The organism is Mesorhizobium sp. P2_E10 (assembly GCF_056404235.1).
Window position 1 is genome coordinate 514397 of the sequence record NZ_JBFUEK010000003.1, and the last position, 56384, is coordinate 570780.

The following is a 56384-nucleotide window of genomic DNA, read 5'->3' on the forward strand; positions in this document are numbered from 1 at the left end:
GCATCGCCGCCTCGGCGAGGTTCAAATCCTTGACGCTCTTGCCGAAATAGAAATCGGCCGCCGCCTCGATGCCGAAAGTGCCGCCGCCCATATAGGCGCGGTCGAGATAGAGCTGCAGGATTTCCTTCTTCGACAGATTGGCCTCGAGCCACAGCGACAGGAAGGCTTCCTTGATCTTGCGCTGCAAGGTCCGCTCATTCGACAGGAACAGGTTCTTGGCCAGTTGCTGGGTGATGCTTGATCCGCCCTGCACGACGGAATTTGCCCGCACATTCTCGAAGATAGCGCGCGACAGGCCGAGCACGTCGATGCCGTAATGCTCGAAGAAGCGCCGGTCCTCGGTAGCCAGCACCGCCTTGATGACATGGTCGGGCATCTCGTCGACCGGCACCGAATCGCGCTGGATGATACCGCGCTGGCCGATCTCGTTGCCGTATCGATCGAGGAAGGTGACGGCGAAGTCACCCTGCGTGCGCCAGTCGCCGGTGGTGATCTGGAAGGCCGGCAAGGCCAGCGCCAAAAGGACGACGATGCCGCCGGCGCCCATCGTAAAACCTTCGCTCAACACTTCGATGATGCCGCGGCGCCAGCCGGTCACGCGGAAGCGCCGGAAAAAGATGGTGGCCGTTTCCCAGAACTGACTGGCCTCGAAGCCGATCTCGTAGAGCGAGGAATCGAGCCACGCATCCACCGCCAGCAGTGTTGCGGCGATCGGACCTCTTCTCTTGCGCGGTTCCAAAGGACTGGTCATTCCAGAATTCCGCCCCACGCCGTTACCTGAGACCCGCTTGCGGGCAATTTCAGGGCGGCGCACCAGGCAAGACTATTCGTCCATTTTAGCACCGCTCACAAGGGCGGCGAAGCCACACGGCACGGTTTGTTGACCGGGTAGAGATGGCTTTGATTCTGGTATCGTCAGGCGGAGCTCACCGTGCCGCGATGAAGCGCATGAAATGCGCGACATCAGCCTCGCTGGGCTCCAGGCCGGTAAAGCTGCGCAGATAGGCGGCCAGATGGCTGACCCGCGCCTCGACCGGCTCCTTGAGGTCAAGCACGTAATAGCCGATCTGCATGTAGTAGAGCACACGCGCCCGGATGAAGGCGTCCTCCTCGTCATAGCCGTGGCGGCGATACATGTCGCGAATGGCGCCCAGCCGGTCATTGTCGGCCTTGTCGATCGCCCGGCGCACATCGTCGGAGCGGCGCGCCCATTCGCGGATGGCGAAGTCGAGCCTGGGGTCGAACAGCCGCTCGTCGGCCCAGCATTCGAACACGTTCATGACGCCCATGATGATCGATTGCGCCTGCCGCTGCGCACGTTCGACGATCGCCTTGGTGTTGGTGTCGTGCCAGTGGGCGAGCAGTTGGTCGAGCAGATCCTGGCGGCTCTGGAAATACCAGTAGAAGCTGGAGCGCGACACGCCGAGCTTCTGGCCGAGCGGCAGGATGCGCACGCTTTCGATGCCATCCGAAATCAGTGTCTGCAGGGCAAGATTGATCCAGTCCCAGCGCGTCACCTTGATGTTGCCGGGCGCCGGGTCGTCTTGCGGAGCGATCATGATCATGGACACACAAGTGGCATGGTGCGAAGCGGTGCGCAAGCCAACTGTACACATGTGTCTAGACACATGTGTACAGAGTTTGTATGATGAGGCTTCCAACGAGAGGGAGAGGCTCGTGAAGTCGCACTATCGTGCAGTCGTCATCGGGGGTGGGGTGGTCGGAGCCTCGGTGTTCTACCATCTGGCGCGCTTCGGCTGGAGCGATGTCGCGCTCATCGAGCGCGCCGAACTGACCGCCGGTTCGACCTGGCACGCGGCGGCGGGTTTCCATGCGCTCAACGCCGATCCCAACGTCGCCGCCCTGCAGGATTACACAATCAAGCTCTACCGCGAGATCGAGGCCGAATCCGGCCAGAATGCCGGCCTGCACATGACCCGCGGCGTCAACATGGCCAGCGATCCCGCCCGCTGGGAATGGCTGAAATCGGCCTGGGCGGTGTTCCAGTCGGTCGGCATCGAAACCGCCAGGCTGGTGACCCCCGAAGAAATCAAGGAAATCTGCCCGATCGTCGATGTCAGCGACGTGCTGGGTGGCCTTTACGATTCCAACGAGGGCCATCTCGACCCCTACGGCACCACGCATGCCTATGCCGGAGCCGCGAAAAAGCGCGGCGCCGATGTCATCCTGCGCAACCGTGTCCTCGACCTCAAGCCGCGCGCCGACGGCAGCTGGGATGTGCTGACCGAGCAAGGCACGATCGTTGCCGAGCATGTCGTCAATGCTGGTGGTCTGTGGGCCAAGCAGGTCGGCCGCATGGTCGGCGTCGACCTGCCGGTGACGCCGATGGAGCACCATTACTTCATCACCGAGGAAATTCCGGAGGTCGCCGCACTCGACAAGGAACTCGGCCTCGCCGTCGATCTCGACGGCTTTGCCTATCTGAGACAGGAGCGCAAGGGCGTCCTGCTCGGCGTCTACGAGCAGAACCCGAAACACTGGAACATCGACGGCGCGCCGTGGGACTACGGCATCGAACTGATCCCGGAAGACATCGACCGCATCAGCCCGGAACTCTCCAAGGCCTATCTGCGCTTTCCTTGCCTGGCGACGGCCGGCATCCGCAAATGGGTCAACGGCGCCTTCACCTTCACGCCGGACGGCAACCCGCTCGTCGGTCCGGTGCGCGGCCTCAAAAACTACTGGGTCGCGTGCGGCGTCATGGCCGGCTTCAGCCAGGGCGGCGGCGTCGGCAAGTCACTGGCTGAGTGGATGATCCACGGCGAGCCGCAAGCCGACATCTTTGGCATGGACATCGCCCGCTATGGCGCCTTTGCCGCCAACCGCGAGTATTTGAAACAGACGACGCGCCAGTTCTATTCGCGCCGCTTCGTCATGACCTTTCCCAACGAGCGCCTGCCCGCCGGCCGGCCGCTGAAACGGCCCGGCGCCTATGACGGCATGACCGCGGCGGGCTGCGAATGGACGTCGTCATGGGGCCTGGAAATCCCGGCCTATTTCGCACCGATGGGCTTTCGCGAAAACACCACCCTGAAGCGCTCCAACGCCTTCGACATCGTCCGCGACGAGGCGCTGCAGGTGCGCCGCGCCGCCGGCCTCGTCGATACCTCAGCCTTTTCGCGCTACGCGGTGTCAGGTCCGGGCGCCGAAGCCTGGCTCGACCGGCTGCTTGCCTCGAAAGTGCCGAAGCCGGGGCAGGCAAAACTCGCGCCGATGCTCGGCCATGACGGCCGGCTGAAGGGCGATCTCACCGTCTTCAACTGGGGCGGCGGAACGTACTGGATCATGGGCTCCTACTATCTCCGGGAGTTCCACATGCGCTGGTTCGAGGCGCATGCGGCCGACGGCGTGACCGTCACCGACCTCTCCGACATCATGACCGGTTTTCTCGTCACCGGACCGAATGCGCGGGCGATCGTGGCGCGCACGACGCATCAGGATGCCTCGTCGAGTGCCTTGCCGTTCATGGCCTGCGGCGAGTTCGACATCGGCATGGTTCGCGCGCGGGTTGCCCGCCTTTCCATCGCCGGCGAAGTCGGCTTCGAGATCAACTGTCCGGCCAGCATGCATGCCACTTTGCGCGAAACACTGCTCGCCGCCGGCGAGGATCTCGGCCTTGCCGAAATCGGCTTCTATGCGCTGAACGCACTCAGGCTGGAAAAGAGCTTTGGCATCTGGTCGCGCGAATTCACCCAGGCCTATACGCCAGCCCAAACCGGCCTCGACCGTTTCATGGCCTTCGGCAAGGGCGATTTCATCGGTCGCGAGGCGGCGTTGAGGCAACGAAATGCCCCCGCACGGCAATGCCTGGTGACGCTGGAAGTCGACGCCGTCGACGCCGACGCCAGTGGTTTCGAACCGGTCTGGCACAACGGCCGGCGCGTTGGCTTCGTCACCTCCGGCGGCTATGGCTATACGGTCGGCAAGAGCCTGGCGCTGGCGCTTGTCGATCGCGATTTCGCTAGCGAAGGCACGGCGCTGTCGGTGCACATTGTCGGCGTAGAGCGGCCGGCGCGCGTCATCCCGGCCTCTCCCTACGATCCCGAGGGGAAGGCGATGCGGCAATGAGGAGGTTTGGCCATGGTCGATGACGCTGCACGTGACGTCAGGCGTGAGCGCCGGCGTGGACGAACCGGCGAAGCCGGCAGCGGGTCCAGCCGCCGGCCGGACTACCGTTCGCTGAAGAATCCGTTCCTGCCGCAACCGATCTTTTCGAACGACCAGGTCGCCGCCATCCATGACACGGCGCTGCGGGTGCTTGAAGAGCTCGGCGTCAAGGTTCTGCTGCCCGAAGCGCGCGGCCTTCTTACCCGCGCCGGCGCCTTGGTCGATGAAGACAGCCAGATGGTTCGCATCGGTCGCGATATCGTCACAGCGGCACTGGCCTCGGCGCCCAAATCGATCCGGGCGCTGGCCGGCGGCCGTTCCCGCGACCTCATGCTCGAACTGGGCTCGATGACGTTCCTGGCTGGAGCCGGCGCGCCCAACGTCACCGATCTCGAACGTGGCCGGCGGCCGGGAACGCTGACTGATTTCGAGGATCTCATGCGGCTGGTGCAGCATTTCGACGTGCTGCACATGCTGGGACCCTGCATCGAGCCGCAGGACGTTGACAATCGTTTCCGCCACTATGCCGTCAATCGTGCGCAGCTGACACTGTCCGACAAGTTCCCGTTCGTCTTCGCCCGCGGCACGCCGCAGGTCGAGGACAGTTTCGAGATGCTGCGGCTGGCGCGTGGTCTGTCCGAGGACGCGTTTCGTTCGGGTGCCCACTGCTACACGGTCATCAACACCAATTCGCCTCGCCAGCTCGACATCCCGATGGCGCAAGGCATCATCGACTTTGCCCGGGCAGGGCAGGTGTCGATCATCACGCCGTTTTGCCTGGCTGGCGCCATGGCGCCGATCACCGTCGCCGGCGCGCTGACGCTGCAGCACGCCGAGGCGTTGGCCGGGCTGGCGCTGGCGCAGATCGTGCGGCCAGGTGCGCCGGTGGTCTACGGCTCGTTCTCGTCCAATGTCGACATGAAGTCGGGCGCGCCGGCCTTTGGCACGCCCGAGCATGTCAAGGCGACGTTGGGCGCCGGCCAGCTGGCGCGCTTCACCGGCCTGCCCTGGCGCTCCGGCGGCGGCAGCGCCGCCAACATCTCGGACGCGCAGGCCGCACACGAAACGCAGTTCGCGCTGTGGGGTTCGGTGCTGGCAGGCGCCACGGTGTGCATCCATGCCGCGGGCTGGCTCGAAGGCGGCCTCAGCGTCTCCTTCGAGAAACTGATCACCGATATCGAGGCGTTGCAAACGGTCGCGGAACTCTGCGCCGCCACACCCGGTGATGAGGATGCGATCGGTTTCGAGGCCATCGCCGAGGTGCAGCCAGGCGGGCATTTCTTCTCGGCCGGACACACGATGGCGCGCTACCGCACCGCGTTCTACGAGCCGCTGGTGGCCGATTGGTCGAATTTCGGCAACTGGACGCTTTCAGGGTCGAAGACAGCGACCGAGCGCGCCACCGACATCTGGAAACGGACGCTTGCCGACTTCACGCCGCCGGTGTCCGCCATCGCCACCGCAGGCATTCTTGATGAGTTCATCGCCCTGCGCACTGAACAAGGCGGCGCGGCGCCGGTCTCGTGAGGTAGTGCGGCCGGCGCATCGCTCTCAGCGATCAGCGGAGCCCGCCGCTCACGCGCCGGGCCCCTCCTTTGTCGTCACCGATCACGCATGCGCGTGCGGGTGATGGACGTCCCAGACTGCCCAGGCCGATGCGGCAACCACCAGCACGCCCAGGATCACATGCGTCGCCATCGCGTCAGCGTTGGCCACGAACCCCAGCAGCCAGGGTGAAACGATCAGCCAAAGTCCGAGAACAAGGTTCACCCACTCTTCCCACTCGGCGAATACGGAGAGCGTCGCGAAGGCCAGCGCGCCGAGCACAACGCCAACAATCCAGGCGTTGTAAGCGGCAGTGGTTTCAGCGGCGAAGCCGATTATCCAGGGTGAGACGAACAGGCAAACGGCTAGGATCAGATTGATCAGATCCTGGCCACGTTTTCCTTCCATGAGTTTATTGGCCATGACAACCTCCATAGAGAAGCTTGACCAAAGCACTATGTTTCGCGTGCACCGCACGCTTAGTCATTGATATAATTACGCTTCAAATGGCCTTCAAGGACCTGCCCCGGGGAGGTCAGCGCAGGATGGCGACCGCCTTGCGCGAGTAGGTGGTATCGTCGAGCTGGCCGAGCATGAAGGCTGCCACATCGGCACGCGCCAATGTCGGCAGCAGGGACGACGCCCGGATGCCATTGCCGTGGTGGAATTTGCCAGTTGCCGCAGCGTTTATGAGCTTTGGTGGCCGCACAATGGTCCAGTCGAGACTGGATTGGACGATAAGGTTTTCCTTCGCCTCGTGATCGGCCACTTCACGACGCAGCACAAGCGGTACGATGATGCCGCCGAGCAGCGGCCCCAATTGCCGCCGGCTGTCGCGGACGCCAAGGAACGAAAGATAGATGAGCCGGGCCGGTCCGGTCCGCTGCATGGCATCGACGATGAAGCCGATGCCGGCAACCACAACCGGGTCGTGTTTCAGCGGAACGCCGACCCCGAGACAGCTGAAAACCGCTTCATGGCCGGGAACGGCGCGCTCCACCGCCTGTTGATCGGCGACATCTCCGACAATCACCGTCAGATTTTCATGGCTGACGGCAAGCTTGCTCGGGGTGCGAACGAAAGCGGTCACCGCATGGCCTTTTGCCAGCGCCGCCGAGACGAGGACGCGTCCAGTCGCACCCGAGGCGCCAAAGATCAGCAGTTTCATCTCCGCCTCCTGGACCAGCCAGGCTTGCGCCCGACGATGAATGACAGGCGCCCCTCGTGGGTGCGCTGCCGTTCACCCGTATCTTAACACGGCGGGCGCCGGTCTCGTGACGAAACGCGGCGCGCCTCACATCGGGCGCTTGTCGCCGGCCTTTTGCGGGTCGCTGCGTATCGTGCCGGTATCGGTTTGTCTGTGCTTGTCGGCGGCAATCCTGCGGATGCGGTCGAAGCGGCTTTCCTCGGCCGGCTTGGTCGCCGGAACGCCATTTGGCTTCGGGACGAAGGTAATCATCTGTCGATCTCCCTGTCGTTGCTGACTGATGGAAGTCTTCCTGACTGGCGGAAATCCTTGGCGCGCCGGGGAAATGCCCCCGGCGGCCATTGTTCTGGTTTGGCCCGTCCGGCTTTGCCGGGCGGGCACTTCAGGCGATGGTCAGTAGCCGCCCATGCCGCCGCCGGCCGAAGCCGCGGCATCCTTGGCCGGGATGTCGGTGATCATCGCTTCCGCGGTGATCAACAGCGCCGCAATCGAGCCGGCGTCCTGCAACGCGGTGCGCACCACCTTTGCCGGATCGACGATGCCGGCCTTGATCATGTCGACATAGATCTCGTTCTGGGCATCAAAACCCTGATTGTGATCCTTGCTGTCGGAGAGCTTGCCGACGACGATCGAACCTTCGACGCCGGAATTCTCGGCGATCTGGCGGATCGGCGCTTCCAGTGCCCGCAGCACAATCGAGATGCCGGCATTCACATCGGCATTGGCGCCGGTCATCCCGTTGAGCACCGACCTGGCGCGCAGCAGTGCGACACCGCCGCCGGGAACGATGCCTTCTTCAACCGCCGCGCGCGTGGCGTTCAGTGCATCGTCGATGCGGTCCTTCTTTTCCTTGACTTCCGACTCGGTGACGCCGCCGACACGGATGACGGCAACGCCGCCCGACAGCTTGGCGAGACGCTCCTGCAGCTTTTCCTTGTCGTAGTCCGAGGTGGTTTCCTCGATCTGCCCCTTGATCTGCGAGACGCGCGCCTGGATGGTCGCCTTCGGGCCGGCGCCGTCGATGATCGTCGTCGTGTCCTTCTCGATCAGCACGCGCTTGGCGCGGCCGAGCATGTCGATGGTGATGTTTTCCAGCTTGATGCCGAGATCCTCGGAAATCATCTGGCCGGCGGTTAGCACGGCAATGTCTTCCAGCATCGCCTTGCGGCGATCGCCGAAGCCCGGCGCCTTGACGGCCGCAACCTTGAGTCCGCCGCGCAGCTTGTTGACGACCAAAGTCGCCAGCGCTTCGCCTTCGACGTCCTCGGAGATGATCAGCAGCGGCTTGCCGCTTTGCACGACGGCTTCGAGGATCGGCAGCAGCGCCTGTAGATTGCCGAGCTTCTTTTCATGGATGAGGACGTAAGGATCCTCCAGCTCGACGCGCATCTTCTCGGCATTGGTGACGAAATAGGGCGAGAGATAGCCACGGTCGAACTGCATGCCCTCGACGACGTCGAGCTCGGTGTCGGCGGTCTTGGCTTCCTCGACGGTGATGACACCGTCATTGCCGACCTTGTCCATCGCCTTGGCGATCATGGCGCCGACGGTGGCGTCGCCATTGGCGGCGATCGTGCCGACCTGCGCGATCTCTGCCGACGACTTGACCTTCTTGGCACGCGCCTGGATTTCCTTGACCACGGCGGTCACGGCAAGGTCGATGCCGCGCTTGAGGTCCATCGGGTTCATGCCGGCGGCAACGAACTTGGCGCCTTCGCGCAGGATCGAAGCGGCCAGCACCGTGGCGGTGGTGGTGCCGTCACCGGCGAGGTCGTTGGTCTTCGAGGCCACTTCGCGCACCATCTGCGCGCCCATGTTCTCGAACTTGTCGGCAAGTTCGATTTCCTTGGCGACGGTGACGCCGTCCTTGGTGATTCGCGGCGCCCCATAGGCCTTGTCGATGATGACGTTGCGGCCCTTGGGACCGAGCGTCACCTTGACGGCATTGTTGAGGATTTCGACGCCGCGCAGCATGCGGTCACGGGCATCGGTGGAGAATTTGATTTCCTTGGCAGACATGATTTTTCATCCAGTTCGTTTGGAGAGCAGCAAGGCATGGACAGCGTCGTCAGGCGGCTTTCTTGGTCGCCACGGTCTTGTCGATGGTCTCGCTCTTGTCGATGATGCCCATAACGTCGGCTTCCTTCATGATCAGAAGGTCCTCGCCATCGATCTTGACCTCGGTTCCGGACCATTTGCCGAACAGGATGAAGTCGCCGGCCTTGACGTCGAGCGCAATCAGCGCACCGCTTTCGTCGCGTGCGCCCGGCCCAACGGCGATCACTTCGCCTTCCTGCGGCTTTTCCTTGGCATTGTCGGGGATGATGATGCCGCCCTTGGATTTGGTGTCGCTTTCCGCGCGCCTGATGACGACGCGGTCGTGGAGTGGCCGAAATTTCATGGGAACTTCTTTCTGGGGCCGGCATAGGCGGCCGCTACCCCCATATAGGCCCGTTGGCACTCGATAGATAGGAGTGCCAAAAATTAATCGCGGGATGATAGAAATATTGGATAGTATTATTCGACCGGTTCAATTCCGGGAATTCGAAGACCGCAAAATAATCCGAAAATTGAAATTTCGCTTCCGAGTGCCTATTTTAGCGGGGAAACGCATTTTCACATTCTCGCGTCAAAAAGGAGATTTCGTCCATGGCTGAAGTCGCTCAAACGATCATGGAAAAAGCTGAGGCACGCTTCGTAGACAAGCAGAAGAAAACCGCCGAGCGCAGCAAGGCGACTGCCGAATATATGTCCGAGGCGAGGCTCCGCGTCATCAAGACGGCCAGGCTGCGCGAATTGCGGTTGGCCAAGGAAGAGGCCGACCGGGTGGCGGAAGCCTTGAACCCGACGCCGAAGAAGAAGCGGGCGGCAGTCAAGAAAGCCGTCGCCGCACCAAAGGGAGAGAAGTCATGAGCCTTACATTTCCCAACCGAAGCCGCAGCTATGACGAGGCGGGCAAGCGTATTCGCTTTGTCGGCCATGACGGCATGTTCCAGATTTCCTTCTCTGTCACCGCCGATGCCATCTCGAAGGCGCCATCGGGGACGGCGACCTCCGAGGCCACCTATCTGGCGGCCTTCGACACGGCGTCCAGCTCCATCCATGACATTGCCAGGAACGCCTATGCGCGCACCCGCAGGAGCATGTATGTGCTGACCGCGGCTGATTTCGGCTAATGCCCGTCGCCCAAAACTGCGCAGCGGTTTTGGGATAACGACATGTATGAAATCTAGGATCAGCCGGCGTCCATCTCCTCGACCATGGCCCGTATCTTTACGGCCCTTTCAAAATGGTCGAGCCGGTGGGTTCTGATCCACCATTCTGCGGCTTCCATGAGAAGTTCGGGATCGTCGTTCCTGTTTGCAAAGAACGCATAGAACGACAGGCCGACGCCGGCGCCTTTCTCCGCGATCTTGCGGTCGCAGACTTCCAGGACCTTCTGTTTCAGGCTCGGTCTCACGGCAATCCCCTGTCTGTAGAACATTTAGCCGATGCGCACCCTTCGGCGGTAATCCGCCCGGCTACGATCAGGTCCCGCGGTCCGCCTTCGCCCGCCGCTTGACGTCTCGGCTGTTCAGCCGGTCGACCGTCGCCTCGGCGTCACGCATGTCCATGCCGACCATCACCTGGTGCTTGAGCTCGACGGGCTGGCCGGTGAAAATATCGAAAATGGTCCAGCTGCCAGGCTGCTCCATGCGCAGTGCGTAGCGGTTTGCCATGCTGACGTCCTTTGATTGCCACGTTCGAGCGACCGACGTCGCCGGCGTCAGGCCTTGGTGATGAAGAACACCGCCGCCAGCACAACGACTGTCCAGACCACCACGGACAGCTTCAAAACCAGGCCACCATGTGCAGACAGGGCCGCCCGCAGGCTGGTCATCGTCTTCTCTAGTCCCTTCGACGCGGTCGGCGCGGCAATCACGACCGGCGCCTTGACCCCGAGTCTTCCGAAGACAGGCAGCACCGATGGCTCGCGCACGAAAATGACCTCGACTGTTTTGGAGAAGACCAAGCGCCGTCATAGCACCGTTTTTCAAACACCTTGCATACCAAATAAAAACCAGCTTGGCCGTAAGGGGCGCCGCTGCCGCCAAGGGCCGCACATGACGACCGGGGTGATCTAGCGCCGGAACATCAGCGCGGTTAGGCTGGAACGAGAAAACGTTGACGGGTGCGCAGCCTGTTCAACTGCGAAGGGCGAGGGGAATGACGAATGACGGCGCCCGGCGATTTGCAGCAGGCCTTGTTCCAGAGATTGAAAAGCGATGCGCCGCTGTCGGCGCTGTTGGCTGGCGCCGGCCTGCTTGAGCAGGCAACCGACAACGTCGCCTTTCCCTACGTGACCTGCGGCCTGACCAGCGCTTTTGATTGGGACACTGGCGCCGATAACAACGCCGATCAGCTGGTGACACTGCATGTTTGGTCAAAGGCCCATGGCGAAGCCGAGACGCTTGCCATCATGGACCGCATCAAGGCGCGCCTCGCCGACGCGGCGCTGGTCATCGGCCCGCGTGGCCAGACACGGCTGTCACTGGAATTCGCCGAGGCCCGTTATGACGAAGATCTGGCCGTCAATCATGGGCTGCTGCGCTTTCGCGCCATCACGCGGGAAGACGCCTGAGCGCTTTCAATATCGGTGAAACGGAGTCTAGACTGGACTTACGCCGGTTTCACCGGGTTGGGCGGTGAAATCTCAGGTTGAATGTCTCGCGTTGCAAGGGGTGTGGCGGGCATGTTTTCAGTAGCCTTCACCGTTCATTTCACGTTCAGCACCGATGCGTTACAACGCTGACCATGACAACGCTTCGCTCCCATCTCCGAACCGCGACACTGGCGCTTTACGCGGCCGGACTGTTTGCGTCGCAGGCGACCGCGATGCAGGTCGCCATGCCCGCGCAGGTCCAGCCGATCGTATTGGCCGCGTCCGACTGCTACGCGATCGGCCAGCAGGTTGCCGAGCAGAGCGGTGGCACGCTGGCCAAGGCGTCGCAGTCGACGCGCGGCGGCCAGCCGGTCTGCGTCATCGTCGTGCTTGTCCCGGGCAAGGACGGACAGCGCCCGCGCCGTTCCGAAATCATCGTTCCGCAGAACTGACCCGATCTTCCATCCTACTGGCCTCCGTTTCCCAGGCTGCTGGAATCGGCCTATATCTGAGCCCAACGCTTCAACAGGCCAACTCTTCAACAGGTATCGATCCCCGCATGCGCGTACTCGTGGTCGAAGATGACAAGGATCTCAACCGGCAGATATCGGATGCGCTGGTCGACGCCGGTTATGTCGTCGACCGCGCCTTTGACGGCGAGGAAGGGCATTTTCTTGGCGACACCGAACCCTATGACGCCGTCGTGCTCGACATCGGCCTGCCGCAGATGGACGGCATCAGCGTCGTCGAGCGCTGGCGTCGCGGCGGCCGCAAGATGCCGGTACTGATCCTGACGGCGCGCGATCGCTGGAGCGACAAGGTCTCCGGCATCGACGCCGGCGCCGACGACTACGTCACCAAGCCGTTCCATATCGAAGAGGTGTTGGCCAGGGTCAGGGCGCTGATCCGGCGCGCCGCCGGCCATGCCTCATCTGAATTGACCTGCGGGCCGCTGCGCCTCGACACCAAGGCTTCCAAGGCCGACGTCAACGGCGTGCCGCTGAAGCTGACCTCGCACGAGTTCCGCCTGCTTGCCTATCTGATGCATCACATGGGCGAGGTGGTCTCGCGCAACGAGCTGGTCGAGCATCTCTACGACCAGGATTTCGACCGCGATTCCAACACTATCGAGGTTTTCGTGGGCCGGCTTCGCAAGAAAATGGGCATCGACATGATCGAAACCGTGCGTGGCATGGGCTATCGCATGCGCGAACCGGAGGCGTAAGGCGGAACCTCTTCCTACAAAGCTGGCCGCCTCAAAAGCGCTTTCAGTGCGGTTCTGGCCGCGTTCGCTGGCGTTTCGCGTCATCGCCTTTTCCACGGTCTGGGCGATCCTGACGCTTGTCGTCATCTTCACCCTCATCACCACGCTCTATCGCCAGGCCAGCGAGCGTGGTTTCGACAGCCTGCTTTCGGCGCATCTGTTCAACCTGATCGGCTCCGTCGGTGTCTCCGAAGGCGGGCAGCTGACCGGCGCCCCCGACCTTGGCGATCTCCGTTTCTCGGAACCGAATTCAGGCTGGTACTGGTCGGTGGAACCGGCCTCGGAGGGCGTGCATGGCGACCTGCATTCGTCCTCGATGACCAAGACCATCCCATCGCCGAGCATCGCCGAAGTCCCCTTCAATGCCAGCTTCCAGCGCAGCTATGCGAGCGAAGGCATCAAGGGCGAGGCGGTGGAAGTGTTCGAGAGCGAATTCGTCCTCGATTCGAAAAACCGTGCGGCGCGCTTCCGCGTCATGGGCAACCAGAGCGAGCTTGAACAGGAGATCGGCAGCTTCCAGCGCCGTCTGTTGACCTATCTCTCCCTATTCGGCGTCGGCATGATCGCCATCAACGCCATCGCCATCCTGCTTGGCCTGCAGCCATTGCGCCGGGTCCGCAACGCGCTCGCCATGGTACGCGAAGGTACGGCGCAAAGGCTCGACGGCCGCTTCCCGGCCGAGATCGAACCGCTCGCCAACGAAACCAACGCGTTGATCGAGAACAACAAGCGCATCGTCGAGCGCTCGCGCACACAGGTCGGCAATCTTGCCCATTCGCTGAAGACGCCGCTGGCGGTGCTCATCAATGAGGGCCGGGCACTCGGCGGCGCCAAGGGCCAGCTCATCGCCGAACAGGCGGCATCTATGCAAAAACAGGTCGACCACTATCTGCAGCGGGCCCGTGTCGCCGCGCAGCGCGACAGCGTCGTCTACCGCACGCCGGTGGCGCCCCTGGTCCAGCGCATGGTGCGCGTCCTGCAAAAGCTCAATCCACAGACCAGCCTCTCGCTGTCCTTGCCGGCCTCCGACATCGTCTTTGCCGGCGAGCGCGAGGATCTGGAGGAATTGCTCGGCAATCTGCTCGAAAACGCAATGAAATGGGCAAAAAGCGCCGTCGCTATCACCGTCAGGCCGGTCGCCGGCAAGGACGGCGCGGCAAACCTGTTCGAGATCGATATCGACGATGACGGTCCGGGCATTCCCGAAGACAAAGCGCGCGAGGCGCTGAAGCGTGGCCGGCGCCTCGACGAGACAAAGCCGGGGACGGGGTTGGGACTTGCCATTGTCGCCGACCTCGTCAACGAGTATGGAGGCGTTCTGGCGCTGGAACGGTCCGTCATGGGCGGGTTGAAGGCGGTGGTTCGATTGCGGAGCCTTCAGTGATACTTTTGCAAGCGGCTGCGTGCAGCCAAATTTCCGACAAATATCAATACTATGGCCACATCAGCTTTCCGATGACGCGGCCCCCGGCTCATCCACAGCAGGCTCTAACTCAAGAAAACCGGTTGTTGGCATGAAGATTCGCGTCGCGCTCCTTTCCGCACTGCTCGCCGTTTCAGGCTGCGGGACGCTGGGCAAGGGCAGTGGCCCGGACATCACGGTCACCGAGCCGCCGGCGACGAACCCTCCGTCCGGCGCCAAGGTCACGGCGACGATCATCTCGGCCATGGCCGGCGGCCTGGTTGGCGGATCGATCGGCTCTGGCCTCAGCGACGCCGAAAAGCGCAGTGCGCTGGAGGCGGAATACAAGGCGCTTGAATATACGGCGAGCGGCCAGAAGGTGACGTGGAAGAGCGACCGGACCGCCCATTACGGCGAAGTCGTCGCCGCCCAGCCTTATCGTGTCGGTTCGCAGGACTGCCGGCAGTATACGCACACCGTCTTTGCCGGCACCGCCGGCGCCACCGCGCGCGGAACCGCCTGCCGCAACGCCGATGGCAGCTGGACGCCGCTGACTTGATCAATGCATGTTGCCCAAAGGCGCGCAGCGGTTTTTGGACAACGACATGCATAAAACAAAGATCGGGCCGGATACTGACCCGGTCCGGTTGATATCGATCAAGGACATGCGGCGCGCCTGTCGTCAAAGCGTCGCAGGACGCCTGTGTTGGCAGGGCAGGGCGCTGCCGCTATTGGATGAGACATGCTGTTCTGGGTCATAGCCGCAATCCTCACGCTGGGCGCAAGCCTGGCGGTGCTGCTGCCGCTGGCCGGCGGCGCCAAGGGTGCTTCGACCGGCAGCGATCACGATCTGGAAGTCTATCGCGACCAATTGGCCGAGCTTGACCGCGACGCGGCGCGCGGCCTGATCCAGCCGGCGGAAGCCGAAGAGGCGCGCGCCGAAATCGCCCGCCGCATCCTTCGCCTGGACAGTGCCGGCCCGGCCGACAAGGCGGCGACGCGGCAGCCGTCAAGGGCGACACGGCTGGTCGCAACCGCTGCAGTATTGGTGGTTCCCCTGGTCAGCTGGGGACTCTACAGCCAGCTCGGCTCGCCCGATCTGCCGTCGCAACCGCTCAGTGAGCGGCTGGCCAAAAACCCCGCCGACAGTTCGGTGGACGAACTGGTGGCGCGCGCCGAGGCGCACCTTGCCGCCAACCCTGCGGATGGCCGCGGCTGGGACGTGCTGGCTCCAGTCTATCTGCGCCTGCAGCGATTTGCCGACGCGGTGACCGCCTATCGCAATGCCATTCGCCTCGATGGCGACAGTGCAGCCCGTCAGGCCGGTCTCGGCGAGGCGATCGCCAACGCGGCCGGCGGCATCGTCTCGGCGGATGCTCAAAGTGCTTTCGAGGCGGCGCTGAAGCTCGATCCGGCAAATCCAAAGGCGTCCTTCTATCTGGCCATGGCGCTGGCGCAGGAAGGCCAGACCGACAAGGCCATTGCGGCCTGGCAAACCATGCTCGCCACGCTGCCGCCGGACTCGCCATGGCGTGGCGCGGTACAGCAGGCCCTGGTGGAATCCGGCAATCGTGCCGTGGCATCCGGCCAGCCGGCGAAAGGCCCTGACGCCGGGGATGTCGATGCCGCGTCCTCCATGTCGCCGCAGGACAGGGAGGCGATGATCAACACCATGGTCGCCGGCCTCGACGAGAAACTGAAGCAAAATCCGCGCGACGCGGAAGGATGGATGAAGCTCGTTCGTTCCTATGTCGTGCTGGGCAAGGCCGACCAGGCACGCGATGCGCTCAATCGCGGTATCGCCGTGTTTGGGGCGGACAGTGATGAAGCGAAGAAATTCACCGCCTTTGCCGCTTCGCTCGGCGTGACGGCGACGGAGTAGACCATGACGCGCAAACAGAAACGACTGTCGGTGATCGCCGGTGGGCTGGCGTTTCTCGGCGCCGCCACCGGTCTCACCTTCTATGCGCTCGGCCAGAAGGCCTCCTATTTCTACATGCCCGCCGATCTGACCACCGCCAGCCTGCAGCCGGGACAGCGCATCAGGCTCGGCGGCCTCGTCGAAAAGGGCACGATCGAGCGTGGCCAGGGCGCAACCGTCGCCTTTTCCGTCACCGACAAGCAGAAATCGGTCAAGGTCACCTACACCGGCATCCTGCCCGACCTGTTCCGCGAAGAGCAGGGCGTCATCACCGAAGGCGCCTTCGGCCCGGACGGCACCTTTGTCGCCGACAGCGTGCTGGCCAAGCACGACGAAAACTACATGCCCAAGGAAGTGGCCGACGGCCTCAAGGCCAAGGGCGTGTGGCAGGAGAGCAAGAGTGAATAGCGGAAACCATCATGGTTGAAACCGGACACTTCGCCCTGGTTCTGGCGTTTGCGCTGTCGCTGGTGCAGACGCTGGTGCCGCTGTTTGGCGCCCGCACCAACAACCAGAAGATGATGGCTGTCGGCGGTCCCGCCGCGGTCACCGGCTTTGCCCTGACCGCGCTGTCCTTCGCCGCACTGGCGACGGCCTATGCAAGCTCCGATTTTTCGGTGGCAAGCGTGTGGGAGAACTCGCATTCGCTGCAGCCGCTGATCTACAAGATCACCGGCACTTGGGGCAATCACGAGGGATCGATGCTGCTCTGGGTGCTGATCCTGACCTTCTTCGGCGCGCTGGTCGCCGTCTTCGGTTCCAATCTTCCGGCGACGCTGCGGGCCAACGTGCTGGCCGTGCAAGGCGCGATCGGCGCCACCTTCTTCCTGTTCATCCTGACCACGTCCAATCCGTTCATCAGGCTCAATCCGGCGCCCATCGAGGGCCGCGATCTCAACCCGATCCTGCAGGATCTCGGCCTCGCCATCCATCCGCCGCTGCTCTATCTCGGCTATGTCGGCTTCTCGATCTGCTTCTCCTTCTCGGTCGCCGCTCTCATTGAGGGTCGCATCGATGCGTCATGGGCGCGCTGGGTGCGGCCATGGACATTGGTCGCCTGGATGTTCCTCACCGGCGGCATCGCCATGGGCTCCTACTGGGCCTATTACGAGCTCGGCTGGGGCGGCTTCTGGTTCTGGGATCCGGTCGAGAACGCCTCCTTCATGCCTTGGCTGGCGGGCACGGCGTTGCTGCATTCGGCGATCGTCATGGAAAAGCGCTCGGCGCTGAAGATCTGGACGCTGCTGCTGGCGATCCTGACCTTCTCGCTGTCGCTGCTCGGCACCTTCCTGGTGCGCTCCGGCGTGCTGACCTCCGTCCACGCCTTCGCCACCGATCCGACGCGTGGCGTCTTCATCCTTTGCATCCTGACGCTGTTCATCGGCGGCTCGCTGGCGCTGTTTGCCTTTCGCGCCTCGCGGCTGACGGCCGGCGGCCTGTTTCATCCGATCTCGCGCGAAGGCGCTCTCGTCCTCAACAATCTGTTCCTGACCACGGCCGCGGCGACCGTGCTCATCGGCACGCTCTATCCGCTGGCCGTCGAAGCCCTTTCGGCCGACAAGATCTCGGTCGGCGCGCCGTTCTTCAATCTGACCTTCGGCCCGCTGATGGTGCCGCTTCTGGTCGTGGTTCCCTTCGGGCCGCTGCTGGCCTGGAAGCGCGGCGATATTCTCGCCGTCGCCCAGCGCCTGATGGCGGCTTTCGCCGCAGCCTTTCTGGCGGTTCTGGTGACGGGGCTGTTCATCGACGGCACATCGGTGTTCGCTGCCCTTGGCGCCGGCCTCGCCTTCTGGCTGATCTGCGGCGCGCTCACCGACCTGGCCGTCAAATCCGGCTTTGGCACTGTCGCGCCCGGCATCATGCTGCGGCGCTTTGCCGGCCTGCCGCGTTCCGTCTTCGGCACCACGCTCGCCCATCTCGGGCTCGGGCTGACGACGCTCGGCATCGTCGGCACGCTGTGCTTTGGCACCGAGAAGATCCTGTCGATGCATGCCGGCGAAACCGTCGAATTGTCGGGCCACACGCTGCGCTTCGATGGGCTCTATCCGGCGCAAGGACCCAATTACAGCGAGGATCGCGGCCGCTTCGTCTTGCTCGGCGCCGACGGCGGCAGCGCGGCCGAAATCACTTCCGCCAAGCGCTTCTACCCGGTGCGTCAGATGACGACGACCGAGTCCGGCATCGAGACGATCTGGTTCAGCCAGCTCTATCTGTCGCTTGGCGACGAGGGCACCGACGGCTCCGTCGTCGTGCGCCTGTGGTGGAAACCGCTGGTGACGCTGATCTGGGGCGGCGGCCTGGTGATGATGGCAGGCGCGGCGATGTCGCTGCTCGACCGCCGGCTGCGCGTCGGAGCGCCCTCGCGCCGCCGCAAGCTTGCGGCATCGGCGAGCCTGCCATGACCGCACGGTTTTCGCTGGCCTCGCTCGTCCTGCTGCTGGCGCTGCTGTTTGCCGGTGTCGCCCAGGCGGTGAAGCCCGACGAGGTACTCGCCGATCCTGCGCTCGAGGCAAGGGCGCGCCTGCTGTCCGAAGGCCTGCGCTGCATGGTCTGCCAGAACCAGTCGATCGACGAATCCGATGCCGACCTTGCGCGTGACCTGCGCATCCTGGTGCGCCAGCGCCTCGTCGCCGGCGACACCGACCAGCAGGTGATGGACTATATCGTGTCGCGCTATGGCGAGTTCGTGCTGCTGAAGCCGCGCTTCAGCATGCGCAATGCCTTGCTGTGGGGCACGCCGGTGGTGCTGCTGTTGGTCGGCGGGACCTTCATCGTGCTGACCGCGCGCTCGCGCCGATCGCTGGCAACCAAGGCGTTGAGCATCGAGGAACAGGCGGCGCTGGATAGTATTCTGCGCCGCGACTGACAGCGGCCGGCGCCTGCCAACATTACAAAAGTTTCATGCACCGGAAATGGCGCCGTAATGTACGCCACTCTATTTCTCTTCACCCGAGGATGCCCATCGAAGAGCATCCCTTGAAAGAGGATACGAGACCCATGAATATTGCCCCCAATTCATATTCCCGCACCCGCAAGCGCTTGATGGCTGCTGCCGCGTCGCTGGCCATTGCCGGCGCCATCGGCTTTGGCGCCGTTGCCACCGGAACCGCTCCCGTTCTGGCCGACGCCGTGCGGGTCGAGGCGCCGCAGGTGCCGGGCTTCGCCGATGTCGTCGAGCGCGTTTCGCCGGCTGTCGTCAGCGTCAAAGTCAAGGCCAAGATCGAGCCGGCCGCCGATGACGGCTCCGACCAGTCCGACGGTCAGGACGGCATGAACAATCTTCCCGACAATCCGCAACTGCGCCAATTCTTCAGGCAATTCCGCGGTTTCGGCGACCAGAATGGCCAGGGCCAGGACGGCATCCGCCGCTTCGGCCATCGCGACCGCAACAACGATCAGCCGCGGCCGGTCGCACAGGGCTCGGGCTTCTTCATCTCCGATGACGGTTACCTCGTCACCAACAACCACGTCGTCGAGGAAGGCTCGTCCTTCACCGTGGTGATGAATGACGGCAAGGAGCTCGATGCCAAGCTGATCGGCACCGACCCGCGCACCGATCTGGCTGTGCTCAAGGTCGATGGCGACGGCAAGTTCACCTATGTCGACTTCGCCGATGATTCCAAGGTTCGCGTCGGCGACTGGGTGGTGGCCGTCGGCAATCCGTTCGGCCTTGGCGGCACCGTCACCGCCGGCATCGTCTCGGCCCGTGGCCGCGATATCGGCGCCGGCCCCTATGACGACTTCCTGCAGATCGACGCCTCGGTCAACCGCGGCAATTCGGGTGGCCCGACCTTCAACCTCAACGGCCAGGTCGTCGGCATCAACACCGCGATCTTCTCGCCCTCGGGCGGCAGCGTTGGCATCGCCTTCGACATTCCGGCCTCGACCGCCAAGACGGTCGTGCAGGACCTGATGAAGAGCGGCAGCGTCGAACGCGGCTGGCTTGGCGTCGAGATTCAGCCTGTTACCTCCGACATTGCCGAATCGCTCGGTCTGAAGTCTGAAAAGGGTGCTCTGGTTTCCAGCGCCCAGGACGGCGGCCCCGGCAAGAAGGCCGGCATCACTGCCGGCGACGTCATCACCCAGGTCGACGGCAAGGATGTCGATTCGCCGAAGGAACTCGCCCGCCTGATCGGCGCCTATTCGCCCGGCAAGCCGGTCGATGTCACGGTGTGGCGTGACGGCAAGAGCCAGTCGATCAAGATCGATCTCGGCAAGCTGCCGTCGACCGACAAGCAGGCTTCGGCCGATCAGCCGGCTGCTCCGGCCAAGGCCGACACGCTGGCCGATCTCGGCCTCACCGTCACCAAGTCGGAAAACGGCAAGGGGCTGGTGGTTACCGATGTCGATCCCGACAGCGATGCCGCCGATCGCGGCATCCAGCCCGGCGATATCATCACCTCGGTCAATTCGACCGAGGTGAACGGCACCGAGGACGTCACCAAGGCCATGGCCGATGCGGTGAAATCCGGCCGCAAGGCGGTGCTGATGCAAATCACCCACGACGACTCGAACCGCTTCGTCGCGCTGCCCGTCGCCAAGGGCTGACGTTCGTTTCGACTTTTCCGGTGCGGCGGTTTCAAACACCCCCGAGCCGCCGCATCGGAAAGCATGGAGCCCGAATACGTTAGTCAGTCATCGTGTTCCGCTCCGGCGGCAGCGGGCCTCCCATCGCCCGCTGCCGCATTTACCTCAGCATGTCGCCCAAAAGTGCGAAGCGGTTTTGGGATAACGACATGCCCAAAACAAAGAAGCATGTCGCCCAAAAGTGTGTAGCGGTTTTGGGGCAACGATAGGCCATTCAGTGAAGGCCATAATGCATATGCCGGCCACTCAATCTTCCAGCGAAATCGCGTATAACGTCTCCATGAAGATTCTCGTCGTAGAAGACGATCGCGAGGCGGCCGACTATCTGCAGAAAGCCTTTGCCGAGGCCGGGCACACCGCCCATGTCGCCGGCGACGGCGAAACCGGCTTCGCGCTCGCCGACGCCGGCGACTATGACGTGATGGTCATAGACCGCATGATGCCGCGGCGCGACGGCCTGTCGGTCATCGCCGGCCTGCGCTCCAGGGGCAATACGACGCCGGTGCTGATCCTGTCGGCGCTCGGCGAAGTCGACGACCGGGTCACAGGCCTGCGTGCCGGCGGCGACGATTATCTGACCAAACCCTATGCCTTCTCCGAACTGCTCGCCCGCGTCGAGGTGCTGAACCGTCGCGCCAGCGCCAAGGAAGCCGAAACCATGTACCGGGTCGGCGATCTCGAACTCGACCGTCTGTCGCATTCGGTTCGCCGCGCGACATCCGAGATCACCTTGCAGCCGCGCGAGTTCCGGCTGCTCGAATATCTGATGCGTCACGCCGGCCAGGTGGTGACGCGCACCATGCTGCTCGAAAATGTCTGGGACTATCATTTCGATCCGCAGACCAATGTCATCGACGTTCACATCTCGCGGCTGCGCGGCAAGATCGAAAAGGGCTTCGACAAGCCGATCCTGCACACGGTTCGTGGCGCCGGCTATATGCTGAAGAGCGGCTAGAACCCGATGGCGTTGTCCATGCCCGCCATCATGAGGACAACGGCTGCCCGGTTATCGGCGCTTTATCTGCTGCTGTTCGCGCTTTGCGCGGTGCTGCTGGTCTTCTACATGACCTCGCTGTCGGCGCGCATGCTGACCGCGCAGACTCAGGAAACCATCAACGACGAAGTGCTCGGTCTCGCCCATGCCTATCAGCGCGGCGGCCTGCCAGTGCTGGTGCGCGTGGTCGAGCAGCGCTCCCGCCAGCCCGGCGCCAACCTCTATCTGATCGCCGATGCCAATGGCCAGATCCTGACCGGCAACGTGCAGAGCCTGGAGCCGGGCGTTCTCGAGATCGACGGCTGGACAACCGAGCCGTTCTCCTACCGCCGCTTTGGCGAAGGCGAGCTGGAGCGGCAACGCAATCCGGCGGCTGACCAGAACGCAACGCCAGCCGACCCGAACGACGTCCAGGTCGAAGGCGAAAAGGGCCACAACGCCATTGCGCTGGTGCTGCGCCTGCCCAACCAGATGATCATGCTAGTCGGACGCGATCTCGGCGAGCCGGAGCGCTTCCGTGCCGTCATTCGCCGTGCCTTGATGCTGGCGCTGGGCATGATGGGGCTTGGCGGGCTGCTGATCTGGTTCTTCGTCGGCCGCGCCGCGCTGAAGCGCATCGACAGCGTGTCGGAGGCCAGCCGCCGCATCATGGGCGGTGACCTGACAGGCCGGCTGCCGGTCACCGGCGCGGGTGACGAGTTCGACCGGCTGTCGGAAAACCTCAATTCCATGCTGGCCAGGATCGCGACGCTCAACGAGGGGCTGAAGCAGGTTTCCGACAACATTGCCCATGACCTGAAGACGCCGCTGACCAGGCTGCGCAACCGCGCCGAAGCGACGCTTTCCGGCAAGCACAAGACATCAGACTACAGGCAGGCGCTGGAAAGCACGATTACCGAGTCCGATCAGCTGATAAAGACCTTCAACGCTATCCTGATGATCTCGCGGCTGGAGGCAGGCTATTCCTCCGAGAGCACCAGCCGGGTCGATCTGGCGGCCGCGGTGCGCGATGTCGTCGAGCTCTACGAGCCGGTGGCGGAGGAAGCTTGTGTGGTGATCGAGACCGCCGTGGAAGGTGACTTCGCCGTCAACGGCAATCGCGAGCTGATCGGCCAGGCGCTGTCGAACATCGTCGACAACGCCATCAAATATTCCACCGACGCGACCGACAAGCCCACGGTTCGGGTGGCGTTGGAGCGCGTCGGCGGAGAGATCAGGCTCTCGGTGACCGACAATGGCCAGGGCATTCCCGACGATGCCGACCGCGCCAGGGCGACCGAGCGTTTCGTGCGGTTGGAGAAAAGCCGTTCGCAGCCGGGCTCCGGCCTCGGCTTGAGCCTCGCCAAGGCGATCATGACATTCCACAACGGACGGCTTGATCTTCTGCCTGTAAATCCCGGATTGTCCGTTGTCATGAGTTTTCCCGAACGGGAGAACATCTGATGGCGGTGAGGGCGGTCGTGCAACGGATCGAAACGGACTGGCTGTTGAAGCCGGCGGCAAGGCTCGAGCCGCTGGACGAAAGCCGTGCCCGGCGGGAACTGTCGGAGATCGCCTCCGCCGCCCACGACGAGGACTTGCCGCGGCTGGCGAAGTTCCTGGCCGGCGAGGGCGCCGCTCAGCATTTTCTCGCCGCTGTGTTCGACCTGTCGCCGTTCCTGCGCGACACGGTGCGTCGCCGGCCGCAAATCCTCGACGCGCTGTTCGACGAGACGGTCGAGACCCGGCTGACGGCGATCCTGGCCGGGATCGACAAGGCGTCGCGCACCGAGACCGTCTCGGAATCGAGCCTGATGATGGAACTGCGCCAATCGAAGGCGGAAGCGCATGTCCTCATCGCGCTGGCTGATCTCGCCGGCGAGGCCGAGACGGCGCTGACGGTTCGGCGATTGAGCGATCTCGCCGATGCCTGCACGCGCGCCGCCGTCGATTTCCTGCTGCGCGACGCGCATCAGCAAGGCAAGCTCAGACTGCCCGACCCTCAGCAGCCGGCGCGGCAGTCGGGCTGGATCCTGCTCGGCATGGGCAAGCTTGGCGCGCATGAACTGAACTATTCCTCGGATATCGATCTTGTCGTTTTCTTCGATCCGGATGCACCGGCAATCGTCGATCCGCTCGATGCGACGGAACTGTTTGCGCGCCTGACCCGGCGGCTGGTCCGCATCCTGCAGGACCGCACCGAACACGGTTATGTCTTCCGCACCGATCTCAGGCTGCGGCCCGATCCCGGCTCGACGCCGCTGGCGATTCCGGTCGAGGCGGCGCTGCGCTACTATGAGGCGCGTGGCCAGAACTGGGAGCGCGCCGCCATGATCAAGGCGCGGCCCGTGGCCGGCGATCTCGCCGCCGGTGATGCCTTCCTGAGGGAGTTGCAGCCCTATATCTGGCGCAAATACATGGACTACGCGGCGATTGCCGATGTCCATTCGATCAAGCGCCAGATCCACGCCCATAAGGGCCATGGCGAGATCGCGGTGAAGGGCCACAACGTCAAGCTCGGCCGCGGCGGCATTCGCGAGATCGAGTTCTTCGTCCAGACGCAGCAGTTGATCGCCGGCGGCCGCTTCCCCGAACTGCGCGGCCGCGAGACCGTGCCGATGCTCGGCCAGCTGGCCGTGCGCGGCTGGATCACCGCCGATGCCCGCGACGCGCTCACCAAACAATACTGGTTCCTGCGGCGCGTGGAGCACGCCATCCAGATGGTCGCCGACGAGCAGACGCATATCCTGCCTGATAGCGACGAGGGGCTGGAGCGCATCGCCCGCATGCTCGGTTTTGCCGACGCGGCGGCCTTTGCCGAGGCATTCCGAGCCGCGCTGCATCAGGTCGAGCGCCACTATGCGGCCCTGTTCGAAACCGCACCCGAACTCTCGGCCGGCATCGGCAATCTGGTCTTCACTGGCGATGTCGACGACCCCGACACGTTGAAGACCTTGAGCGGCCTCGGCTTTCAGCGGCCAAGCGACATTTGCCGCGTCATCCGTGGCTGGCACTTCGGCCGCTACCGGGTCACCCGGTCGGCGGAAGCACGCGAGCGGCTGACGGAACTGACGCCAGCGCTGCTGCAGTCCTTTGGCCAGACCCGCAGGGCAGACGAAGCGGTGATGCGCTTCGACGAGTTCCTCGCCGGCCTGCCCGCCGGCATCCAGTTGTTTTCGCTGCTGCAGTCCAATCCGGCGCTGCTCAAGCTGATGGCGACGATCATGGGCGCGGCCCCCAGGCTGGCCGCGATCATCACCCGACGCCCGCATGTCTTCGACGGCCTGCTCGATCCGGCGTTGCTCACCGAATTGCCCAACCGCGCCTATTTGTCGGCGCGGCTTTCCGCCTTCCTCGAAGGCGACAGAGCCTATGAGGACGTGCTCGACCGCTTGCGCATCTTCGCCTCGGAGCAAAAATTCCTGATTGGCGTCAGGCTGCTTGCCGGATCGATCGATCCGGCCCGTGCCGGCCGCGCCTTTTCCGATCTCGCCGATCTCACCATCGAAGCAGCCATGCTGGCGGTCACCGCCGAATTCGCGCGGCGCCACGGCCGCATCGCCGGCGGCACGGTTTCGCTGCTTGGCATGGGCAAGCTCGGCAGCCGCGAACTGACGGCGGGCTCCGATGTCGATCTGATCCTGCTCTACGATCACGACGCCGACGCCGACGAGTCCGACGGCGACAAGCCGCTCGCGCCATCGCATTACTACACCCGCATGACGCAGCGGCTGATCGCTGCCGTCTCCGCGCCGACGGCCGAGGGCGTTCTCTACGAACTCGATCTTCGCCTGCGGCCATCCGGCAACAAGGGACCGGTCGCCACCCATATCGATGCCTTCAAGAAGTACCAGCGCCAGGAGGCCTGGACCTGGGAGCACATGGCGCTGGTGCGAGCCCGTGCCATTGGCGGCGACGCAGCACTTTGCGCCGAGGTCGAGGCCGAGGTGGCGGCGGTGCTCGCTCTACCGCGCGATGGGACCAAGGTGATGGCCGAGGCAAGCGAGATGCGTGCGATGATCGAGAAGGAGAAACCGCCACGCGATCTCTGGGACATCAAGCTGATCCCCGGTGGTCTCATCGATCTCGAATTCATCGCGCAGGTGGCGGTGATCACGGGAAAGGTCGAAGCCGGCCGCCGTGCGACCGGGACAACCGAAATCCTGTCCCGCCTGGCGCCGGATTTTGCTGAAGTCCAGGTCCGGCAGGAGCTTGGTGAAGCCTACGCGCTCTATCTGGCGCTGACCCAGATGACGCGGCTCTGCCTCACCGGCGTGTTCGAGCGCGACGATGTTCCGCCTGGGCTCTCGGATCTGCTTCTGGCGGTCACCGACCTGCCGGATTTCGGTGTGCTGGAAGCACACCTCAAAGAGACGTCGCAAAGGGTCAGAAAGGAATTTGACCTTCTGCTTCGTACGAAACGACCGTGACGGCAACGGCCGCACGTTCTGTTTCGAGCATCGGGGGTGACGATGCAACAGGAGAAGACCATGAGAACGACAACCAGACTTGCAATCGCTTTCGTCGCCCTGGCCGGCGCCGCCGGCTCGGTGGCCTATGCCGACGAACACTACGGCGGCGGCGGGCCGCGTCACGGCATGATGATGCGCCTCGACAAGGCAATGAAGGATTCAAACGGCACCATCACTTTTGACCAGTTCTCCGACGCCATGAACGATCGACTGAAGAAGATCGTCGCCGACAATGGTGGCAAGCTGACCGTGGCGCAGCTCGCCGACGCGCTGGAGAAGGCGCGCTTCGAGCAGATGGCCAAGCGCATCATCGCCCGCTACGACTCCAAGGGCGACGGCACGCTGACGACCGACGACATCACCAGCCGTGAGAAGAAGGTCTTCGCCATGCTCGACAAGAACAATGACGGCAAGATCGAAAAGAGCGAACTGCCGAAAGGCGGCCGTATGAGCCATCGCCGCCAATGGGGCGGTGGCGACGACAGCATGGAGTAAATCGGTGACAAAAGCTCCGGCGGTGCGAGCTGCCGGAGCCTTGTTTTCGGTACGTTCAGGATTCAGGCGGCGGCCTTCACCGGCTGCGACGACTTCTTGATCGGGATGCGCACCGACACGATCGTGCCGACGCCTTCGGTCGAGCGGATTTTGAGCGCACCGCCCTGCAGCTCGGCCAGCGAGCGCGAGATGGCGAGGCCAAGGCCGGAGCCGGCATGGCTCTTGGAAAACTGGTTCTGCACCTGTTCGAACGGCCGGCCGAGTTTGCCCAGCGCCTCCTTCGGAATGCCGCAGCCATTGTCCTCGATGGTCAGCACCAGCGCGCCGGATGTGTTGCGGGCGCGCACCGAAATGTGGCCGCCCTGGCCGGTGAATTTCACCGCATTTGATAGCAGGTTGATGGCGATCTGCTTGATCGCCCGGCGATCGGCGAACAGCGTCATCGCATCGGCGATGCGGGTTTCCACCGTGATCGATTTTTCCGCCGCTTGCAGCGAGACGACGCGCACCGTCTCCTTGATCAGCGGACAGAGATCGATTTCCTCGCGGTCCATCGAGAATTGGCCAGCCTCGATCTTCGACATGTCGAGTATGTCGTTGATGACGCCCAGCAGATACTTGCCGCTGCCGTTGATGTCGGTGGCATATTCCTCGTAGCGCGACGAACCGAGCGGCCCGAACAGGCCCTGTTCCATTAGTTCCGAAAAGCCGATAATGGCGTTGAGCGGCGTGCGCAATTCGTGGGACATGTTGGCCAGGAACTCGGATTTGGCCCGGTTCGCCGCCTCGGCGCGCTCGGTTTCCTTCATGTATTTGCGGTTGAGCTCGACCAGTTCGCGCGAGCGTTCTTCCTCCGCGCGCCGGGCAAGGCTGAGATCGTGGATGGTCGCCATCAGCCGGCGCTCGCTGTCGACCAGCTTTTCCTGGTGCAGCTTGATTTGGGTGATGTCGGAGCCGACCGAGACGGTGCCGCCGTCGCGGGTGCGCAATTCATTGACCTGCAGCCAGCGGCCATCGGCGAGCTGCCGCTCGAAGGTGGCGCCGCCCTGCGGGCCATTGCTGTTGGCAAGCCGCCGTTCCGAGGCGAAGGCCAGCATGCGTTCTTCCAGCACGGCGCGCGAGGCGCCCGGCATCACGTCGCGGTCCGACAGGCCGTTGTCCTGCTGGTATTTGGAATTGCACATGATCAGCCGCTGGGTGGCATCCCACAGCACGAAGGATTCGTTGATGTTCTCGATGGCGGTGCGCAGCCGCAGGTCCGCCGCCTCGGAGCGCAGCGCCAGGTGCCGTTGCTCGGTAACGTCGACGGCGATGCCGATCAGCTGGATCTCCGGCGCTTCCGGGTCGATGACTTGCGCCCTGGCGCGCATCCACACCCACTGGCCGTCGGCATGGCGCATGCGGAACACCTGGTCAATATGGTCGATCTCGCGTTCGACGATCCGGTTGGCGAGCTGGAACAGGTCGCCATCCTCGGGATGGATGATTTCGTCGACCTCGCCGAAAGACAGCATGGTATCGCAAGGCTCATAGCCCAGCATGTCGTACATCGAGCGCGACCAGTACATCTTGCCGCGCACCATGTCCCAGTCCCACAGGCCGCAGCGGCCGCGAACCAGCGCCATGTCGATGCGCTGGTGCGCTTCGAGATAGATACGGTCGGCTGTCTGGGCGCGGGATGCCTGGCCGAAATAGGCGTAGAGGATGATGATCAGCACACCGGCCGTCAGCACGAACAGGGTGACGTTGAGCGAGACCGTCTTGCGCCAGGTATCGAAGATCGCTTCCTGCGGCACCAGCACTGCCGCGGCATTCTTCCTGTCCTTGGTCAGGCTGACAGCGGCAAACCAGTCCTGTCCGCCGATGCTGACATTCATGACCCCGGCGCGGTCGCCGAACATGAACAACGGCTGGCCGCCCTGGACGAGGCCGTCGAGCGACCGTCCCTGCCAGCCTGTCGTCAGCGGCGACACCGCTACGATCTTGAAGGCGCCGTCGGTGATGGCAAGCACATGGCTGCGGCCCATCGCGCCCTGGCGGCTGGTGTTCTCCAGAAGATCCTGGACGGCGCCGGATGCGGCATTCGGATCGGCCGCGATCGCGCTGGCCATTTGACCGGCGGCCAGCGACAGGATCGCCTTGGCGTCGCGCTCGACATCGTCACGCTCGTTCATCAGCGACAGGACCCGCAGCGCCGCAATGACAATCAGAAAGGTGATGATGAGAGCCGGTATCGATCGGCGCAGCAGCGGTTCGGCTGCCAGGAGCCGTCGGTAGGCAGGTTCGGCGATGAGCCGCGTGTTGCCGGCGAGACCGTCGCCTCGCGCCTCGCGCCGTTCAAAAGCCGTCCCTTCGGGCGCGCCCCACGCGTCCGCCTTGGCCATAAATGGCACTCCCCGAATTTCCGTACGCTTGACGATCCGGCAACACCGCACTTCCGAATCGTCTGTAAAGAATCAAAGGTGATTCGCCTTGTCCATAGGCGCGGGGAAAAAAGATTAAAAATTGATTGAAATAACGCAGGAATCCCTCCCCCTTGAGGGGAGGGTGGCCCGAAGGGCCGGGTGGGGTCCTCGGCGAAGTGCTCGACTTGTTCAATCACGGTCGAAGTTGGTCGAGGTCGCGCACTGCTGCAACGACCCCACCCGTCCATCCGCCTTCGGCGGCTGTCCACCCTCCCCTCAAGGGGGAGGGATCAAGCCAGCGTGCGCTCGACAATATCGCGCAGATCCGCCGACAGGTTCTCGGCACCGGCGATGGCCAGCAGCGCTTCCCTGGCCTTGGCCTGGCGGCCGGGCTCAAGCGCGCGCCATGACCTGAGAGCCGTCGCCAGCCTCGCCGCCACCTGCGGGTTGCGTTTTTCGACCTCCAGAACGGTTTGCGAAAAGAACCGGTAGCCTTCGCCGTCGGCGCGGTGGAAGCCGGTCTGGTTGGCGCTGGAAAACGTGCCGATGAGTGAGCGCACCCGGTTCGGGTTGGCCATCGAGAAGGCCGGGTGACTGGTCAGCGCACGCACCGCGTAGACGGTTTGCGGACCCGGTACGCTGGCCTGGATCTGGAACCATTTGTCCATGACCAGCGCATCGGACCCATATTTCGCCTCGAAATCCGCCAGCGCCTTGACCGCCTCGGGCGCACCATGATGACGGTGCGCAAGCACGGTGAGCGCGGCGGCGCGGTCCGTCATGTTGGTCGCGGCCCGGAAATGCTCGGCGGCAAGTGTTGCACCGCCCGGAAGCAGCGCGAGATAATCCAGCAAGCTGTTGCGCAGCGCCCGTCGCCCGGCGCTGGCCGCGTCCGGGCTGAACGGGCCGTCGTCGGCAAGGCGATCGTAGAGGCTGGCGAAGGTGTCCCGGTTCGCCTTGGCAATCGCCAGCGCCAGCGCCTCGCGGCCCGAGAAGATGGCGTCGGGATCGATGCTCTTGCCGATGTCGCGGGCAATGTCGGACTCGCCGGGAAGCGCCAGCGCCAGCGCCCGATAGGCCGGCTCCAGTGTCTCGTCGCCGGCGATCTTGCCGGCAAGCCCGGTCAGCCGGGCGGTGAACTCGGTCTGCTTGCCGCCAAGGGTCTGGCGGAAGGCGGCGATCAGCGCATCGGTCAGCAGCGTGTTGAACGCTTGCCAGCGCGAGAAGGCGTCGCTGTCATGGGCGGCCAGGAAGAACTGGTCGTCGGCCCTCTGCTCGACCGAAAGCGTTATCGGCGCCGAAAAGCCGCGGTTGAGCGACACCGCCGGGCGCTCGGCAACGCCGGAAAAGCGCACCATGTGCCGGCGCTTGCGGATATGGATGACGCCATCCTCGACGACAGCGCCTTCGACGCCGCGCCAGGCAACCGGCTTGCCGCCGGCGCCGACCAGGCCGAAGGCCAGCGGAATGTGCATCAGCCGCTTGCGGCTTTCCGACGGTGTCGGCGGCACCGACTGTTCGATTTCGAGCGTGAATTCCTGCGCCGAGGCATTGTGCGTCGAGCTGACAGTCAGATTGGGCGTGCCCGCTTGGTGGTACCACAGCGAAAACTGCGACAGGTCGCGGCCGGAGACATCCTCGAACACCTTGACGAAATCCTCGATCGTCGCGGCCTCACCGTCATGGCGCTCGAAATAGAGGTCCATGCCGGCGCGGAACGTCTCGGCGCCGAGGATGGTGCGGATCATGCGCACCACTTCCGAGCCCTTTTCGTAGACCGTCGCCGTGTAGAAATTGTTGATCTCGCGGTAGCGACGCGGCCGCACCGGATGTGCCAGTGGTCCCTGATCCTCAGGAAACTGATGCGCGCGCAGCGTGCGCACTTCGGCAATGCGCTTGACCGCCCGCGAGCGCTGGTCGGCGGAGAATTCGTGATCGCGAAAGACCGTCAGCCCTTCCTTCAGGCAGAGCTGGAACCAGTCGCGGCAGGTGATCCTGTTGCCGGTCCAGTTGTGGAAATACTCATGCGCGATGATCGCCTCGATATTGGCGAAATCGGCATCCGTCGCGGTCTCCTGGTCGGCCAGCACATATTTGTCGTTGAAGATGTTGAGGCCCTTGTTCTCCATGGCGCCCATGTTGAAATCCGACACGGCGACGATGTTGAAGACGTCGAGGTCGTATTCGCGGCCGAACGCCTCCTCGTCCCATTGCATCGACCGCTTGAGCGCATCCATGGCGTAGCCGGCGAGCCGTTCCTTGCCCGGCTCGACATAGATGCCGAGCTCGACCGTGCGGCCTGACATGGTGACGAAACTGTCGGCCAGTTTGCCGAGCGCGCCGGCCACCAGCGCGAACAGATAGGACGGCTTGGGGAAGGGGTCGTGCCATCCAGCATAGTGCCAGCCGTCGGCAAGCGCGCCGCTGTCGGCCGGGTTGCCGTTGGAGAGGAGCAGCGGCGCCTCATCGCGCTTTGCCTCGATGCGCACCGTATAGACGGACAGGATATCGGGGCGATCGAGGAAGTAGGTGATGCGACGAAAGCCTTCTGCCTCGCATTGCGTGCAATAGACGTTGCTCGAACGATAGAGGCCCATCAGCGCCTCGTTGCGCGCCGGCGCCAGTTCGGTTTCGATGAGCAGTTGGAAGCGGGTCGTTGCCGGTGGCTGAAGGATGGTCAACTGATCCGGCGTGGCCAGAAAATCGGCCGGCGCAAGTTCGTGGCCGTCGATGGCGACACGAATGAGCGTCAGCCCGTCGCCGTCCAGCAGCAGCGGCACTAAGGCCGCCACGCCGTCGCGGCGTTCGATCGTCAGCACGGCGATGACGCGCGTTGCCTCTGGCGAAAGGCGGAAAGTGAGGCTGGTTTCCGGAATGAGATAATCGTTGGGGCGATAGTCTTCGAGCTTGAAGACCTGGCCGGTATCGGTACGCATTCCCTAGGTTTTCCTGTCGATTTCCGTGGCGGAAAGTGCGTCCGCTGGTCCAAAAAAGTTGAAGTCCGCGCTCTTTACACGAAACGGTCACTCGACAAAACTGCGGCAATGCCTATTTCAGGCGTTCGTTTTCCAATCATCATCGTGAGGCATGCATGACCGTGGTCACACCGAAATTCGGCATGGGCGCTTCTGTGCTGCGTCGTGAAGACCAGGCCTTCATCAAGGGTGAGGGCCGCTACACCGACGATATCCAGCCGCAAGGCGTCCTGCACGGCTATGTCCTGCGCTCGCCGGTTGCCAAGGCAAGCTTCAGCATCGGCTCGCTCGATGCGGCCAGGGCGGCGCCCGGCGTCAATCTGGTGCTGACCGGTGCCGATCTCGCCCATCTCGGCAATCTGAAATCAGGCGTCATGCAGAAACAGCCGGACGGCACCAGGGCGCCGACCCGCGACATCCCGATCCTGTGCCGCGACCGGGTCAACTATGTCGGCGACGCGGTCGCCTTCGTCGTCGCCGACAGCCGCGCGTTGGCGCAGGACGCGGCCGAACTGATCGATGTCGACTACGACGGCGAAGATGCCGCGTCCGGCACCGCAACGGCGCTTGCCGAAGGCACGCCGCTGGTCTGGCCGGAACTCGGCTCCAACCGCGCCTTCACCTACCACATCGGTGACAAGGCGAAGACCAAGGCGGCTTTCGCCAAGGCCGCCACCGTCAGCCGCATCGAATTCGTCAACAATCGGCTGGTCTGCAACTACATGGAGCCGCGCTCGGCGATTGGTGAGTGGAAGGCTGACGAAAACCGCTTCGTGCTGACCACCGGGTCTCAGGGCGTGCATTCCATGCAGTACATCCTGGCCGACCTGTTCAAGATCAAGAAGGACCAGCTGCGCGTCATCACGCCGGACGTCGGCGGCGGCTTCGGGCCGAAAGCCTTTGTCTATCGTGAACATCCGCTGGTGCTCGAGGCGGCGAAGCGGCTTGGCCGTCCTGTGAAATGGGCCGGCGATCGCACGGAGCATTTCCTCACCGATGCGCAAGGCCGCGACAATGTAGTGACCGCTGAAATGGCGCTGGACAAGGATGGCCGCTTCCTCGGCATGAAGGTCGATTTGCGCGCCAATATCGGCGCCTATGTCTCGCAATACGGGCCGTTTATCCCCTATATCGGCGTCACCATGTCGACCGGAGTCTACGACATCCAGGCGCTAGACGTGTCCGTGACCGGCCTCTACACCAACACCTGCCCGGTCGACGCCTATCGCGGCGCTGGCCGCCCGGAAGCGGCATTCCTGCTGGAAAAGCTGGTCGACGCCTGTGCCCACGATCTTGGCCTGCCGGTCGAAGAGATCCGTAGGCGCAATTTCATCCGGCCCGAGCAATTCCCCTACCGCACTCAGACCGGCCGTCTTTACGACACCGGCGAATTCGAAGGTCACATGAACCGGGCCATCGAGCAGGCTGAATGGAAAGCATTTCCCGAACGGGTGGCGCAGTCGAAGGCGACTGGAAAGATCCGTGGCATCGGCATGGCCACCTACATCGAGGCCTGCGCCTTCCCGGGTTCGGAACCGGCCTTTGTCGAACTCAACGGCGACGGCACAGTGACGCTGAAGATCGGCACCCAGACCAACGGGCAGGGCCATGCCACCGCCTATGCGCAGTTTCTCTCGGAAAAGCTCAATCTCGATATCGACAAGATCCATGTCCGTCAGGGCGACACCGACGAATTGAAGGCCGGCGGTGGCACCGGCGGCTCGCGTTCGATTCCGCTCGGCGGTGTATCAGCGTCTCGCGCCGGCGAGGATCTGGCCAACAAGATCAAGCGCATGGCCGCCGACGAGCTGGAGGCTTCAGCCGGCGATATCGAATTGTCCGATGGCGTTGCCCGCATTGTCGGCACCGACCGCACGATCGATTTTTCAAGCATTGCCAAGGCCGCCAAGAACCCGGACGATCTCAAGGGATTTGGCGAATTCGTCCAGGACGAGTGCACCTATCCGAACGGCACCCATATATGCGAGGTCGAGATCGATCCCGACACCGGCACGACGGCGATCGTCCGCTACACCATCGTCGACGATTTCGGTGTCACCGTGAACCCGATCCTGCTGGCCGGCCAGGTGCATGGCGGCGTCGTCCAGGGCATCGGCCAGGCGCTGACCGAGGACACCATCTATGGCGAGGACGGGCAATTGCTGACGGCGAGCTTCATGGACTACGCCATGCCGCGCGCCGACGATTTTCCGTTCTTCCATTTCGAAACCCGCAACGTGCCTTCAACCACCAACGCGCTTGGCATCAAGGGCGCCGGCGAGGCGGGCACGATCGGCTCGACGCCGGCAGCGCTCAACGCCGTGACCGACGCACTGCATCGCGCCTATGGCATCAGGCACATCGACATGCCGGCAACGCCGGCGCGCATCTGGGCGGCGATCCAGGAAGCAACAAGACAGTGACAGCGAGGCCGGGGGGCCACGCGGCCGAGAAACTGTCCGATCATCCCGGTCGCGTGCTGACCGGGATCATGCTCAAAGTCATGTCGGTGGCGGTCTTTGTCGGCATGCAAACCTGCATCAAGGCGGCCGGCACTTTGCCTGCCGGTCAGATCGTCTTTTTCCGCTCCTTCTTCGCCATCTTCCCGATCATTGCTTTTCTGGCCTTCAGGGGAAAACTGGGCACGGCGTTTGCGACCAAACGTCCGCTCAACCATATTGCGCGCGGCGTCGTTGGCGTCTGCGCCATGGGGCTTGGCTTCTTTGCGTTGACCAGGCTGCCGTTGCCGGATGCGATCACACTGAATTACGCGCAGCCTTTGCTGGTGGTGGTGTTCAGTTCGCTCTTTCTCGGTGAAGCCATCCGCGTCTATCGCTGGAGCGCGGTCGCGGTTGGTCTCGTCGGCGTGCTGATCATCTCCTGGCCGGAACTGACGCTGTTGAGTTCGGGCGCGGCGCTTGGCGACCAGGAAGTGATCGGTGTCATCGCCGCCCTTGTTTCCGCGGCGATTTCCGCCAATGCCATCCTGCTGGTCCGTAACCTCGTCCAGACCGAAAGGACGGCGACCATCGTCCTGTGGTTTTCGGCGACGGCAAGTGTGATGGCGCTGCTGTCGCTGCCCTTCGGCTGGCAGGCGCTGACGCCGCTGCAGGCGGGTCTGCTCGTCACCGCGGGCTTCTGTGGCGGGCTGGCGCAGATCCTGATGACGGCAGCCTATCGCCATGCCGAAGCGTCGGTCGTGGCGCCGTTCGAATACACCTCGATGATCCTCGGCGTTGTCGTCGGCTATTTCGCCTTCGGCGATGTCGCCACCATCAACACGCTCGTCGGCGGCGTGATTGTCGTCGCCGCCGGCATCTTCATCATCTGGCGCGAGCGCCAGCTTGGCCTGGAGCGCACCCGCACCCGAAAGGCGGCGCCGCCTCCGGAGTGATTGGCATGGTCGTTGGTGTATGATGACAGCAACGGCGCAACAGGTTGGGTAGCTATGTGATCTGCGTTCTCGCGATATCAGGAGCGTATCTCTTCGCAGGATTCGTCCTTGCATCATTTGCCACGGCTTGGGTTTCTCTGGCTGTGGTAATTCTCAGACAGTCCTGGGATGAAGAAGATTCTGACTTCTGGAGGATCGGTCACGGTGCCTTCCTGTGGAGGGAAATGGCGACGACCGAAGGACGAACATTCAAATACGGGGCCTTCGGATTTTTGGCGAGCATTGCGTTGGCAATGATATTCGCTCTGACGCTGCTCGCAGCTCAACGGCTGGGAATTACTTTCACTGTGTGTGGGGTTTCTAATTGAACCGAACACCACGGATATAAGGCGCCAATCAGGACCGTTCGGCCCTCTCCTTCGCCAATCGCACAAGCACTGCCCTTGTCTGTTCGTCAGCGGGGAAAAAAGATTCGATCGCCAGTTCCGACAGCGTCACGTCGAGCGGTGTACCGAAGACGGTGACGGTGCTGATGAACGACAGCACTTGATCGCCATGCGCAAGCCTGAGTGGATGCACGATGGCGTTCGGCTCAACGGGCGCCGGCCGGCTGCCTTTCAAGCCGGACGGGTAGGTTCGCAGCTCGCGCTCCAGCTCGACAAGAACCGGATCGCCGGAGGCATCGTTCTGGTGTTTCAGCCGCTCAAGCAGATGGGTGCGCCATTCCGCGAGGTTGACGATGCGCGGCGCGATGCCGCCGGGATGCAGGCTGAGCCGCAGCACATTGACCGGCGGCGTCAGCAGCGAAGGCTCAGCCACGTCGGCCAGGAACGGACCGATGGCGGCGTTGGCCGAAACCAGGTTCCAGTGGCGGTCGACGGCCAGCGCCGGAAACGGCTCATGCCCCTTGAGCACGATGTCGACGGCCGCCATAGCCGGCGCCAGCGTTGCGTCGCCGAGCGACCGTTCGCCGAAGCTCGGGGCAAAGCCCGCCGCCAGCAGCAGCTGGTTGCGTTGCCTCAGTGGGATCGACAGCTGTTCGGCAAGATGCAGCACCATCTCGCGCGAGGGCGCCGCGCGGCCACTCTCGACGAAGGAGAGATGCCGCTGCGAAATCTCGGCCTCCATGGCGAGGTCGAGCTGGCTCATGCGCCGGCGCGTGCGCCACTCGCGGATAAGGCTGCCGGCGGAGGTTTGGGCTGTTGTCATGGAGGCAAACTATGCCGGAACCAGCTCCATTTCCATTACCTCCGAGGTCATGGAAGAGGACAGCCGAGGCTAAATCCGAACTTTCCAAATGCCGGCCGGGTGAGGGGCGCCTTCACGCTGCTGCGCTTCATTAACGCCAACATGCCATTCTCGCTGCTCTTGCAGGGGCGTGATGTGGGGCGAGTTGGTCGTTATCTTGCTGCGTTGGCGGCCTATTCGGCTCTGCTTGCCGTCCTCGGCAAGAGCTTTGCCTATTTACTGGGCTGGCTCGTTCTTCCTGTCGCCCTTCTTTTCGCTTTGCCTGTGCAGCTGACCATCGGCGGCTTCGACTACCTTCTTGTCGCAGAGGCTCTCGTATTCTTTGCGATCGCATTTGCTATCGATGCGAAAGCGCCGAATGCAGGGAAATGGCTGGCACGTCTAGGCTTGGTGCTCTGCTTCGCTCAGATTACGTTCCTGCTGTCAGAGAGCGGAGTCGGCAGGTAAGAGCACGACCGCAGAGGCCGGCGTTCCTCCTCGCGCGCCCTCTGTCTCTAGGGACAAATCCCCTGAGAAGATTGGCTATTCTCCCAGCGACCGCAGTTTCGCCTTCACCTCAAGAAAATCCCGCCAAGCCAGCTTCTTGTGCGCGGGCGTCCGCAACAGGTAGGCCGGATGCAGTGTCGGCATGGCCGGAATGGCAATGCCCGAAGCCGTGGTGTGGACGCGCCAGTTGCCGCGTAGCCGCAAGATGCCTTCGCTGGTGTTGAGCAAGGTTTTTGCGGAAGGGCCGCCGAGATTGACCAGCACCTTGGGATTGACCAGCTCGATCTGCCGCTCGATGAACGGGCGGCAGATCTCGGTCTCGTGCGGTGTCGGCGTGCGGTTGCCCGGCGGACGCCAGGGAATGACATTGGCGATGTAGACCGAGGTCCGGTCGAGGCCGATGGCTGCCAGGATGCGATCGAGCAGCCGGCCCGAGCGGCCGACGAAGGGCAGGCCCTCGAGGTCCTCGTCGCGGCCGGGCGCTTCGCCGACCAGCATCACCGAGGCGTCAGGATTGCCGTCGGCGAACACCAGGTTCTTGGCGGTGAATTTGAGATTGCAGCCGTCGAATGCCGCCATCTGCTGGCGAAGCTCGTCAAGGGTTTTGGCCGTTGTCGCCAGTTGCCGCGCCAGTGCCGCTTGCGCCTCGTCGGGCACCGTGGTGGCTGGCATGCGCACCGGCGCATCCGGCAAGCTGCTGGCTTCGCCACGCGACAGGCTCGTCGAGCGTGGCTGTGGGGCGGCCTCACCGGCAGGCGCGGCTGTCACCGGTGCCCGCTCAGGCGGCTTCGGCGCCGCCTCGGCAAACCGGTTCACCGGCTGCTCCTCAAGCGCCTCATCGACGCCGGCGCTGGCGTAGAAGGCCAGGATGTCGGCGATGTCGGTCGGGCTGTTGGGGGAGGCGGCAGTCATGCCGCGCACATTCGTCCGGCGAGCGGCAATTTGCAAGTTCAGCCAGTTGGTATGCGCGGATCCTGCACCAGATAGAACGTCCAGCGCGGCGTGTAGTCGGTGATCAGGAATTCGAAGCTGCCGGTCTTCAGCGGGTCGATCTTGCCGCTCTTGAACAGCAAGCGGTCATAGGGTTCGAAGTCGCGGTCGAAATCGGCAAAACTGCTCGACCGGATGTTGTCGGGCGTCTTGTTGCGCTGGTCGAACGACAGGCCGTCGCCGAACACGCTCGGCCGGTCGAGGATTTCCTGCAGCTCGAACTGGAACTCGACCCAGGCCTGGCCGCTGTTGTTGAGCACGTCGATGCGCATGTACATGACGCCGTTGGCGAAATCGCCGGCAGCGCCGAAGGCCTGGATCGGCTTCGTCGTGCGGATGGTCAGCGTTACCGGCGTCGCCGAATTCAGCTCTTCGGTGATGACCAGCGGATCCTCCTTCGTGCCGGTGCCCGAAGCCCCGGTGATACGGAAGCCGCCAAGCTCATCGGAAAAGGAATAGGCTCCGGTCGCCCACACTTTTACCTGATCGGCATGGGCGCTTATGGGCGCCAGCGTCGAAAGGGCCAAAAGCAGCACGCGGCAAATCCGGCCGGGCGTGGAAAAAAAGCGCGTCGATGAAAAGCCGGATGGCTCAGGAATGCGCATGGCGCGAAGTATGGCCGATATCCAAGCCGTCGAACAATTAAAATGTGGGAATTGCTTGCAGGCGGGGACGAAACGGATGTTATCCGCGACTTTTTGGCGAAATCGGCATTGTCACGTCCGCGCCGGTTTCCTGTCGCGGATTGATGCGCTATGCAGCGCATGAGCCAGCAAGATGCGTCAGTGCAGTAAGCCAGCGCGGAGGGGTTGATGAGCGATATCGAACGCGAAAGCATGGAATTCGACGTGGTCATCGTCGGCGCCGGCCCGGCGGGGCTGGCCGCAGCGATCCGTCTCAAGCAGGTCAACCCCGAGCTTTCCGTCGTCGTGCTGGAAAAGGGTGGCGAGGTTGGCGCCCACATCCTGTCCGGCGCCGTCGTCGATCCGATCGGCATCGACCGGCTGTTGCCGGGCTGGCGCGAGGACGAGGGACATCCCTTCAAGACGCCGGTCACCGACGACCATTTCCTGGTGCTCGGGCCTGCCGGCTCATTCCGTCTGCCCAATTTCCTGATGCCGCCGTTGATGAACAATCACGGCAACTACATCGTCTCGCTCGGCAATGTCTGCCGCTGGCTGGCGACCAAGGCCGAGGCGCTCGGCGTCGAGATCTATCCGGGCTTTGCCGCAGTCGGCCTGCTCTACAACGAGGCCGGCGCTGTCACCGGTGTCGTCACCGGCGACATGGGTGTCGAGAAGGACGGTTCGCACGGTCCAGGCTTTGCGCCGGGCATGGCGCTGATGGGCAAATATGTGCTGATCGGCGAAGGTGCACGCGGCTCGCTCGCCAAGCAGCTGATCGCCAAATACAAGCTTTCCGACGGCCGCGAGCCCGGCAAATACGGCATCGGCCTCAAGGAGCTCTGGCAGGTCAAGCCGGAGAACCACAAGCCAGGCCTGGTGCAGCATTCCTTCGGCTGGCCGCTCGACATGAAGACCGGCGGCGGCTCGTTCCTTTATCATCTCGAGGACAATCAGGTGGCGGTCGGTTTCGTCCTCCACCTCAACTACAAGAACCCCTGGCTGTCGCCATTCGAGGAGTTCCAGCGCTTCAAGACCCATCCGGCAATCGCCGGCACCTTCGCCGGCGCCAAGCGGCTGGGCTATGGCGCGCGCGCCATCACCGAAGGCGGCTGGCAATCGGTGCCGAAACTCTCCTTCCCCGGCGGTGCGCTGATGGGGTGTGCCGCGGGCTTCGTCAACGTGCCGCGCATCAAGGGCTCGCACAATGCCGTACTGTCGGGAATGCTGGCGGCCGAGCATGTTGCCCAGGCGATCGGCGCCGGGCGCGCCAATGATGAGTTGGCTTCTTACGAAGCGGCGTGGCGGGCGACCGACATCGGCAAGGACCTGAAGAAGGTGCGCAACGTCAAGCCGCTATGGTCGCGCTTCGGCACCATCATCGGCGTCGGCATTGGCGGCCTCGACATGTGGTTGAACACGCTGTTCGGCTTCTCGCCCTTCGGCACGCTGAAGCACGGCAAGGCCGACTATGCGACGCTGGAGCCGGCCGCCAAGCACGAAAAGATCGTGTATCCCAAGCCGGACGGCGTGCTGACTTTTGACCGGCTGTCCTCGGTGTTCCTGTCCAACACCAACCATGAGGAAAACGAGCCGGTGCATCTGCTGGTCGGCGATATGGCCCTGCAGCAGCGCTCCGAGCACGATGTCTTTGCCGGGCCTTCGACGCGCTATTGCCCGGCCGGCGTCTACGAATGGGTCGACAAGGACGGCAACGCTGCCGCCGACCCCGCAGCCAAGGATGTGCGCTTCGTCATCAACGCGCAGAACTGCGTCCACTGCAAGACCTGCGACATCAAGGATCCGAACCAGAACATCAACTGGGTGCCGCCACAGGGCGGCGAAGGCCCGGTCTATCAGGGCATGTGAGACACCAGGACTGTTGAAACTGCCGCCTGCATGTGTTTCTTTCTCTGCCGACACGGAGAGACGACCATGCGACTGGCAGTTCTGACGTGCCTTTTAGCGATCGGCGCCGCATGTGGCTTGGCGCCGGCAGCCTCCGCCGGCACGAAGGTGCTGATCAAAACACGGACGTACGACATCACCGGAACCACAGGTGCCGGGCTGGTCGTGGCCATGGACCGCAGGGGTCCGAAGCACGGCTTCATGACCCGCGCCATCGCGCAGACCGCCTACACTGTGGATTGGGACTTCGACGTCAGCCACAGCAACGGCGCCTGCCAACTGCGCCAGGCCAATGGAACGCTCAATCTCACCTACACTTTTCCTCACGTCGCCTCGACCGCGACGCCGGCGCTGCAGAGGCGCTGGGACCGGTTTTTTGCTGGCGTTCGCGCCCATGAAGAGAGCCATGGCCGCATCGCCAGGGAGATGATGCGGGCCAGCGAGAAATCGGTTCGCGGCCTGAAATTTGCCGGCGATCCGTTCTGCAACAGGACACGCAACGAGGCACGGCGGCGTATCGCGGCCGTCTATGCCCAGTATGAGGCGAAGCAGGTGGCTTTCGACGTGCGCGAGCATCGCGACGGCGGCCATGTCGAGCACCTCATCAATGCTTTGGTGGGCTGGTAAACGCGCTCGGCTCATTTCGCCGGGCTGCAATTGCCGACATCCCGCGCGTTGGGTCTGCCAGCCTTCAAGTCGGAAAGTTGTGAGGCGGATTGATCAAATCCGCCGGCATATTTTTCATACACTTTCCGGTTCAAACCGATCTGCCGGCCTGAAGAGGTAAAGCCCACCATGCCGCTCTTGCCTACATAGGCATGCGCGGCCCGCATCCGGCAGAAGAATTTCTTCTCGCCATTGGAGACGATCCAGCCCAGCGAGCCCGATGCACCGTGCGTCAGCTTGCTCGTCTTGTATCCGTCGCTTTGCAGTTTGGAATAGGATTCCGCGCTTGATGACACGATCGATGCGAGCAGAAAGATGGCCACCGAACACAGGCCTAGCAAATTCGCTCTTTGCTTGATGCGCATGGTGCATTCCCCGCTGCCGATCCTGTCAACTTCCTAAATATTTGCCGCAGGTCAATGCAATGCATGTCGCCGGAAAGTGCGCAGCGGTTTTGGCAAAACGACATGCATGGAACGAGGACTCAAAGCGCGGGGGCCCTTCAGCCGCGCGTCCGGCCGGGCAATGTCAGCGAGACGGTCGCGGTTTCGTCCTCGTCATCCGGCTTTTGCACGTCCGAGCGTAGCGAGAATTCCACCAATACCGGCAGGTGGTCGGAGCCGGTTTCCTCCAGCCTCGCAGCTGAATGGATGACAACCGCGCCCTTGCTGAACACCTGGTCGATCGGCAGCCCGACGAAGCGCCGCAGGAAATCCGGCAGCTTGATGTAGATCCAGGTCGGCCCCGCAGACGGCATGACGGTCAGCTGGCCAAGCGATGCGACGCGTCGCACCGCCGCGCTCCACGGCGCCGCATTGCAGTCGCCCGCCATGATCGCCGTCTCGCCAAGCGAGGCCAGCGGTTCCGACAATTCGCCGATCTGCCAGGCCTGCTCGCGCGGCCATGGCCAGCTGAGATGGATGGCCGCGACATCGACGCCGATGCCGCCGAAATCGACCTTCGCGATGGCCATCGCGCCGCGCCGCTCGCAAAACGGCTCTGTGCCGGCTGCAAAGGGTCGTCTGGAAAGCAGGGCTACGCCGAACACGCCGTTGGGGTAGGGGCACAGGATCCGGTATGGGTACGCGCTGGTGATATAGCCAAGCTCGGTCGTCCACATCCCCGACACCTCGTCGAGGGTGATCACGTCGGGATTGGTCCGGCCGATCAGCGACAGCACCTTTTTCGGCGTCGGATTGTCGAAGCGCAAATTCATCTGCAGCAGCCGGTAGACCATCTGGTCGCCAGGCGTGGCTTCGTAGGCCGCCTGGACCTGCCACAGCCGCGGCAAGGTGTTCGACGTGGTGACGAAGGCGGCCACGGCAAACAGCAGGGCTACAGCCGCCTGCAGACGAAACGAGGTGGCGAGCAACGGCAGCGCGCAAAGCGCCATCAGTACGGCCAGATGGACGCGGAAATGCGCGAAGGAATCGAAGGCCGGGTGCAGGAAGCCGAAAAACCCGGCCACCAGCGCGACCGAGCAGGCGAGCATTGCGATGAATGCCAGCGATATCGCCATGTTCCGGGTCCGTGCCATCTTGTGTCGTTATCGGCAGAAATACGGCTCAATCAAGATGACGAAATGTCCCTTGTCCTACTGGAACGCCGTCTCCGAAAAACTTCTGAGCTTGCGCGAGTGTAGCCGCTCCATCGGCATTTCGGCGAGCTTTTCCATCGCCCTGATGCCGATGGTCAGATGCTGCGCCACCTGCCGCTTGTAGAATTCGGTCGCCATGCCCGGCAGCTTCAGTTCGCCATGCAAGGGCTTGTCTGAGACGCAAAGCAACGTGCCGTAAGGCACCCGGAAGCGGAAGCCATTGGCGGCGATGGTCGCCGATTCCATGTCGAGGGCGATCGCCCGCGACTGCGACAACCGCTGCACCGGCCCGCGCTGGTCGCGCAGTTCCCAGTTGCGGTTGTCGATGGTGGCGACGGTGCCGGTGCGCATGATGCGCTTGAGATCGTAGCCGGACAGGCCGGTGACCTCGGCGACCGCTTCCTGCAGCGCCACCTGGATCTCGGCCAGCGGCGGTATCGGCACCCAGACCGGCAGGTCGTCGTCGAGAACATGGTCCTCCCGGACATAGGCGTGCGCCAGCACATAGTCGCCAAGCGCCTGGGTGTTGCGCAGGCCGGCGCAGTGGCCGAGCATTAGCCAGGCATGCGGCCGCAGGACGGCGATATGGTCGGTGATCGTCTTGGCGTTGGAAGGACCGACGCCGATATTGACCATAGTGATGCCGCCATGGTTCGGCTTCTTCAGATGATAGGCCGGCATCTGCGGCAGGCGCGCCGCCGCCACGCCTTCGCTGGGCGCGCTTTGTCCGGCCTTGGTGATGACGTTGCCCGGCTCGACGAATTCGGCATAGCCGTCGCCGCCCTTGGCCATCAACTCGCGGGCGCGGGCGACGAATTCGTCGATATAGAACTGGTAGTTGGTGAACAGCACGAAGTTCTGGAAATGCTGCGGCGTCGTCGCCGTATAATGCGACAGCCGGTGCAGCGAATAGTCGATGCGTTGCGCCGTGAACGGCGCCAGCGGCCTTGGCTCGCCAAAAGCCACTTCGAACGTGCCATTGGCGATCTGGTCGTCGGTGCCGTCGAGATCCGGGACGTCGAACAGGTCGCGGATCGGCCGCTTGATGCGCTCGGCAGCCGCGCCGTCGACATGGGTGCCTTCGAGGAAGGCAAAATGCAACGGGATCGGCGTGGTCGATTCCGAGACCGTGACCGGAACGCCGTGGTTGCGCATGATGAGGCGCAGCTGTTCGGTGAGATAGCTTTCGAACAAAGCCGGCTGGGTGATGGTGGTGGAGAAATGCCCCGGCGTCGGCATATGGCCATAGGCCTGCCGTGAGTCGATCTGTGTGAACGAGTTCGTGGTGACGCCGATCTCCGGATAGAAGGCGCGGTAGCGCTTGCTACTGTCGCCGCTTTCGGCCAGCGCCGCAAACGAGTCGCGCAGGAACTTGGTGTTGCGGTCGTAAAGGACCTGCAGCGCCGCGACAGCTTTTTTGGCGTCAGTGAAGCTTTGCCGCCCAAAAGGCTCCGGCATGACGACCGATTCGATGGCTTGGGGATAGATTCGCTTTTCCATGGCTCAATATAGAGACTTGGATGTGCGGTTGGGAGGGGTGTGGTGGCCGAACCCGGCCAAAGCGTCGTTTTTCTTTTTCTGATCCCATGTCCGCGGCGGGTTTGGGAGAACGACATGCACTATGACAAGGACACTTATCCGCGTTGCAGGCTGACCAGCAGCACGAAGCCAACGCCGTGGTTCTTCTGTGCCGGCGCTTCGATCGTGGTGTCGGCATTGGAGCGCATCGTCGGCACGGCCAGAACGGGGGCTGAAAGCACCGTCAGGATGAGCGCCGCCCGCGGCAGGAGCCGAAGGGTCTTCATGGCGTTGGCGGCGATCCGGTTCATGGCTTTTGCTTTTTTCTCTCTCTAGGTCTTTGTCGTTTCAGGGGCGAAAATGGTTCAGTTGCGCAGGTGGCTCGGGCAACCGAACCGGCAGGAATTGGAACTGGCTACATCCCAGGAGCGAGCCGGACGGCCGGCCTCGGCGACGAGGATGGCGAAGAACATTCCAAACAGGCTCATCAGCAGGCAGACGATGGTGAAGCGGCGGGCGAGCATTGCGTGGTGTCTCCTTCAACACGCATGAGAATGCCCTGATGCAACTGAACCGGCTCTGATGCCGGCGTTCATCTGCGGTTCAAATTGATTGACGATGTTTTGGCGGCGCAACCGGTCCCGGTTTCGATGCCGCGAGCGACGCCAGGTCCAGCCGTGTGGGACTGTCGTCGGTGAAACGAAAACGGGGCCTCTGAAGGCCCCGTCCTCATTCAGTGGAAATGCTGACAATCAGAGCTTGTGCCAGGTCTGGCTCTTGCAGATCAGGCCACCGAGCACGCAGCCACTCATCTTGAGGGAGGTGCCTGAAAGCGTCGCCTTGCCGGAATAGGTCTTGTCGGTGTCCGGGTCGGTTATGGTGCCGGTGTATTTGTTGGCGCCTGCTGCCTTGAAAGAACCGATGTTCTTGCCGGCATGTTTGCCGGACTTGAGCGTGATGGAAAACGCACTGCTGCCGGCGATCTCCGCCGTCGAACCGGCCTGCGTCTTCCAGTTGCCTTCGATCGGGTCGGCCCATGCCGCCCCGGCCATCATCACTGTGGCCGCGAGGGCCAAGCTCACTCTTCGAAACATATCTGTCCTCCCTGTTGGGTCCGGGGGTGCTCCTCCGCCCCTTACGCAAACGTAAGCTAATCCACCTCCAGGCAAAACAAAAGCGGTGCCGCCACGGAAGCTTTCAGGATTTCTCACGCCGCCCAAACCGCTCTCGTCGCAGCAGAAATGAAACGTTCCGCCTGCTGCCTTTGTCTGCCGTGGTTAGCGGAGTCTTGACCCGCGCCTCACAAATTTTCGTCAAATTTGGCACGAAGCGGCGCGATTGCTGGCTTTGTATCCTTAACGAATTTCCGCGTTTACCTCTTGTTTTAGCTTTGTTTTCCTCAAATTAAGCACGCCATTTAACGACGGATTCAAGCCTCCGCTGCATTCTCGGAAGCATCGGAAGAGCAGCCGCCCAAGGGATACCGAGGGACAGAAGGAAGCAGCTCTCGGGAGCCAGAACAGGGGACTAAAATGGCACGTTTTGAAATGCTTGAAGCCGGCTTCGGCGCCATGGGGGCAACTGCCCAGGCCGACATTCTTTTCGAACTGGGCATGATGTATGCGACCGGCCGCGATTGCGAGACCGACGTCGTCGCCGCCCACAAATGGTTCAACATCGCCGCCATCAAGGGCTCGGCCCGCGCCGCGGAACTGCGCTCGGAACTGTCGGCCGCCATGTCGAAGGTCGAGATCGCCAGGGCGCTGCGCGAAGCCCGCGAATGGATGACCATGCACTGAGTTTCTGGGTCCCCTGCAAGGGGACTGGGATCAAGGGCGGGAACACTTTGGGTCAAGGCCGCGAGAAGACGGCCGCCCACCAGGGACAAGGTCGCGACAAGACGGCCGCTCTATCAAGACCAAGAACGCGGCAGGTCCCATAAGGCCAAGCCGCGCGAAAAACAGGGAAGCGATCGGGTTTCTGGCGCGGGGGCGTTTGGGGACAGCTCGATGGGCAAAAAGCCGCGACCGGCCGAAACAAGGCTGGCGCGGCTTTTTACTTTCCAGGCCCTTGCAAATCGCTGAGCACGGTCCAGCCGTCTCATTGCAGGCCCAATCGCGCGCCGCCGATGCGCCAAGACATATCCGGTGAAGGATGAAATTGTCCCGCCTTCTGAAAGAAGCGCGGCTGGAACGGCTGCGCGAGAGTGGGAGGATCACCATGAAAAAATTGAGTATTTTGAACGCGGCCATAGTCGGCCTGATGATGAGCGCACCGATCGCTTTCGCCGACGACATCACCGTTTCGGTGGTCGGGCCGATGACTGGTCAGCTGGCCACCATTGGCGATCAGTTCAAGCAAGGCGCACAAGCGGCCGTCGACGCAATCAACGCCGCCGGCGGTGTCGAAGGCCGCCAGATCAAGCTCGACGTCCAGGACGACCAGTGCGATCCCAAGCAGGCGGTGTCGGTAGCCAACCGTATTGTCGCCAACGGCACCAAGTTCATCGACGGTCACGCCTGCTCGGGCTCAAGCATTCCGGCTTCCGCCGTCTATGCCGAAGCCGGCGCGCTGATGATGAGCCCGGCCTCTTCCAACCCGGTGCTGACCGATGCAGCGGCGAAGGCCGGCTGGCCGACCATCATGCGCCTCTATACGCGCGACGATGCGCAGGGCGCTTTCATCGGCCCCTGGATCGCCAAGAAATATGCCGGCAAGAACGTCGTCATCCTGCATGACAAGAGCGCCTACGGGCAGGGCGTGGCCGATGCCGTCAAGGCGACGATGAATGCCGGTGGCCTCAACGAGGTTCTCTACGAAGGCATCAATGCCGGCGACAAGGACTATTCGGCTCTCGTCACCAAGCTGAAGGACCTCAAGGCCGATGTCGTCTATTTCGGCGGCTACCATCCGGAGGCCGGCCTGATCCTGCGCCAGTCGGCGGAACAGAGCGTCAAGTTCCAGCTGATCATGCCGGACTCGATCGCCTCGCCGGAATTCTGGCAGGTTGCCGGCCCGGCCGGTGAAGGCACGATGTTCGTCTTCCCGTCGGATCCGCAGGCCAAGCCTGAAGCCAAGGAAGCCATTGCCAAGATCAAGGCCGGCGGCTTCGTGCCGGAGGGCTTCACTCTGTTCTCCTATGCCGTGGTCCAGGCTTTCGCCGAGGGCATCAAGCGTGCCGGCAGCGACGACCCGGCAAAGGTCGCCGAAGCGCTGAAGAACGGCACGCCGATCAGCACCGTCGTAGGCTCGGTCACCTTCGACGAGAAGGGCGACTTGAAGAACGCCAGCTACGACATCAACCAGTGGCACGACGGCAAATACGCGCCGATCCAGCCCTGATAGAAGCCGTTGCCTGAAACGCCGCGCGTCCTCTCGGGCGCGCGGCGTTTTGCTGTGCGGAGGTAATGCATGTCGCCCAAAAGTGTGCAGCGGCTTTGGGACAACGAGATGCATAAAAACAAAGACTTAAAGCGCGTCGACGCGCTTTAGTAAGTCACGGTCACGACGACTGTGTCTGTGTAGAGGCCGGCCGAGGGTGTCGTTTGCGCGGGCACCCGGCCGTAGACGGTCAGATTCTGCGCCGCACCGCTGCCGGTTCCCGCAACCGTGCTGCCTGGCGTCGCTGCGTCGCCCCACACCTGGCTGCGTGCGTTATCCTTGTAGAGGCCGTAGGTTACGGTTTCCGCGCCCTTTTTCATCTTGCGCGCGGCCGGGGCCGAACCGTTCGCTCCGTTGTTGAGCGACACTGTGTACGGCGTCCCCGGGGTGCAGGTGATGGTAACCCCGCCGGTCGCATCGACATTGGCGCCCAGGATGCCGGTCGATCCGAAATCGATGTTCTGGATTGCCAGCAGACAATTGGCCGCCACGGTCGCGTTGATCGTGAATGTGGGGCTGTCGACGGAGCCTGCGCTGGTGCTGCAATCGTTGCTGAGGACGCTGGCTCGATAGCGGAACTCGACATGGGGGATTCCCGAAAATGTCGAGAGATAGGTCCCCGGCACCGCGGTAGCCTGTCCGCCCAATACCGTGCCATAGATGGTCCGGCTGGCGGAACCGCTGCCGAGCGCGTCCAGCACCAGCGCAAAGCCCGGCACCGTCGGCGCAGACGGCCACGCATAGGAGCCCCACACCACTGACGAGGTCGGGGGATCCGAATAAAGCTGGTAGCCGAGAGTATTGGCGCCGCTCAGCATATGACGGGTCGCACCCGTCGCGCCGCCGCTGCCCGTCCCCAGATTTGGACAGATGAGGATGCGCGTCAACAACAATCCACTGCAGGACACGTTGAGTGTGGCCGTTGAATTGTTTGGCGAACCGGAAAGCGTGTCAACCGAGCCGAAATTCATCGCCGATACAGCAAAGTTGCAGGTTTGAGCCCAGGCAACGGTGGGCAAGAGCAAGATGGCCAGCAGCATAGCGAAACGGCGCATTGTTCGTCCTTGCCTCAAAAACAGATGACGTCCTTGATGACCACCTGTTGGCCGGGTTCCGCTCGATAGGCGAATTCGGCTCGACATGAGCCGCCATCCGGCAATTCAATGGCCACAGCGTTTTGATGGTGAAGGGTGCGGATATAGGCCTCGCCATCATAGCCGATCACAAATTCCTCGTCGGCGCCCTCGACCCGGCCCTTGGCGCCGACGGCGATCGGCAGGCCTTTGCTGTCGACCAGGGAGACAAGTGCTGCATCGGCAGCCTTTGAAACGCCGAAATCAAGGACGACACCGCTGCGATCGGCCGGCATGACGATCTTGCGCGTCTCCGGCACATCCGCATCGACCGGCAGGTTCCTTGGATCGATGGAAATGGTGTTGTCCTCGTAGGAGTTCAGATCGGGAACCAGGATCTTCCCCTGCCGGTTGCTGACGCCGACCGGCCTGTTCTGGTGCTGGACTTCCACGCCGGCAACACCGACATCGACAACGGCGAACGCGTCGTTGATGTGGTTGGTCGCAAAAATGCCGCCGCCGGCGACGGCGATTGCCCCGTCGACCCCCAGGGTTCCACGAAGGCTCTTGTCGAATTGCTGGACGCCGGCCTCCATGCGCGCCCATGGCGAACGGTAGCTGACGGCAGCCGAGCGGTTTGGCGTGCCGCCCTCTGACGTCCTCGCACGCCAGCCGATGCTGCCGTTCTCCAGCCGTTCGGACTTAGCGATGTCGGCGACCACCGACACGCCATCGGGACCGTCGGCGACCCCGGTCGAGGCTGTGACATCGCCGCCGAGCGGAACGGAGATGCCCGCGAACACGCCAAAGCTGTTTTTGTCGTCAAGGTCGGTGAAAGCAGTGGCATAGAAGCTGCTGTCCTTGAACACCGTCTGGCTGTAGGAAACGCCGACGATCTGGCTGCTGTCTCCCTCGGCGCTCTTAATGTGCGCGTAGGAGAGGTTGAGGTTTGAAAAATCAAGCGGCATCGGCACGCTCAGCGTCACCTGGTCGAGCGCGCGAGGAACGCCGGCGCTGAAGAACTCGTCCGGGCCGGGTATAGGGTCGATGTCGGCGGTAACCGACGCGATGTCCGCGTAGTCGCCGAACGCGCGCTGGATGCGGCCGTAGACCGACCATCCATTGTAGCTCATCTCAAGCGAGGCGTTGACGAGCCCGCCCGTCTGGCCGCCGTGGCGGCTGCCTGCCGCGGCAATGGAGGCTGCGCCGAAATAGCTGAGCGGGAACGCCACGCCAGCGCCGCCATTCGCAAGATCTTCGCCGCCCTCGACGTGGCCTTCCAGCGTCAGCCAGTTGGTCAACCCGTAGCGCGCGCTTGCCGAACCATAGATGCCACCGTCATAGTCACCGGATTCGACACCGAAATTGCGCCGCGGAGTGCCGACTTCGGCGGAGAAATCGAGCAGGCCCCGCCTCAGCAGCATGCTGGAATTATAGAACGGCAACGTCACGGTGGTTTCGCGGCCGAGGCTGTCGCGCAGGACGATCTGGGCCTGGCCCGCTCCGGTGAAGACGGGCAGGTTCGTCACCTGAAACGGCCCGGCCGGGACGTCGCTGGTGTAGGTCCGCGCATTCTGTGTGTAGACCTCGAGCGTGGAGGGGACGGCAGCGGTTCCCGAGAAGCTTGGAAGCGGCAAGGTGATCAGGTCGGAACGCAAGGAAAAATTGCGCTGGACCTGAAAGCCGCCGAGATACACGGGCCTTGTCCACGCCAGCCCGCCCGAGACGAAGTCACCCGCTTTGTAGGTCAGCAGCCGCCCGGGATCGGAATAGCTCCAGGTCGTGTTCAGCCGGGTGAAGCCGGCAAGATCGCCATCGGACAGGCTGGTGATGAAGCCTTGGCTCAACGTTCCGTAAGGGCTGAAAAGCCGCGCGTCGAAACCGCCTGAGACGCCGCGAAAGAGCTGCGCGGTATGATCCTTCAGATCGTTGGTGCTGGCGAACAAGGAGTAGTTCAGCACGCCGCCAAAGCCGGATTGCGGCTTGAGCCTGTCCTGCTTTCCCTGCTGGCCAATGTCGATGATGCGGGCAGAGCGTGCCGCATCGGTGGCCGTCACATAGAGACGTTGCGTCGCTTCATCGATACGATAGGAGACGTCTGGCAGCCGATCGACCCGCACCAGGTGATCGGACCCCATCGCACTTTCGACAGGTTCCAGTCCAACCTCCCGCAATTCCTCCGGCGTAGAAGCCAGGCCGCCATCCGGCAGCTGCTTGAAAGCGCCGATCAACCCGGTCGAGACATCATTGACGAAGACTTCCAGATAAAGATCGCGGCTCTCGGCTGAAGCTGCTGCGACGTCCGTTATCGCGGGCGCCGGCAACACATCTTGGGCTTTGACCTGCATGGTGGAAAATGCGGCCACGACAATGGTGATAGCGACCCTATTGGCCTTTGATCGCAACTTTGGCATCGAAGGGTCCAAAATCGCTCTGGGCTGACAGCGAAACCGCCCCGCCTGAAAGCGCCTTCCCCGCGATCGGCCATTGCATGGTCGCACCGCCGAGCACGTAGCCGACAAGACCGATGCGGCTGCCGAGCTTTCGACCACCTTGCGTCAGCGTCAAATCGGACAATCTCAAGCGGCTTTGGCCTGTGTTTCTTGCTGTCAGCAGCAGCCCGCGGCCCTTGCCCGACAGGCTCCAGGAAACATTTGGAGCAGCCGCCTCGGCATTGCGAAAGAACACTGGGACCGAATAGCGCAACACCAGGCTGACGGTGCCGGCCTTCTTCCTCGACGGATCGGGAAGTTCGTCGATGATCACCCGGTAGCTTTCCTCGCTGGCAACGGGTGCTTTGGATACCCTCACGACCCGCACCAGATAGTTGGCCCCAGGGCCAAGCTTTGCAGCCGGGGGACTGGCAACGACATCGCTGGTCGGCTCAAGTCGTTCGATGCCATCCTGTTGCGTCCAGCGAAATACTCTCATCTGAACGTTGATGGGCTTTTTGGCCTCATTGCGCAGGGTCAGGGCCGCCGCGCTGTCCGGCGCGATCATCTCGATGTTGGTCGGCGCCACTCGAAGCGACGCTGCTTGCGCCAGACCAGGCGCGAGAAACAAAAGCGCAATCGCGCCAATGCCTTTGAGCACGGAACGCATGGCGTCCTCCTTGTTTGACAGCACACAAGTCTGACAGAAAACGCTAGTAGGTGACAGTAATCGCAACCGTGTCTGTGTAGACACCCGCGCCAGGCGTTGATTGCGGCGGAACCCGCCCATAGACCGTCAACGGTTGCAGGGCGCCATTGCCGGTGCCGGATACCGTATCGGTGCCGATGGTCGTGCCCCATACCTGGGCATACCCTGCGTCGCGATAAAGCGAGTAGTTGATGACCGCGGAAGCTGGGCTGGTCATCTTGCGGACGGCGATCGTCGCCCCGGAGCCAGCTCCAGCGCCCAGGCCGACATTGTAGGGCGTGCCGGTGGTGCATTGCACTGAAATGATGCTGGTCTGGTCGACATTGGCGTCAATGACACCTTTCGTGCCGAAATCCATATCGGTCGCGGTCTGAACCTTGCATTCCGCCTGGATGGTGATCCGGACCGTCATGTTGCCGCTAGCCGTCGCTCCCTGCGCCGGGCTGAACCACAGCAGCGGCAATACGGCAGTCAAAGCGAGCGCTTTGATTGAGCTCTTCATGGGGTTCCCTCGTAAGGTCGCGTAAGGAAATCCGCCTGATTCCGTTAACGCTAAGCCCTTGTTTGCAGTTACCAAACTCTAAATAGAGCATAATGTATTAACAATTCTAAAGCAAACGTCGGGGCAATGCACAAGATGGAGGCCTTTTGTTAAGATGTACGCACTTCTGCTGTGAAAAGATCGCGGAATCATCTGTAATATCGATAATATCGATATTAATCTCTAGATTTGTATTTTATATCTTATTGGGCAACTAGCCGCTGGCTGTCGTGATCTTGCTTGTTTTGTTGGGGCGTCCAATGCGCCGTCAAATGCCGCACCAAAGCCCGCCCTTGTCCAGGGCATGGCCCTCGAACAAAGGGTTCGCGCAGCGAAAAGTGGAAGCCGGTCTTCGAAAAAGATTGCGCTCAAACACTGAGACCGAGCCCTCCCGCATTAGGAGGGAACAGGCCCTAGGCGTTCGGCTCTTCGGCGAAGCGCACCAGCACCGTGCCGTCTGTGACTTGCGCGCCCTCCGCGGCGATCTCGGCGATCATCCCGTCATGGCTTGCGGCAATCGTGTGCTCCATCTTCATCGCTTCCAGGATCAGCAGCGGTTGTCCCTTGGTCACGGCATCGCCCTTTGCCACACGCACCAGCTTGACCAGGCCCGGCATCGGTGCGCGCAGGCTGCCGGAACTGGCAGCCGCCTCGTCGGTTCGCGCCAGCGGATCGGGCACGGTGAAACTGTAGCCGACCGCGCCTTCGAAAACGGTGACGTGGCCGGGCCAGCGGGCAAGGCGAGGGGCGGCGCGGAGCTCATGCGAATTGACGCTTTCATAGGGCGCATCCAGCGCTACCTCGAAGCGTCCGTCTGGCCGCACTGAAACGCGCGCTACAATATCGTCCTCGCCGAACTTCAGCCGCGTACGCCGTGCCGCAGTGTGGAAATGCGCATAGCCGGCGAGCGACGACCACGGATCGTCGGACGGCGCCTGCTCGCCCGCGCCGGAGGCGGCAAGCGCGGCGGCCGCAATGGTCTCAGCCGTTGGTGGCGGAATGGCAGTCAACGCCTGCTGATGCCTGCCGATCAGGCCGGTGTCGACATCGCCGGCGGAAAAATCCGCGTCGGCAGCAAGCGCCGCCAGAAACGCGGTGTTGACGGTCGAGCCGGCGATCTCGGTCTGCGCCAACGCTGTGCCTAGCGCGTCGAGAGCGGCCTGCCTGTCCTTTGCGTGGACAACCAGCTTGGCGATCATCGGATCGTAGAAGGGCGAGATAGCATCGCCGGCCCGCACGCCGGTTTCGATGCGCATGGTGGCGCCCTCGGGTGCGCTGTCGGGAAACTTCAGATGATGCAGCGTGCCCGTCGCCGGCAAAAAACCTTTTGCCGCATCCTCGGCATAGACGCGCGCCTCGAAGGCATGGCCGGAAAGCGCGATCTCGCTCTGCGTCTTCGGCAGCTTCTCGCCGGCGGCCACGCGCAGCTGCCACTCGACCAGGTCGGTGCCGGTGACCATTTCGGTGACCGGGTGCTCGACCTGCAGGCGGGTGTTCATTTCCATGAACCAGAAGCGATCCGCCTTCAGCCCTTGCGAGGCATCGACGATGAACTCGATGGTGCCGGCGCCGGAATAGTTGATCGCCTTGGCCGCCTTGACCGCCGCGTCCGTCATCGCCTTGCGCAATGCCGGCGTCATATCGGGCGCCGGCGCTTCCTCGATCACCTTCTGGTGGCGGCGCTGCGCCGAGCAGTCGCGCTCGAAAAGATGCACGGCGTTGCCGAAATTGTCGCCGAACACCTGCACCTCGATGTGGCGCGGCTTGTCGACATATTTCTCGACCAGCACGCGGTCGTCGCCGAAGGCGGCTTTCGCTTCGCGACGCGCCCCCGACAGTGCTTCGGCAAAATCGTCGGGATGGTCGACCCGCCGCATGCCCTTGCCGCCGCCGCCGGCGCGCGCCTTGATCAAGACGGGATAGCCGATCTCGCGCGCCTTGGAGGCGAGCAGCACGATCTCCTGCGCCTCGCCATGATAGCCCGGCACCACCGGCACGCCGGCCTTCTCCATCAGTCGCTTGGCCGCGTCCTTCAGCCCCATGGCGCGGATCGATGCCGCCGATGGACCGATGAAGATCAGCCCCGCCATCACCACCTGGTCGACGAAGTCAGGATTTTCCGAGAGAAAGCCGTAGCCGGGGTGGATCGCTTGCGCACCCGTCGCCAAGGCTGCGGCGACGATCTTGTCGCCGCGCAGATAGCTTTCACCGACCGGAGAGGCGCCGATATGCACCGCCTCATCGGCCATCGCGACATGCAGCGCTTTGGCGTCGGCGTCGGAATAGACGGCGACGGTGCGCACGCCCATCTTGCGCGCCGTGCGGATCACGCGGCAGGCGATCTCGCCGCGATTGGCGATCAGGATCTTGGCGAACATGGATGCTCCCGGAGTGGAGAATGGGCGCTGTCCAGCCGGCCTATCCGCGCAAGCTTTCTCATCGCCGCACCCTGCGATGCAGCCCGGCCGTTGTCAAAGCGTCGGGAAGGAAGGCCTGCCTTACTTCGACGCGGCGACTTCGCAGCCCGCCCCTGTAATGACCTTGTAATGGCTGCGGGCGGCCTCGCAGGATTTCATCGCCCGGTCTTCGGCAACCTTCTGTGACGGTGCATTCAAGCCCGAGCCGCAGATGATGTACAACGAACGGATGCGGGCATAGGGCGTGGTCGCGTAGGCCGAATGGCCGCCTGCCGCCACATAGGCGTTGTAAGCCCTGGTGCACTGATCTTTCGGGTTTTTCGGTAAATACGGATAGAAATGAGTGTCGCCCTTGCTTCCCGCCAGCGATACCGCGGCGCCGACGCCGGGTACTGCGAATATAAGCAAGCCTGCAAGTATCGACGCAGTCGTCTTGCCCGAATATTTCAGCCTCATCTTTACCCCATCCCAACTGCCCAATGCGGGACGAGCAATAGCGCCTATTCTCCAGCGCCGCCAGCCTGCTCACCGAAAATTGCTTTTGCACAGCTGGATGAACCATCTTCTCCATTCAGATTAGGCTCCGCCAAGGGCAGCAACGGCCTGCCGGTATAGTTCTGCCGTCTGTTGGTCGAAGCAACAGAAAGCAACGGTTTCCGGAAGGGCATTGCTGCCGATGAAGTCACTCACCGTGCTTACGGCGATCTGCGTCGCCTGGTCCTTTGGATAGCGGTAGACACCGGTCGAGATCGCTGGGAACGCCACGGTCCGGCAATCATGAGCGCGGGCGATCTCAAGCGACCTGATATAGCAGGAGGCGAGCAGTTCTGCTTCGCCTTTGCCGCCGCCTTGCCAGACCGGTCCGACCGTGTGGATAATGTAGCGTGCCGGCAGGTGATAGCCCTTGGTCAGCTTGGCCTCGCCGATCTTGCAGTCGTTCAGCATTCGGCATTCAGCCAAGAGCTCTGGCCCGGCCGCCCGGTGAATGGCGCCGTCGACGCCGCCGCCGCCCAGCAGCGAGGAATTGGCGGCATTGACGATGGCATCGACCGCAAGCTTGGTGATGTCGCCGGTGTGAACGCGGATCCGGTCGCCGATCTCGCTCATCTCACATCCTGAACACGCCGAAGCGTGTTTCTTCGATTTCGGCATTGAGCGCGGCCGAAAGGCTGAGCGCCAGCACCTCGCGCGTCCGCGCCGGATCGATGATGCCGTCATCCCACAGCCGCGCCGAGGAATAGAGCGGATGGCCCTCGTGTTCGTACTTCATGAGGATCGGCTTCTTGAACTTCGCTTCCTCTTCTGCCGACCACTCGCCACCCTTGCGCTCGATGCCCTCGCGCTTGACCACGGCCAGCACCGTTGCCGCCTGTTCGCCGCCCATC

At 63.0% G+C, this 56384-nt stretch carries 54 protein-coding genes (2 of these 54 running past the window's edge); 25 read left to right on the top strand and 29 right to left on the bottom strand.

Translation table 11 applies throughout. The annotated features are described in order from the left end of the window. Positions 1 to 751, bottom strand: partial view of a transglycosylase domain-containing protein gene (locus tag AC1D0N_RS11350; protein ID WP_477243770.1) — the 5' end (the start) only. Its footprint begins 1409 nt before the window's first position; 751 of the gene's 2160 nt are visible here — the first part of the coding sequence; the start codon lies at positions 749 to 751; the stop codon falls past the left edge of the window. A 175-nt stretch (positions 752 to 926) separates the two neighbouring features. Next, entirely contained in the window at positions 927 to 1565 is a 639-nt protein-coding gene (locus AC1D0N_RS11355) for a TetR/AcrR family transcriptional regulator (protein WP_477243772.1), read from the bottom strand. A gap of 112 nt (positions 1566 to 1677) precedes the next feature. Between AC1D0N_RS11355 and AC1D0N_RS11360 the strand changes: the two genes are divergently transcribed. Then, positions 1678 to 4089 (top strand): GcvT family protein, encoded by a 2412-nt coding sequence (locus tag AC1D0N_RS11360; RefSeq protein WP_477243774.1) that lies wholly within the window; start codon positions 1678 to 1680, stop codon positions 4087 to 4089. A gap of 12 nt (positions 4090 to 4101) precedes the next feature. Further along, entirely contained in the window at positions 4102 to 5655 is a 1554-nt protein-coding gene (locus AC1D0N_RS11365) for a trimethylamine methyltransferase family protein (protein WP_477243775.1), read from the top strand. Between the two features lie 81 nt (positions 5656 to 5736). On the opposite strand, the gene AC1D0N_RS11370 is transcribed toward AC1D0N_RS11365, so the two are convergent. The 5 genes from AC1D0N_RS11370 to AC1D0N_RS11390 form a co-directional block, all read right to left on the bottom strand. After that, a complete protein-coding gene (locus tag AC1D0N_RS11370) occupies positions 5737 to 6096 on the bottom strand; it encodes an SPW repeat protein (RefSeq protein ID WP_477243777.1) in 360 nt (119 codons plus the stop codon). Between the two features lie 112 nt (positions 6097 to 6208). Continuing rightward, on the bottom strand, positions 6209 to 6841 hold the full coding sequence (locus AC1D0N_RS11375) for an NAD(P)-dependent oxidoreductase (protein ID WP_477243778.1): 633 nt from the start codon (positions 6839 to 6841) through the stop codon (positions 6209 to 6211). A 126-nt stretch (positions 6842 to 6967) separates the two neighbouring features. Then, a complete protein-coding gene (locus AC1D0N_RS11380; RefSeq protein WP_477243780.1) occupies positions 6968 to 7132 on the bottom strand; it encodes a hypothetical protein in 165 nt (54 codons plus the stop codon). Positions 7133 to 7273: 141 nt separating this feature from the next. Next, positions 7274 to 8899, bottom strand: a complete 1626-nt coding sequence (gene groL / locus AC1D0N_RS11385) for a chaperonin GroEL (RefSeq protein ID WP_477243782.1) — start codon at positions 8897 to 8899, stop codon at positions 7274 to 7276. A gap of 49 nt (positions 8900 to 8948) precedes the next feature. After that, entirely contained in the window at positions 8949 to 9281 is a 333-nt protein-coding gene (locus AC1D0N_RS11390) for a co-chaperone GroES (RefSeq protein ID WP_477243784.1), read from the bottom strand. A 248-nt stretch (positions 9282 to 9529) separates the two neighbouring features. On the opposite strand from AC1D0N_RS11390, the gene AC1D0N_RS11395 reads away from it, so the two are divergent. Continuing rightward, the gene (locus AC1D0N_RS11395) at positions 9530 to 9793 is read left to right on the top strand and encodes a hypothetical protein (RefSeq protein WP_477243786.1); all 264 of its coding nucleotides are present in this window, start codon (positions 9530 to 9532) and stop codon (positions 9791 to 9793) included. After that, positions 9790 to 10056, top strand: a complete 267-nt coding sequence (locus tag AC1D0N_RS11400) for a DUF1488 family protein (RefSeq protein ID WP_477243788.1) — start codon at positions 9790 to 9792, stop codon at positions 10054 to 10056. The genes AC1D0N_RS11395 and AC1D0N_RS11400 overlap by 4 nt, the downstream gene beginning before the upstream one ends. A gap of 59 nt (positions 10057 to 10115) precedes the next feature. On the opposite strand, the gene AC1D0N_RS11405 is transcribed toward AC1D0N_RS11400, so the two are convergent. From AC1D0N_RS11405 to AC1D0N_RS11415, 3 genes are all read right to left on the bottom strand, one after another. Next, positions 10116 to 10340, bottom strand: coding sequence for a DUF6500 family protein (locus tag AC1D0N_RS11405; RefSeq protein WP_477243790.1), 225 nt, complete (start codon positions 10338 to 10340; stop codon positions 10116 to 10118). A 67-nt stretch (positions 10341 to 10407) separates the two neighbouring features. Then, entirely contained in the window at positions 10408 to 10599 is a 192-nt protein-coding gene (locus AC1D0N_RS11410; RefSeq protein WP_477243792.1) for a hypothetical protein, read from the bottom strand. A 47-nt stretch (positions 10600 to 10646) separates the two neighbouring features. Further along, a complete protein-coding gene (locus AC1D0N_RS11415; RefSeq protein ID WP_477243793.1) occupies positions 10647 to 10859 on the bottom strand; it encodes a hypothetical protein in 213 nt (70 codons plus the stop codon). Positions 10860 to 11093: 234 nt separating this feature from the next. Between AC1D0N_RS11415 and AC1D0N_RS11420 the strand changes: the two genes are divergently transcribed. The 14 genes from AC1D0N_RS11420 to AC1D0N_RS11485 all read left to right on the top strand — a co-directional run bounded on the left by AC1D0N_RS11420 (position 11094) and on the right by AC1D0N_RS11485 (position 26636). Then, the gene (locus AC1D0N_RS11420) at positions 11094 to 11501 is read left to right on the top strand and encodes a DUF3168 domain-containing protein (protein WP_477243795.1); all 408 of its coding nucleotides are present in this window, start codon (positions 11094 to 11096) and stop codon (positions 11499 to 11501) included. A 173-nt stretch (positions 11502 to 11674) separates the two neighbouring features. After that, positions 11675 to 11974, top strand: a complete 300-nt coding sequence (locus tag AC1D0N_RS11425) for a hypothetical protein (protein WP_477243797.1) — start codon at positions 11675 to 11677, stop codon at positions 11972 to 11974. Positions 11975 to 12081: 107 nt separating this feature from the next. Continuing rightward, positions 12082 to 12747: a response regulator transcription factor gene (locus AC1D0N_RS11430; RefSeq protein ID WP_477243798.1), complete on the top strand. Its 666-nt coding sequence runs from the start codon at positions 12082 to 12084 to the stop codon at positions 12745 to 12747. A gap of 46 nt (positions 12748 to 12793) precedes the next feature. Further along, positions 12794 to 14170, top strand: a complete 1377-nt coding sequence (locus AC1D0N_RS11435; protein ID WP_477243800.1) for an ATP-binding protein — start codon at positions 12794 to 12796, stop codon at positions 14168 to 14170. Positions 14171 to 14300: 130 nt separating this feature from the next. Then, positions 14301 to 14747 carry a hypothetical protein gene (locus tag AC1D0N_RS11440; protein WP_477243802.1) on the top strand — a complete coding sequence of 149 codons (447 nt, stop codon included), beginning with the start codon at positions 14301 to 14303 and terminating at the stop codon, positions 14745 to 14747. 183 nt (positions 14748 to 14930) lie between these two features. Continuing rightward, positions 14931 to 16070 (top strand): c-type cytochrome biogenesis protein CcmI, encoded by a 1140-nt coding sequence (gene ccmI, locus AC1D0N_RS11445; protein WP_477243804.1) that lies wholly within the window; start codon positions 14931 to 14933, stop codon positions 16068 to 16070. A 3-nt stretch (positions 16071 to 16073) separates the two neighbouring features. Beyond that, entirely contained in the window at positions 16074 to 16517 is a 444-nt protein-coding gene (gene ccmE, locus AC1D0N_RS11450; protein ID WP_477243805.1) for a cytochrome c maturation protein CcmE, read from the top strand. Between the two features lie 11 nt (positions 16518 to 16528). Next, entirely contained in the window at positions 16529 to 18511 is a 1983-nt protein-coding gene (locus AC1D0N_RS11455) for a heme lyase CcmF/NrfE family subunit (RefSeq protein ID WP_477243807.1), read from the top strand. Beyond that, positions 18508 to 18975 (top strand): cytochrome c-type biogenesis protein, encoded by a 468-nt coding sequence (locus AC1D0N_RS11460; protein WP_477243809.1) that lies wholly within the window; start codon positions 18508 to 18510, stop codon positions 18973 to 18975. The genes AC1D0N_RS11455 and AC1D0N_RS11460 overlap by 4 nt, the downstream gene beginning before the upstream one ends. Before the next feature lie 131 nt (positions 18976 to 19106). Next, positions 19107 to 20657: a Do family serine endopeptidase gene (locus AC1D0N_RS11465; RefSeq protein WP_477243811.1), complete on the top strand. Its 1551-nt coding sequence runs from the start codon at positions 19107 to 19109 to the stop codon at positions 20655 to 20657. 319 nt (positions 20658 to 20976) lie between these two features. After that, positions 20977 to 21651, top strand: coding sequence for a response regulator transcription factor (locus AC1D0N_RS11470; protein WP_477243813.1), 675 nt, complete (start codon positions 20977 to 20979; stop codon positions 21649 to 21651). A gap of 6 nt (positions 21652 to 21657) precedes the next feature. Beyond that, positions 21658 to 23133, top strand: a complete 1476-nt coding sequence (locus tag AC1D0N_RS11475; RefSeq protein ID WP_477243815.1) for a sensor histidine kinase — start codon at positions 21658 to 21660, stop codon at positions 23131 to 23133. Continuing rightward, positions 23133 to 26099 (top strand): bifunctional [glutamine synthetase] adenylyltransferase/[glutamine synthetase]-adenylyl-L-tyrosine phosphorylase, encoded by a 2967-nt coding sequence (locus AC1D0N_RS11480; RefSeq protein WP_477243817.1) that lies wholly within the window; start codon positions 23133 to 23135, stop codon positions 26097 to 26099. Before AC1D0N_RS11475 ends, AC1D0N_RS11480 begins: the two co-directional genes overlap by 1 nt. Before the next feature lie 60 nt (positions 26100 to 26159). Beyond that, positions 26160 to 26636, top strand: coding sequence for an EF-hand domain-containing protein (locus tag AC1D0N_RS11485; protein WP_477243819.1), 477 nt, complete (start codon positions 26160 to 26162; stop codon positions 26634 to 26636). 62 nt (positions 26637 to 26698) lie between these two features. Here AC1D0N_RS11485 and AC1D0N_RS11490 read toward each other — a convergent pair whose 3' ends face one another. Together AC1D0N_RS11490 and pepN are read right to left on the bottom strand one after the other, a co-directional pair. After that, entirely contained in the window at positions 26699 to 29020 is a 2322-nt protein-coding gene (locus AC1D0N_RS11490) for a PAS domain-containing sensor histidine kinase (protein WP_477243821.1), read from the bottom strand. Positions 29021 to 29331: 311 nt separating this feature from the next. Next, positions 29332 to 31977 (bottom strand): aminopeptidase N, encoded by a 2646-nt coding sequence (gene pepN, locus AC1D0N_RS11495; protein ID WP_477243823.1) that lies wholly within the window; start codon positions 31975 to 31977, stop codon positions 29332 to 29334. A 155-nt stretch (positions 31978 to 32132) separates the two neighbouring features. On the opposite strand from pepN, the gene AC1D0N_RS11500 reads away from it, so the two are divergent. Both AC1D0N_RS11500 and AC1D0N_RS11505 read left to right on the top strand, forming a co-directional pair. After that, positions 32133 to 34439, top strand: coding sequence for a xanthine dehydrogenase family protein molybdopterin-binding subunit (locus tag AC1D0N_RS11500; protein ID WP_477243825.1), 2307 nt, complete (start codon positions 32133 to 32135; stop codon positions 34437 to 34439). Positions 34440 to 34507: 68 nt separating this feature from the next. After that, entirely contained in the window at positions 34508 to 35410 is a 903-nt protein-coding gene (locus AC1D0N_RS11505; protein ID WP_477244032.1) for a DMT family transporter, read from the top strand. Positions 35411 to 35806: 396 nt separating this feature from the next. Here the strand turns inward: AC1D0N_RS11505 and AC1D0N_RS11510 are convergent, their stop codons facing one another. Next, positions 35807 to 36619: a helix-turn-helix domain-containing protein gene (locus AC1D0N_RS11510; protein WP_477243827.1), complete on the bottom strand. Its 813-nt coding sequence runs from the start codon at positions 36617 to 36619 to the stop codon at positions 35807 to 35809. A gap of 99 nt (positions 36620 to 36718) precedes the next feature. On the opposite strand from AC1D0N_RS11510, the gene AC1D0N_RS11515 reads away from it, so the two are divergent. After that, positions 36719 to 37105 (top strand): hypothetical protein, encoded by a 387-nt coding sequence (locus AC1D0N_RS11515; RefSeq protein WP_477243829.1) that lies wholly within the window; start codon positions 36719 to 36721, stop codon positions 37103 to 37105. 75 nt (positions 37106 to 37180) lie between these two features. Here AC1D0N_RS11515 and AC1D0N_RS11520 read toward each other — a convergent pair whose 3' ends face one another. Both AC1D0N_RS11520 and AC1D0N_RS11525 read right to left on the bottom strand, forming a co-directional pair. Further along, on the bottom strand, positions 37181 to 38056 hold the full coding sequence (locus tag AC1D0N_RS11520) for a uracil-DNA glycosylase (protein WP_477243831.1): 876 nt from the start codon (positions 38054 to 38056) through the stop codon (positions 37181 to 37183). A 38-nt stretch (positions 38057 to 38094) separates the two neighbouring features. After that, the gene (locus tag AC1D0N_RS11525; RefSeq protein WP_477243833.1) at positions 38095 to 38739 is read right to left on the bottom strand and encodes a hypothetical protein; all 645 of its coding nucleotides are present in this window, start codon (positions 38737 to 38739) and stop codon (positions 38095 to 38097) included. 207 nt (positions 38740 to 38946) lie between these two features. Between AC1D0N_RS11525 and AC1D0N_RS11530 the strand changes: the two genes are divergently transcribed. Together AC1D0N_RS11530 and AC1D0N_RS11535 are read left to right on the top strand one after the other, a co-directional pair. Next, positions 38947 to 40626, top strand: coding sequence for an electron transfer flavoprotein-ubiquinone oxidoreductase (locus AC1D0N_RS11530; protein ID WP_477243835.1), 1680 nt, complete (start codon positions 38947 to 38949; stop codon positions 40624 to 40626). 66 nt (positions 40627 to 40692) lie between these two features. Beyond that, the gene (locus AC1D0N_RS11535; protein ID WP_477243837.1) at positions 40693 to 41292 is read left to right on the top strand and encodes a DUF922 domain-containing Zn-dependent protease; all 600 of its coding nucleotides are present in this window, start codon (positions 40693 to 40695) and stop codon (positions 41290 to 41292) included. Positions 41293 to 41303: 11 nt separating this feature from the next. On the opposite strand, the gene AC1D0N_RS11540 is transcribed toward AC1D0N_RS11535, so the two are convergent. From AC1D0N_RS11540 to AC1D0N_RS11565, 6 genes are all read right to left on the bottom strand, one after another. Continuing rightward, entirely contained in the window at positions 41304 to 41696 is a 393-nt protein-coding gene (locus AC1D0N_RS11540; RefSeq protein ID WP_477243839.1) for a hypothetical protein, read from the bottom strand. Positions 41697 to 41833: 137 nt separating this feature from the next. Beyond that, entirely contained in the window at positions 41834 to 42850 is a 1017-nt protein-coding gene (locus AC1D0N_RS11545; protein ID WP_477243841.1) for an endonuclease/exonuclease/phosphatase family protein, read from the bottom strand. Positions 42851 to 42925: 75 nt separating this feature from the next. Further along, positions 42926 to 44386, bottom strand: coding sequence for an AMP nucleosidase (locus tag AC1D0N_RS11550; RefSeq protein WP_477244034.1), 1461 nt, complete (start codon positions 44384 to 44386; stop codon positions 42926 to 42928). Positions 44387 to 44562: 176 nt separating this feature from the next. Then, the gene (locus tag AC1D0N_RS11555) at positions 44563 to 44757 is read right to left on the bottom strand and encodes a hypothetical protein (RefSeq protein WP_477243843.1); all 195 of its coding nucleotides are present in this window, start codon (positions 44755 to 44757) and stop codon (positions 44563 to 44565) included. 54 nt (positions 44758 to 44811) lie between these two features. Continuing rightward, positions 44812 to 44970: a hypothetical protein gene (locus AC1D0N_RS11560; protein ID WP_477243845.1), complete on the bottom strand. Its 159-nt coding sequence runs from the start codon at positions 44968 to 44970 to the stop codon at positions 44812 to 44814. 228 nt (positions 44971 to 45198) lie between these two features. Further along, a complete protein-coding gene (locus tag AC1D0N_RS11565; RefSeq protein ID WP_477243847.1) occupies positions 45199 to 45540 on the bottom strand; it encodes a DUF2147 domain-containing protein in 342 nt (113 codons plus the stop codon). Positions 45541 to 45978: 438 nt separating this feature from the next. On the opposite strand from AC1D0N_RS11565, the gene AC1D0N_RS11570 reads away from it, so the two are divergent. Together AC1D0N_RS11570 and AC1D0N_RS11575 are read left to right on the top strand one after the other, a co-directional pair. After that, positions 45979 to 46245, top strand: a complete 267-nt coding sequence (locus AC1D0N_RS11570) for an SEL1-like repeat protein (RefSeq protein ID WP_115145099.1) — start codon at positions 45979 to 45981, stop codon at positions 46243 to 46245. A gap of 421 nt (positions 46246 to 46666) precedes the next feature. After that, on the top strand, positions 46667 to 47788 hold the full coding sequence (locus AC1D0N_RS11575; protein ID WP_477243850.1) for a branched-chain amino acid ABC transporter substrate-binding protein: 1122 nt from the start codon (positions 46667 to 46669) through the stop codon (positions 47786 to 47788). 146 nt (positions 47789 to 47934) lie between these two features. On the opposite strand, the gene AC1D0N_RS11580 is transcribed toward AC1D0N_RS11575, so the two are convergent. From AC1D0N_RS11580 to AC1D0N_RS11615, 8 genes are all read right to left on the bottom strand, one after another. Continuing rightward, positions 47935 to 48882 carry a Csu type fimbrial protein gene (locus AC1D0N_RS11580; protein WP_477243852.1) on the bottom strand — a complete coding sequence of 316 codons (948 nt, stop codon included), beginning with the start codon at positions 48880 to 48882 and terminating at the stop codon, positions 47935 to 47937. Positions 48883 to 48896: 14 nt separating this feature from the next. After that, on the bottom strand, positions 48897 to 51314 hold the full coding sequence (locus AC1D0N_RS11585; RefSeq protein WP_477243854.1) for a fimbria/pilus outer membrane usher protein: 2418 nt from the start codon (positions 51312 to 51314) through the stop codon (positions 48897 to 48899). After that, a complete protein-coding gene (locus AC1D0N_RS11590; RefSeq protein WP_477244036.1) occupies positions 51286 to 52002 on the bottom strand; it encodes a fimbrial biogenesis chaperone in 717 nt (238 codons plus the stop codon). The genes AC1D0N_RS11585 and AC1D0N_RS11590 overlap by 29 nt, the downstream gene beginning before the upstream one ends. Positions 52003 to 52045: 43 nt before the next feature. Then, on the bottom strand, positions 52046 to 52543 hold the full coding sequence (locus AC1D0N_RS11595; RefSeq protein ID WP_477243856.1) for a Csu type fimbrial protein: 498 nt from the start codon (positions 52541 to 52543) through the stop codon (positions 52046 to 52048). Between the two features lie 452 nt (positions 52544 to 52995). Further along, on the bottom strand, positions 52996 to 54960 hold the full coding sequence (locus AC1D0N_RS11600; RefSeq protein WP_477243858.1) for an acetyl/propionyl/methylcrotonyl-CoA carboxylase subunit alpha: 1965 nt from the start codon (positions 54958 to 54960) through the stop codon (positions 52996 to 52998). Positions 54961 to 55080: 120 nt separating this feature from the next. Then, the gene (locus tag AC1D0N_RS11605; RefSeq protein ID WP_477243860.1) at positions 55081 to 55455 is read right to left on the bottom strand and encodes a hypothetical protein; all 375 of its coding nucleotides are present in this window, start codon (positions 55453 to 55455) and stop codon (positions 55081 to 55083) included. A gap of 120 nt (positions 55456 to 55575) precedes the next feature. Further along, a complete protein-coding gene (locus AC1D0N_RS11610) occupies positions 55576 to 56106 on the bottom strand; it encodes an O-acetyl-ADP-ribose deacetylase (RefSeq protein WP_477243862.1) in 531 nt (176 codons plus the stop codon). Position 56107: 1 nt separating this feature from the next. Continuing rightward, a protein-coding gene (locus tag AC1D0N_RS11615; protein WP_477243864.1) for a carboxyl transferase domain-containing protein crosses the window boundary here: on the bottom strand, positions 56108 to 56384 show its 3' end. Its footprint extends 1331 nt past the window's final position; the window shows 277 of its 1608 coding nt (coding positions 1332-1608); its start codon lies off the right edge, out of view; its stop codon occupies positions 56108 to 56110.

Excerpts from the sequence above, each read along its gene's own strand:
- AC1D0N_RS11355 (WP_477243772.1), bottom strand. The coding sequence starts at position 1,565 with ATGATCATGATCGCTCCGCAAGACGACCCGGCGCCCGGCAACATCAAG.
- AC1D0N_RS11365 (WP_477243775.1), top strand. The coding sequence starts at position 4,102 with ATGGTCGATGACGCTGCACGTGACGTCAGGCGTGAGCGCCGGCGTGGA.
- AC1D0N_RS11370 (WP_477243777.1), bottom strand. The coding sequence starts at position 6,096 with ATGGCCAATAAACTCATGGAAGGAAAACGTGGCCAGGATCTGATCAAT.
- AC1D0N_RS11375 (WP_477243778.1), bottom strand. The coding sequence starts at position 6,841 with ATGAAACTGCTGATCTTTGGCGCCTCGGGTGCGACTGGACGCGTCCTC.
- AC1D0N_RS11380 (WP_477243780.1), bottom strand. The coding sequence starts at position 7,132 with ATGATTACCTTCGTCCCGAAGCCAAATGGCGTTCCGGCGACCAAGCCG.
- groL (WP_477243782.1), bottom strand. The coding sequence starts at position 8,899 with ATGTCTGCCAAGGAAATCAAATTCTCCACCGATGCCCGTGACCGCATG.
- AC1D0N_RS11390 (WP_477243784.1), bottom strand. The coding sequence starts at position 9,281 with ATGAAATTTCGGCCACTCCACGACCGCGTCGTCATCAGGCGCGCGGAA.
- AC1D0N_RS11395 (WP_477243786.1), top strand. The coding sequence starts at position 9,530 with ATGGCTGAAGTCGCTCAAACGATCATGGAAAAAGCTGAGGCACGCTTC.
- AC1D0N_RS11400 (WP_477243788.1), top strand. The coding sequence starts at position 9,790 with ATGAGCCTTACATTTCCCAACCGAAGCCGCAGCTATGACGAGGCGGGC.
- AC1D0N_RS11410 (WP_477243792.1), bottom strand. The coding sequence starts at position 10,599 with ATGGCAAACCGCTACGCACTGCGCATGGAGCAGCCTGGCAGCTGGACC.
- AC1D0N_RS11420 (WP_477243795.1), top strand. The coding sequence starts at position 11,094 with ATGACGGCGCCCGGCGATTTGCAGCAGGCCTTGTTCCAGAGATTGAAA.
- AC1D0N_RS11425 (WP_477243797.1), top strand. The coding sequence starts at position 11,675 with ATGACAACGCTTCGCTCCCATCTCCGAACCGCGACACTGGCGCTTTAC.
- AC1D0N_RS11430 (WP_477243798.1), top strand. The coding sequence starts at position 12,082 with ATGCGCGTACTCGTGGTCGAAGATGACAAGGATCTCAACCGGCAGATA.
- AC1D0N_RS11440 (WP_477243802.1), top strand. The coding sequence starts at position 14,301 with ATGAAGATTCGCGTCGCGCTCCTTTCCGCACTGCTCGCCGTTTCAGGC.
- ccmI (WP_477243804.1), top strand. The coding sequence starts at position 14,931 with ATGCTGTTCTGGGTCATAGCCGCAATCCTCACGCTGGGCGCAAGCCTG.
- ccmE (WP_477243805.1), top strand. The coding sequence starts at position 16,074 with ATGACGCGCAAACAGAAACGACTGTCGGTGATCGCCGGTGGGCTGGCG.
- AC1D0N_RS11455 (WP_477243807.1), top strand. The coding sequence starts at position 16,529 with ATGGTTGAAACCGGACACTTCGCCCTGGTTCTGGCGTTTGCGCTGTCG.
- AC1D0N_RS11460 (WP_477243809.1), top strand. The coding sequence starts at position 18,508 with ATGACCGCACGGTTTTCGCTGGCCTCGCTCGTCCTGCTGCTGGCGCTG.
- AC1D0N_RS11465 (WP_477243811.1), top strand. The coding sequence starts at position 19,107 with ATGAATATTGCCCCCAATTCATATTCCCGCACCCGCAAGCGCTTGATG.
- AC1D0N_RS11470 (WP_477243813.1), top strand. The coding sequence starts at position 20,977 with ATGAAGATTCTCGTCGTAGAAGACGATCGCGAGGCGGCCGACTATCTG.
- AC1D0N_RS11475 (WP_477243815.1), top strand. The coding sequence starts at position 21,658 with ATGGCGTTGTCCATGCCCGCCATCATGAGGACAACGGCTGCCCGGTTA.
- AC1D0N_RS11480 (WP_477243817.1), top strand. The coding sequence starts at position 23,133 with ATGGCGGTGAGGGCGGTCGTGCAACGGATCGAAACGGACTGGCTGTTG.
- AC1D0N_RS11485 (WP_477243819.1), top strand. The coding sequence starts at position 26,160 with ATGAGAACGACAACCAGACTTGCAATCGCTTTCGTCGCCCTGGCCGGC.
- AC1D0N_RS11490 (WP_477243821.1), bottom strand. The coding sequence starts at position 29,020 with ATGGCCAAGGCGGACGCGTGGGGCGCGCCCGAAGGGACGGCTTTTGAA.
- pepN (WP_477243823.1), bottom strand. The coding sequence starts at position 31,977 with ATGCGTACCGATACCGGCCAGGTCTTCAAGCTCGAAGACTATCGCCCC.
- AC1D0N_RS11500 (WP_477243825.1), top strand. The coding sequence starts at position 32,133 with ATGACCGTGGTCACACCGAAATTCGGCATGGGCGCTTCTGTGCTGCGT.
- AC1D0N_RS11505 (WP_477244032.1), top strand. The coding sequence starts at position 34,508 with ATGCTCAAAGTCATGTCGGTGGCGGTCTTTGTCGGCATGCAAACCTGC.
- AC1D0N_RS11510 (WP_477243827.1), bottom strand. The coding sequence starts at position 36,619 with ATGACAACAGCCCAAACCTCCGCCGGCAGCCTTATCCGCGAGTGGCGC.
- AC1D0N_RS11520 (WP_477243831.1), bottom strand. The coding sequence starts at position 38,056 with ATGACTGCCGCCTCCCCCAACAGCCCGACCGACATCGCCGACATCCTG.
- AC1D0N_RS11525 (WP_477243833.1), bottom strand. The coding sequence starts at position 38,739 with ATGCGCATTCCTGAGCCATCCGGCTTTTCATCGACGCGCTTTTTTTCC.
- AC1D0N_RS11530 (WP_477243835.1), top strand. The coding sequence starts at position 38,947 with ATGAGCGATATCGAACGCGAAAGCATGGAATTCGACGTGGTCATCGTC.
- AC1D0N_RS11535 (WP_477243837.1), top strand. The coding sequence starts at position 40,693 with ATGCGACTGGCAGTTCTGACGTGCCTTTTAGCGATCGGCGCCGCATGT.
- AC1D0N_RS11540 (WP_477243839.1), bottom strand. The coding sequence starts at position 41,696 with ATGCGCATCAAGCAAAGAGCGAATTTGCTAGGCCTGTGTTCGGTGGCC.
- AC1D0N_RS11545 (WP_477243841.1), bottom strand. The coding sequence starts at position 42,850 with ATGGCGATATCGCTGGCATTCATCGCAATGCTCGCCTGCTCGGTCGCG.
- AC1D0N_RS11550 (WP_477244034.1), bottom strand. The coding sequence starts at position 44,386 with ATGCCGGAGCCTTTTGGGCGGCAAAGCTTCACTGACGCCAAAAAAGCT.
- AC1D0N_RS11555 (WP_477243843.1), bottom strand. The coding sequence starts at position 44,757 with ATGAACCGGATCGCCGCCAACGCCATGAAGACCCTTCGGCTCCTGCCG.
- AC1D0N_RS11560 (WP_477243845.1), bottom strand. The coding sequence starts at position 44,970 with ATGCTCGCCCGCCGCTTCACCATCGTCTGCCTGCTGATGAGCCTGTTT.
- AC1D0N_RS11565 (WP_477243847.1), bottom strand. The coding sequence starts at position 45,540 with ATGTTTCGAAGAGTGAGCTTGGCCCTCGCGGCCACAGTGATGATGGCC.
- AC1D0N_RS11570 (WP_115145099.1), top strand. The coding sequence starts at position 45,979 with ATGGCACGTTTTGAAATGCTTGAAGCCGGCTTCGGCGCCATGGGGGCA.
- AC1D0N_RS11575 (WP_477243850.1), top strand. The coding sequence starts at position 46,667 with ATGAAAAAATTGAGTATTTTGAACGCGGCCATAGTCGGCCTGATGATG.
- AC1D0N_RS11580 (WP_477243852.1), bottom strand. The coding sequence starts at position 48,882 with ATGCGCCGTTTCGCTATGCTGCTGGCCATCTTGCTCTTGCCCACCGTT.
- AC1D0N_RS11585 (WP_477243854.1), bottom strand. The coding sequence starts at position 51,314 with ATGCCAAAGTTGCGATCAAAGGCCAATAGGGTCGCTATCACCATTGTC.
- AC1D0N_RS11590 (WP_477244036.1), bottom strand. The coding sequence starts at position 52,002 with ATGCGTTCCGTGCTCAAAGGCATTGGCGCGATTGCGCTTTTGTTTCTC.
- AC1D0N_RS11595 (WP_477243856.1), bottom strand. The coding sequence starts at position 52,543 with ATGAAGAGCTCAATCAAAGCGCTCGCTTTGACTGCCGTATTGCCGCTG.
- AC1D0N_RS11600 (WP_477243858.1), bottom strand. The coding sequence starts at position 54,960 with ATGTTCGCCAAGATCCTGATCGCCAATCGCGGCGAGATCGCCTGCCGC.
- AC1D0N_RS11605 (WP_477243860.1), bottom strand. The coding sequence starts at position 55,455 with ATGAGGCTGAAATATTCGGGCAAGACGACTGCGTCGATACTTGCAGGC.
- AC1D0N_RS11610 (WP_477243862.1), bottom strand. The coding sequence starts at position 56,106 with ATGAGCGAGATCGGCGACCGGATCCGCGTTCACACCGGCGACATCACC.